Source organism: Rothia sp. HMSC036D11 (genome assembly GCF_001814205.1).
Lineage (GTDB): Bacteria > Actinomycetota > Actinomycetes > Actinomycetales > Micrococcaceae > Rothia > Rothia dentocariosa.
This window is the reverse complement of the sequence record NZ_KV815272.1, coordinates 115344-173014: the sequence shown is the minus strand read 5'-3', so window position 1 is coordinate 173014 and position 57671 is coordinate 115344. Positions and strand designations below refer to the sequence as shown.

Annotated in this window: 49 protein-coding genes, 1 tRNA gene and 2 riboswitches (2 of these 52 cut by a window edge); of the genes, 28 read left to right on the top strand and 22 right to left on the bottom strand. The window is 54.9% G+C overall.

Features of this window, described 5'->3' with window-relative positions; genetic code table 11:
- From thiO to HMPREF2958_RS00710, 3 genes are all read right to left on the bottom strand, one after another.
- Positions 1-148: the 5' portion of a glycine oxidase ThiO gene (gene thiO, locus HMPREF2958_RS00720; RefSeq protein WP_070695832.1), read on the bottom strand. The gene continues 908 nt to the left of window position 1, outside the view; only the first 148 of its 1056 coding nucleotides appear in the window; it begins with the start codon at positions 146-148; its stop codon lies beyond the left edge, outside the window.
- Between the two features lie 2 nt (positions 149-150).
- Complete coding sequence (locus HMPREF2958_RS00715; RefSeq protein WP_070695831.1) at positions 151-765, bottom strand: thiamine phosphate synthase; 615 nt, start codon at positions 763-765, stop codon at positions 151-153.
- 413 nt (positions 766-1178) lie between these two features.
- Positions 1179-1249 (bottom strand) — tRNA-Gly (locus HMPREF2958_RS00710).
- A 141-nt stretch (positions 1250-1390) separates the two neighbouring features.
- On the opposite strand from HMPREF2958_RS00710, the gene dcd reads away from it, so the two are divergent.
- Together dcd and HMPREF2958_RS00700 are read left to right on the top strand one after the other, a co-directional pair.
- The gene (gene dcd / locus HMPREF2958_RS00705; RefSeq protein WP_004005998.1) at positions 1391-1987 is read left to right on the top strand and encodes a dCTP deaminase; all 597 of its coding nucleotides are present in this window, start codon (positions 1391-1393) and stop codon (positions 1985-1987) included.
- Between the two features lie 33 nt (positions 1988-2020).
- Positions 2021-3250: a hypothetical protein gene (locus HMPREF2958_RS00700; RefSeq protein ID WP_246827966.1), complete on the top strand. Its 1230-nt coding sequence runs from the start codon at positions 2021-2023 to the stop codon at positions 3248-3250.
- Positions 3251-3334: 84 nt separating this feature from the next.
- Here the strand turns inward: HMPREF2958_RS00700 and HMPREF2958_RS00695 are convergent, their stop codons facing one another.
- Together HMPREF2958_RS00695 and HMPREF2958_RS00690 are read right to left on the bottom strand one after the other, a co-directional pair.
- A complete protein-coding gene (locus HMPREF2958_RS00695) occupies positions 3335-4729 on the bottom strand; it encodes an MFS transporter (RefSeq protein WP_037231806.1) in 1395 nt (464 codons plus the stop codon).
- A gap of 225 nt (positions 4730-4954) precedes the next feature.
- Positions 4955-5188 carry a DUF4235 domain-containing protein gene (locus tag HMPREF2958_RS00690; protein ID WP_004006001.1) on the bottom strand — a complete coding sequence of 78 codons (234 nt, stop codon included), beginning with the start codon at positions 5186-5188 and terminating at the stop codon, positions 4955-4957.
- A 299-nt stretch (positions 5189-5487) separates the two neighbouring features.
- A riboswitch (TPP riboswitch) is annotated at positions 5488-5590 on the top strand.
- 56 nt (positions 5591-5646) lie between these two features.
- Between HMPREF2958_RS00690 and HMPREF2958_RS00685 the strand changes: the two genes are divergently transcribed.
- From HMPREF2958_RS00685 to HMPREF2958_RS00675, 3 genes are all read left to right on the top strand, one after another.
- Complete coding sequence (locus tag HMPREF2958_RS00685; protein ID WP_141755767.1) at positions 5647-6246, top strand: ECF transporter S component; 600 nt, start codon at positions 5647-5649, stop codon at positions 6244-6246.
- A gap of 89 nt (positions 6247-6335) precedes the next feature.
- Entirely contained in the window at positions 6336-7994 is a 1659-nt protein-coding gene (locus tag HMPREF2958_RS00680; protein ID WP_070695865.1) for an ABC transporter ATP-binding protein, read from the top strand.
- A 3-nt stretch (positions 7995-7997) separates the two neighbouring features.
- Positions 7998-8798 (top strand): energy-coupling factor transporter transmembrane component T family protein, encoded by an 801-nt coding sequence (locus HMPREF2958_RS00675; protein WP_048751261.1) that lies wholly within the window; start codon positions 7998-8000, stop codon positions 8796-8798.
- Positions 8799-8891: 93 nt separating this feature from the next.
- Here HMPREF2958_RS00675 and HMPREF2958_RS00670 read toward each other — a convergent pair whose 3' ends face one another.
- From HMPREF2958_RS00670 to HMPREF2958_RS00635, 8 genes are all read right to left on the bottom strand, one after another.
- Positions 8892-9791 carry an aminotransferase class IV gene (locus HMPREF2958_RS00670; RefSeq protein ID WP_070695828.1) on the bottom strand — a complete coding sequence of 300 codons (900 nt, stop codon included), beginning with the start codon at positions 9789-9791 and terminating at the stop codon, positions 8892-8894.
- Positions 9792-9808: 17 nt separating this feature from the next.
- A complete protein-coding gene (locus HMPREF2958_RS00665; RefSeq protein ID WP_070695827.1) occupies positions 9809-10234 on the bottom strand; it encodes a regucalcin in 426 nt (141 codons plus the stop codon).
- 160 nt (positions 10235-10394) lie between these two features.
- Positions 10395-11666 carry a multidrug effflux MFS transporter gene (locus tag HMPREF2958_RS00660; protein ID WP_083313664.1) on the bottom strand — a complete coding sequence of 424 codons (1272 nt, stop codon included), beginning with the start codon at positions 11664-11666 and terminating at the stop codon, positions 10395-10397.
- A gap of 249 nt (positions 11667-11915) precedes the next feature.
- The gene (locus tag HMPREF2958_RS00655) at positions 11916-12563 is read right to left on the bottom strand and encodes a nucleoside/nucleotide kinase family protein (RefSeq protein WP_246827965.1); all 648 of its coding nucleotides are present in this window, start codon (positions 12561-12563) and stop codon (positions 11916-11918) included.
- Positions 12564-12566: 3 nt separating this feature from the next.
- Positions 12567-13046, bottom strand: a complete 480-nt coding sequence (locus tag HMPREF2958_RS00650; protein ID WP_256370910.1) for a low molecular weight protein-tyrosine-phosphatase — start codon at positions 13044-13046, stop codon at positions 12567-12569.
- A 167-nt stretch (positions 13047-13213) separates the two neighbouring features.
- Complete coding sequence (locus HMPREF2958_RS00645; protein ID WP_070695825.1) at positions 13214-13741, bottom strand: DUF2247 family protein; 528 nt, start codon at positions 13739-13741, stop codon at positions 13214-13216.
- Between the two features lie 95 nt (positions 13742-13836).
- Positions 13837-16863, bottom strand: coding sequence for a type III restriction-modification system endonuclease (locus HMPREF2958_RS00640; RefSeq protein WP_070695824.1), 3027 nt, complete (start codon positions 16861-16863; stop codon positions 13837-13839).
- A gap of 5 nt (positions 16864-16868) precedes the next feature.
- Positions 16869-18830, bottom strand: a complete 1962-nt coding sequence (locus HMPREF2958_RS00635; protein ID WP_070695823.1) for a site-specific DNA-methyltransferase — start codon at positions 18828-18830, stop codon at positions 16869-16871.
- Positions 18831-19274: 444 nt separating this feature from the next.
- Between HMPREF2958_RS00635 and dnaK the strand changes: the two genes are divergently transcribed.
- The 4 genes from dnaK to HMPREF2958_RS00615 all read left to right on the top strand — a co-directional run bounded on the left by dnaK (position 19275) and on the right by HMPREF2958_RS00615 (position 23396).
- Positions 19275-21125, top strand: a complete 1851-nt coding sequence (gene dnaK, locus HMPREF2958_RS00630) for a molecular chaperone DnaK (protein ID WP_070695822.1) — start codon at positions 19275-19277, stop codon at positions 21123-21125.
- Between the two features lie 2 nt (positions 21126-21127).
- Complete coding sequence (locus HMPREF2958_RS00625; protein ID WP_070695821.1) at positions 21128-21700, top strand: nucleotide exchange factor GrpE; 573 nt, start codon at positions 21128-21130, stop codon at positions 21698-21700.
- 199 nt (positions 21701-21899) lie between these two features.
- Entirely contained in the window at positions 21900-22937 is a 1038-nt protein-coding gene (locus tag HMPREF2958_RS00620) for a DnaJ domain-containing protein (RefSeq protein ID WP_070695820.1), read from the top strand.
- A 3-nt stretch (positions 22938-22940) separates the two neighbouring features.
- Entirely contained in the window at positions 22941-23396 is a 456-nt protein-coding gene (locus tag HMPREF2958_RS00615; RefSeq protein WP_070695819.1) for a heat shock protein transcriptional repressor HspR, read from the top strand.
- 248 nt (positions 23397-23644) lie between these two features.
- Here HMPREF2958_RS00615 and trmB read toward each other — a convergent pair whose 3' ends face one another.
- Both trmB and HMPREF2958_RS00605 read right to left on the bottom strand, forming a co-directional pair.
- Complete coding sequence (gene trmB / locus HMPREF2958_RS00610) at positions 23645-24463, bottom strand: tRNA (guanosine(46)-N7)-methyltransferase TrmB (protein WP_070695862.1); 819 nt, start codon at positions 24461-24463, stop codon at positions 23645-23647.
- A 141-nt stretch (positions 24464-24604) separates the two neighbouring features.
- Positions 24605-25009, bottom strand: a complete 405-nt coding sequence (locus HMPREF2958_RS00605; RefSeq protein ID WP_070695818.1) for a hypothetical protein — start codon at positions 25007-25009, stop codon at positions 24605-24607.
- 403 nt (positions 25010-25412) lie between these two features.
- Here HMPREF2958_RS00605 and HMPREF2958_RS00600 point away from each other — a divergent pair, with 403 nt between their 5' ends.
- Both HMPREF2958_RS00600 and HMPREF2958_RS00595 read left to right on the top strand, forming a co-directional pair.
- Positions 25413-26876: an amino acid permease gene (locus HMPREF2958_RS00600; RefSeq protein WP_070695817.1), complete on the top strand. Its 1464-nt coding sequence runs from the start codon at positions 25413-25415 to the stop codon at positions 26874-26876.
- Between the two features lie 507 nt (positions 26877-27383).
- Positions 27384-28856, top strand: a complete 1473-nt coding sequence (locus HMPREF2958_RS00595) for an amino acid permease (RefSeq protein WP_070695816.1) — start codon at positions 27384-27386, stop codon at positions 28854-28856.
- A gap of 145 nt (positions 28857-29001) precedes the next feature.
- Here the strand turns inward: HMPREF2958_RS00595 and HMPREF2958_RS00590 are convergent, their stop codons facing one another.
- Positions 29002-30396 (bottom strand): TY-Chap domain-containing protein, encoded by a 1395-nt coding sequence (locus HMPREF2958_RS00590; protein WP_246827963.1) that lies wholly within the window; start codon positions 30394-30396, stop codon positions 29002-29004.
- A 240-nt stretch (positions 30397-30636) separates the two neighbouring features.
- On the opposite strand from HMPREF2958_RS00590, the gene HMPREF2958_RS00585 reads away from it, so the two are divergent.
- Entirely contained in the window at positions 30637-33072 is a 2436-nt protein-coding gene (locus HMPREF2958_RS00585; RefSeq protein ID WP_070695815.1) for a Tex family protein, read from the top strand.
- A 269-nt stretch (positions 33073-33341) separates the two neighbouring features.
- On the opposite strand, the gene HMPREF2958_RS00580 is transcribed toward HMPREF2958_RS00585, so the two are convergent.
- Positions 33342-34169, bottom strand: coding sequence for an aldo/keto reductase (locus tag HMPREF2958_RS00580; protein ID WP_070695814.1), 828 nt, complete (start codon positions 34167-34169; stop codon positions 33342-33344).
- Between the two features lie 366 nt (positions 34170-34535).
- Between HMPREF2958_RS00580 and HMPREF2958_RS00575 the strand changes: the two genes are divergently transcribed.
- The 8 genes from HMPREF2958_RS00575 to HMPREF2958_RS00540 all read left to right on the top strand — a co-directional run bounded on the left by HMPREF2958_RS00575 (position 34536) and on the right by HMPREF2958_RS00540 (position 43304).
- Positions 34536-34850 carry a hypothetical protein gene (locus tag HMPREF2958_RS00575; RefSeq protein WP_141747823.1) on the top strand — a complete coding sequence of 105 codons (315 nt, stop codon included), beginning with the start codon at positions 34536-34538 and terminating at the stop codon, positions 34848-34850.
- Positions 34851-35041: 191 nt separating this feature from the next.
- Complete coding sequence (locus tag HMPREF2958_RS00570; protein WP_048753235.1) at positions 35042-36268, top strand: cytochrome P450; 1227 nt, start codon at positions 35042-35044, stop codon at positions 36266-36268.
- Entirely contained in the window at positions 36255-37211 is a 957-nt protein-coding gene (locus HMPREF2958_RS00565) for an ABC transporter ATP-binding protein (protein WP_048753237.1), read from the top strand. The genes HMPREF2958_RS00570 and HMPREF2958_RS00565 overlap by 14 nt, the downstream gene beginning before the upstream one ends.
- Before the next feature lie 13 nt (positions 37212-37224).
- Positions 37225-38064 carry an ABC transporter permease gene (locus HMPREF2958_RS00560; protein ID WP_070619005.1) on the top strand — a complete coding sequence of 280 codons (840 nt, stop codon included), beginning with the start codon at positions 37225-37227 and terminating at the stop codon, positions 38062-38064.
- A gap of 9 nt (positions 38065-38073) precedes the next feature.
- Entirely contained in the window at positions 38074-40329 is a 2256-nt protein-coding gene (locus tag HMPREF2958_RS00555) for a YcaO-like family protein (protein WP_070695813.1), read from the top strand.
- Between the two features lie 13 nt (positions 40330-40342).
- The gene (locus HMPREF2958_RS00550) at positions 40343-41602 is read left to right on the top strand and encodes a SagB family peptide dehydrogenase (protein ID WP_048753244.1); all 1260 of its coding nucleotides are present in this window, start codon (positions 40343-40345) and stop codon (positions 41600-41602) included.
- 24 nt (positions 41603-41626) lie between these two features.
- The gene (locus HMPREF2958_RS00545; protein WP_048753246.1) at positions 41627-42694 is read left to right on the top strand and encodes a sensor histidine kinase; all 1068 of its coding nucleotides are present in this window, start codon (positions 41627-41629) and stop codon (positions 42692-42694) included.
- 4 nt (positions 42695-42698) lie between these two features.
- Entirely contained in the window at positions 42699-43304 is a 606-nt protein-coding gene (locus HMPREF2958_RS00540) for a response regulator transcription factor (protein ID WP_004006035.1), read from the top strand.
- 52 nt (positions 43305-43356) lie between these two features.
- Here the strand turns inward: HMPREF2958_RS00540 and HMPREF2958_RS00535 are convergent, their stop codons facing one another.
- From HMPREF2958_RS00535 to HMPREF2958_RS00520, 4 genes are read right to left on the bottom strand one after another with little or no spacing between them, the layout of a single operon-like run.
- Positions 43357-47313 carry a DEAD/DEAH box helicase gene (locus tag HMPREF2958_RS00535; RefSeq protein ID WP_070695812.1) on the bottom strand — a complete coding sequence of 1319 codons (3957 nt, stop codon included), beginning with the start codon at positions 47311-47313 and terminating at the stop codon, positions 43357-43359.
- 45 nt (positions 47314-47358) lie between these two features.
- The gene (locus HMPREF2958_RS00530; RefSeq protein WP_070695811.1) at positions 47359-47649 is read right to left on the bottom strand and encodes a hypothetical protein; all 291 of its coding nucleotides are present in this window, start codon (positions 47647-47649) and stop codon (positions 47359-47361) included.
- A 22-nt stretch (positions 47650-47671) separates the two neighbouring features.
- On the bottom strand, positions 47672-47998 hold the full coding sequence (locus HMPREF2958_RS00525; protein ID WP_070695810.1) for a hypothetical protein: 327 nt from the start codon (positions 47996-47998) through the stop codon (positions 47672-47674).
- A gap of 22 nt (positions 47999-48020) precedes the next feature.
- Positions 48021-48347 (bottom strand): hypothetical protein, encoded by a 327-nt coding sequence (locus tag HMPREF2958_RS00520; protein ID WP_070695860.1) that lies wholly within the window; start codon positions 48345-48347, stop codon positions 48021-48023.
- 264 nt (positions 48348-48611) lie between these two features.
- Positions 48612-48740, top strand: a riboswitch (SAM riboswitch).
- On the opposite strand from HMPREF2958_RS00520, the gene HMPREF2958_RS00515 reads away from it, so the two are divergent.
- The 3 genes from HMPREF2958_RS00515 to HMPREF2958_RS00505 all read left to right on the top strand — a co-directional run bounded on the left by HMPREF2958_RS00515 (position 48719) and on the right by HMPREF2958_RS00505 (position 51802).
- Entirely contained in the window at positions 48719-48997 is a 279-nt protein-coding gene (locus HMPREF2958_RS00515) for a nuclease PIN (RefSeq protein WP_238382392.1), read from the top strand. It overlaps the preceding riboswitch by 22 nt.
- A 4-nt stretch (positions 48998-49001) precedes the next feature.
- Complete coding sequence (locus HMPREF2958_RS00510) at positions 49002-49436, top strand: PIN domain-containing protein (protein WP_013398546.1); 435 nt, start codon at positions 49002-49004, stop codon at positions 49434-49436.
- Positions 49437-49687: 251 nt separating this feature from the next.
- On the top strand, positions 49688-51802 hold the full coding sequence (locus tag HMPREF2958_RS00505) for a cell division protein PerM (RefSeq protein ID WP_070695809.1): 2115 nt from the start codon (positions 49688-49690) through the stop codon (positions 51800-51802).
- Between the two features lie 133 nt (positions 51803-51935).
- Here the strand turns inward: HMPREF2958_RS00505 and HMPREF2958_RS00500 are convergent, their stop codons facing one another.
- Positions 51936-52418 carry a hypothetical protein gene (locus HMPREF2958_RS00500; protein WP_246827962.1) on the bottom strand — a complete coding sequence of 161 codons (483 nt, stop codon included), beginning with the start codon at positions 52416-52418 and terminating at the stop codon, positions 51936-51938.
- A gap of 199 nt (positions 52419-52617) precedes the next feature.
- Between HMPREF2958_RS00500 and purN the strand changes: the two genes are divergently transcribed.
- The 5 genes from purN to HMPREF2958_RS00475 all read left to right on the top strand — a co-directional run.
- Positions 52618-53181 (top strand): phosphoribosylglycinamide formyltransferase, encoded by a 564-nt coding sequence (purN, locus tag HMPREF2958_RS00495; protein ID WP_070695808.1) that lies wholly within the window; start codon positions 52618-52620, stop codon positions 53179-53181.
- 110 nt (positions 53182-53291) lie between these two features.
- Positions 53292-54896: a bifunctional phosphoribosylaminoimidazolecarboxamide formyltransferase/IMP cyclohydrolase gene (gene purH, locus HMPREF2958_RS00490; protein WP_070695807.1), complete on the top strand. Its 1605-nt coding sequence runs from the start codon at positions 53292-53294 to the stop codon at positions 54894-54896.
- A 147-nt stretch (positions 54897-55043) separates the two neighbouring features.
- Complete coding sequence (locus HMPREF2958_RS00485; protein WP_004006049.1) at positions 55044-55613, top strand: TetR/AcrR family transcriptional regulator; 570 nt, start codon at positions 55044-55046, stop codon at positions 55611-55613.
- 231 nt (positions 55614-55844) lie between these two features.
- Positions 55845-57125, top strand: coding sequence for a serine hydroxymethyltransferase (gene glyA / locus HMPREF2958_RS00480; RefSeq protein ID WP_070695806.1), 1281 nt, complete (start codon positions 55845-55847; stop codon positions 57123-57125).
- 108 nt (positions 57126-57233) lie between these two features.
- Positions 57234-57671, top strand: the start of a protein-coding gene (locus tag HMPREF2958_RS00475; protein WP_004006051.1) for a bifunctional methylenetetrahydrofolate dehydrogenase/methenyltetrahydrofolate cyclohydrolase. Its footprint extends 447 nt past the window's final position; 438 of the gene's 885 nt are visible here — the first part of the coding sequence; the start codon lies at positions 57234-57236; its stop codon lies off the right edge, out of view.

Sequence of the window (57671 nt, the reverse complement as noted above, 5' to 3'; positions counted from 1 at the left end):
GCATTCCACCCGCAAAATAGCTGGCACCCGTGCCGCGCTCGCCGGGGGTTGGGTCATAGATGCGCACCCGCTGGCCGTGTTCGGTAAGCTCAAAGGCGGTGGTCAGCCCAATAATTCCGCCGCCCACCACGGTAATAACTTCTGCCATGATTATGCTTGCAATTCCGGGTTTTCCACGAAGGCGCGCGCCATTGCAACCCCGGCAACCCCTGTTTCGCGGATGCTCGGGCAGTCCTGGGGCCAAATATCGCCGATGGCGACCACTGGAACCTCCGAGAGCTCGGCAAGTTCACGCAGCCCTTCAATACCCAGCGGCGGGCGGTTTGAGGCTTTGGTCGGGGAAGGGCGGAACGGCCCAGCACCAATGTAGTCGATCAGGTGCGCAACGGTGTTGGCGCGCTCAACAAGCTCGCGAGTGCCGGTGGTGAGACCAATAATGGCGTGCTCGCCCAGCAGACGGCGGGCATCGGCGACGGGCAGATCGTCTTGACCTATATGTACCCCGTCGATGCGCACCCCGCGAGCGCGCAGGGCGAGGGCAACATCCGCCCGGTCGTCGATGAGTATCTTCTGGTGGGGGAGTGCGATGCGCGCGATCTCTTCGGCAAGGGCATACAGGTCGCGGGCGCTGATGGGCTTGGAACGCACCTGTATGCAGGTGGCGTGCCGTGCCCGCCGCACCGTTTCGACGGGGTTTTCGCCGGTGACCAGATACAGCGAAAGGTCTAAAGGTGTGGCAGTTTCAGCGGTATTACTGGTTGTCATGGGACCACGATTCGACTGTGAAAGTAGTGTTTCCTGCGTGCTCACGCGGGTGTTGCGGTGATTTTGCGACGATGCGGCACACGCAGATGTTTCCCACTCAGGCTAGCACACAACCTTTATCGCGGTTCTTGGCGGCGTTTTTATTGCTATGACATGCTGCCTGAATCCGCAAGCAGGTAGTTTTTGACCGAAAAGGTAGGAAAATACTACCTGCTCGGGTCAAAAACCACCTGCTCGCGGGGCTAGCTGAGGAAAATAAAAAAGCCCTGGCAAATACCAGAGCATTTAAGAGCGGCTGACGGGCTGGAGGGTGCGGATTCCGAGCGGGCGAGGTGCCAAATCCGCGCCTGGAAGCGATTCCCGTCTAAAATTGGGCACACGAAAACCCCTAACAGAAGCTAGGGGTTTATGAGAGCGGCTGACGGGAATCGAACCCGCGTATCAGGCTTGGGAAGCGTGCGCTCTACCATTGAGCTACAGCCGCGCATCCGTGATCGGACTTAACCTAGTGTAGCGTGTGCTGCCTCGGTTCGCACACTTTGCCGCAGATTTTTATTTTTGACTTGTCGGCTGTTCTTTTTGAGCAATGGTGAAGTATGGAGTCTGGAGTCGGTATCCTTAGAGTGTGCTTATTTCAGACCGCGATATTCGACGAGAAATTGCTGACGGCCGTATCGTACTTGAGCCGTTTGACGATTCGATGATTCAGCCGGCGAGCGTCGATGTGCGCATCGACCGCTTTTTCCGTCTGTTTGACAACCATAAGTACCCGCATATTGACCCGTCGCAGGAGCAGGAAGAACTGACTCGTCTGGTGGAAGTTGCCCCCGACGAGCCTTTTATTCTGCATCCTGGCGAGTTCGTGCTCGGTTCCACCTACGAACAGGTGACCCTGCCTGCGGATGTGGCGGCTCGCCTGGAAGGTAAGTCTTCACTCGGGCGTTTGGGGCTTTTGACCCACTCAACCGCAGGGTTCATTGACCCCGGTTTTTCAGGGCACGTGACCCTGGAACTGTCTAATATGGCGACCCTGCCGGTCATGCTGTGGCCCGGGTCTAAGGTCGGTCAGCTGTGTTTCTTCCGGCTCACAAGCGAGACTGAGCATCCGTATGGTTCCGGCGCATACGGAAACCGCTACCAGGGGCAGCGCGGGCCGACCGCATCGCGCAGCTACCTGAACTTTCACCGTACAGAGATCCCCGTTGAGAAATCTGGCGACTAGTCGCCGTCCGCATGATTTTTTCAAGGAGATACCTTGTCGTTCAAGACAATGGCTTTAAGCCCTGCCGGTGCCGATCTGAAGGTTATTTTTGGTCCCGGTGTTCCCGATGCGCTGCGCGAGCAGATCGTACAGACCTGGGGGAGTCTAGCCCCGCGCCTCTTCGATAGTGTGCATGATGCCCTTGAGGCAACCCAGTCTGTGGCGCACGCTATTGTGCTCACGGACGGGAGTGTGAATCTGTTTGACGAGCACCCCGACCTGGTGAACCCGTTCGGGATTCTGCAGATTCTTAATATTCAGAACGAGAAGCAGGCGTTGGAGACTCTGACGTCTAATCTGACGGTTGCTATGATTCAGCAGTTGGCGGGTAAGCGCACCATGCTGCACGCTGCCGCCATTGGCGACCCCGCTACGAAGCGCGCGCTGGTGCTGGTGGGTGCTTCGGGGCGGGGGAAGACGACTGCCGCGCAGTATCTGGGGAAGAAGTTCACCTATCTTACGGACGAAACCACGATCGTGGGCGCCGACCGCGAGATTTACCCCTACCCAAAGCCGCTGTCGCTGGTAGTCTCTGATGACGAGCCGAAGGAACAGCGCAACCCTGTGGATCTGGGTCTGAACGCGGCGGACTGTGAGGATACGAGCTATACAGCCGCTCGCGTCGTCATGGTGGGGCGCACCGATGAGCCCACGAAACCCTATCTTGAGCGTGTGAGCCTGGGGGATGCGCTCATGTCGATTGCCGAGCAGACCTCCGGCGTGGCGCTCAACCCCGAGGGTGTGCTCTCGATTATTCGCCTGTTTGAGCAGTGCGGCGGCGTATGGCGGCTGGTGTATTCCGAGGTTGAAGATATTGAGCCGCTCGTGCGTGAACTTCTCGCCGAGAATGCTGTGCTCCCGAACTCCGAGAGAGTGGACGAGCACGAGACCTTTGAGGTGCACGACCGCTTGCCGAACGTATACCCTAACGGCACGCAGGTTCTTCAGCGCATGTTCGGTACCGTCGGGTACTTGGTGGATGGAGAAAGATTCCTGCTGCATCACGGAGATTCACTGGATGAGCTTTCCGCATTCGCGGCGGAGTGTTGGATTAACGCCGCTCACGAGCTGACGGTGCGGGAGCACTACGAAGTCATGCGTGAGTTGTTTGAGGGGCTGCCCGAGGATGCGCATCGCCAGGTTGTTGAGCAGCTGTCTGAAAGCGGCATACTCACGATGCGCACCGTAGACGACCCGCTGTATACCGAAGAAGACTCGAACTAAAAACCCAATAAATACGCGAGCAGATAGCAATCCGCTATCTGCTCGCGGGGTAAGACTCGTAGGTCAAGGGGGGCGAGTAAAGAACTACCGCTGCGCCGCCTTGGCCGCTTTCTTTTCGGCGCGGCGTGCCTTGCGCAGGTGAAGCGCTTGTGGCGATTCTAACGGCAGGGTCATGAGCAGGCCCGCCAACACCACGATCATAATGCCGACAATACCCCACACCTGGGCGTTGAAAATCGTGACAAACAGCCCGAACAGCATGGGTGCCAAGAAGCTGGTTGCACGCCCGGTCGTCGAATACAGCCCGAAGAGCTCACCTTCCGTACCGGGATCGGCGATGCGCGCCAAGAAGGTACGCGACGAGGACTGCGCGGGCCCCACGAAGAGGGCGAGAATGAGTGCGCAAATCCAGAAGGTCATGGGGTAGGGGAACAAGAGTAGGGGTACGGCGGCGATTAGGATGGCCACCAGTGAGAAAATAATAATCTTTTTGGGCCCCAGATAGTCATCTAGGTACCCGCCCAGCACTGCGCCTACGGCGGCAACACCGTTGGCGGCAACACCAAAAATAATGACATCCGAGGTGCTGAACCCGAAGGACCCAGCCGCCAACACGCCGCCGAAGGTGAAGATACCGGCTAAACCATCGCGGAAGATAGCGCTGGCACACAGGAAATAAAGGGTTTGCGGTGCCGTGGTGCGCAGCCGCATAATGGTGCGCCACAGCTCCTTGTAGGCTGCAAAAAGACCGCCTTGGCGTGCCGGAGAAAGCCTGGCTAAGCCGCGTTCTAAGAACCTGAGTTCGCCTGTGGGAAGGACCTCCGGGAGCACCCGTTCGCGGCGGCGCATCCGAATTAGCAAAGGCGTGCAGAAGATCAGGCACCATAGGGCAGAAAACAGCGCCACTGCGCGAATATTGAAGGCGTTATCGGTGCTCAGGTGCAGCCCGTTAGGCTCAAGTACGAAGCCCCACAACACGATAATTAGGGCCACTAGGCCGCCCACATACCCCGCCGACCAACCGATCCCAGAGATTTTACCGATATTATTCGGGGTTGAAATGCGTGGAAGTATAGCGTTGTAATTCACGACCGCAAATTCGCTGAATACGCTCGCCGCAGATACGAGAATCACGCCCAGCCACAGATGCGCTTCATCGGGAAATACGAAAAAACACAGTCCAGAGAACGCCACCAGAGAAAGCGTATTAACACCTAACCAGAAAATACCTTTGCCGGATTTATCGGCGCGCTGGCCCGAAACCGGAGCGAAAAAGGCAATACAGAACCCGGCAACGGTCAATCCCAGTGACAGTGCCGCCGATGCATCCTCGGTTGAGCCGAAGTAAGAGCTGGTGAGATAGACCGTAAAAATAAAGGTCATCATGATGGTGTCGAAGCTCGACGAGCCGACATCCCACAGCACCCAAGAGGCAACCGAACGACGGCTGGTACTGTGGTCGGGAATGCGTCTAGTCATAACGGATGTGTTCACTTTCGTGTAAGACGCAGCTAGGCGCCCTCAATCTGGTGCTGGTCTTGTAGCTTACCCCGGCGGCACTGCCGTAGGCATCGCCTCCCAGCGTGCCGAGCGCCTTATTCTCTTCTGAACGGGCAGACTATTCAGCACATCGGAAAGGATGCGCACACCGCTGCAGTGTGAAGACTGCTGGGGCGGCGCATCCACCCAAATTACACCGTGAAATTATGAGAAGAAACGGCGCTGTGCGCGGGCAATACCGACGCTTACCAGAGCACCCACCACGGAGGTGATGACGGTCCACACAATAACATTGCGCAGAGTGTCTTCGGACTCGGGACCGATGGTAGGAGGTTCGTTACCGGTCACACGCTTCCATGCTGCGCCAAGACCTTTGCTTGTCAGGGCGGCGGCGGCCATATTGGCACCGGTGATAGCAATCTTTGCTACGGGGTTCATATCTTCTCCTCAAAAATCAGAAGTGACTATCCCTAGCCTATCGGCTTTGCGGCTCAGATGCAGAGAACATGACCTGTTTTAACGCGCGTATACACGAAAAATCGGGGTAAAAACTCTAGAACGTGAGAAAAAGCACAGTATTGCGGGTCTGAAAGGCGTATACCAGCGGCAAATCAAGGAATCATATTACCGACCTGCCACACGTTCTTGTCATAAACCGATTCAAAAACTCAACGAACTCACAGAAAACGACTCATACAGCATAGAATGTAAACGTTTATAAGCTTCGAACTCTCGAAGCAACACGACAGGGGAGCGCCGCAGACGGGCGCTGAGAGTGCAACGCAGACCCTCGAACCTGATCCGGTTAGTACCGGCGTAGGGAGTCGAAATATGTTTTCTCAACACCCCACCCGCAACGGGTGTGGATGTTCCCCTTCCAATCATGGGAGGAAAATATGTCTCAAAAATCTCGCCTCAGCTGGCGGGTCAATGAAATCGTCATCGTCTCTGTGGTCGCCGCCGCCTGCGCGGTAATCTTCTGGATCTGGGATATTGCCGTAGACCCCGCCACTAAAACGCTCTTCGCGGTGGTTCCCGAATACCGACCCATCGTCGCCGGTATGTGGCTGCTCGCCGGTGTGCTCGGCGGGTACCTTATCCGCAAGCCCGGCGCTGCGCTCTACTGCGAAATCGTCGCCGCCGTCATCTCCGTATTCCTCACCGGAGGCGCCTGGAGCCAATCAATCCTCATCGCCGGATTCTTCCAGGGAATTGGCGCTGAAATCGCTTTCGCCGTGTTCGGGTACCGCGTCTGGAACCTCAGCACAGCAGCCTTCGCGGGCGCACTGAGCGGGCTCTTCATGGGCGTCAACGAAATCATCATCTACTACCCAGACATGGAAATCTTCAAAGCCGTCATCTACGTGGTATGCGCGGTCGTCTCAGGAATTGTGCTCGCCGGGGTACTCTCCTGGGGACTCACGAAAGCGCTCGCTAAAACCGGGGTACTCGCCTCGCTAGCCTCCGGCGTGCAGGCACGTACCGCACGCGGATAACGGGCAGGCGGCGTATGTCACAGCCTATCTCAACGCTCAAACCCTCAAACACGGAACATCCTGAACCATCCGCAACCCAGGATGCAACCATGACCGAACCCCACAGTACCGCCCCCGATGCGCCCGCCCGCGGTGCCGCAATCGACCTTCACAACTTCGGTTGGCACCACCCCGGGCGCGAAAAACCCGCGTTCTCGAACGTGAACCTGCGCATCGAACCCGGGCAGAAAGTACTGCTGCTGGGGCCCTCCGGCGCAGGAAAATCAACGCTCCTGCACGCTATCGCCGGGGTGCTGCACGATCACGACGGGCAGAGCCAAAGCGGTAGCGCGCGCATCGACGGCGTAGACCCCGAAGACGCTCGCGGACTCATCGGGCTCATGCAGCAAGACCCAGAATCATCGGTCGTGCTCGCCCGCGTGGGCGATGACGTAGCCTTCGGCCCCGAAAATCTTGCGGTCGCACGCGAAGAAATCTGGGCGCGCGTTGATGATGCGCTCGCCGCCGTCGGGCTCGACTACCTGCCGCATGAGCATCCCACGAATGCGCTTTCGGGTGGGCAGAAACAACGCCTGGGGCTCGCCGGAATCCTGGCGATGCACCCGCGCGCCATTCTGCTTGACGAACCCACCGCGAACCTCGACCCCGAGGGCGTTCAGCAGGTGCGCGATGCCGTGGTGCAGGCGGTCACGGCAACCGGTGCCACCCTGATCGTCGTCGAACACCGGGTGGGCGTGTGGGCGCAGCATATGGACCGCGTTATCGTGCTCGGTGCCGATGGAGGCATCACCCACGACGGCGCGCCCGAAACTGTGCTCGCCCAAGCCCGCGAAACCCTCATCGCCAACGGCGTGTGGGTGCCCGGGTATATTCCCGAACCCGCCGCCGCTGCGGTACCGAGCGGGCGAATACTCCTAAGCGCCGAAAACCTTGCGATTACGCGGGAATTCCCGAGCAAGAAACAGTTACGGGCACGCCGGCGACAGCTCAAAACCATGCCGGAACCCGCATCCGTACCCCTGGATATTCCTACCCTGCGCGGGGGCATTAACCTGAGCATTCGAGAAGGCGAGCACCTGAGCATTCTCGGCCCCAACGGCGCCGGAAAATCAACCCTCGCACTCACTCTCGCCGGGCTTCTCTACGCCCCCAACGGAACCCTGCACGCCCACGAAGCACTGCGCGAGTTCGACCAAAACCCAACGGCAGAAAGCTCCCTCACCCGCGAGAAAACAGCCGCCAGCTGGGATATTCCCTCCTGGACTCCCGCCCAGCTGCTCGGGCGCATCGGCTACGTTTTCCAAGAGCCCGAATACCAATTCGTGCGCGGCAGTGTGCGCGAAGAACTCGAACTCGGGCCGCGCCGCCTCGCCGCCCTGCGCCGCGAAAAAATTGATGAGGATGCGCTCGCCGCCGCCACCGCATCCCTCGCCGAACGCTTGCGTTTAGACGGACTCTTAGATGCCAACCCGTTCACGCTTTCGGGCGGGCAAAAACGCCGGCTGTCGGTTGCATCTGCTTTGGCGACGGCGCCGCGCGTGCTGATTCTTGACGAACCGACCTTTGGGCAGGATGCGAGCACCTGGGGCGAACTGGTGCGCCTGATTCGCGGGCTTCTTGCTGAGGGGGTTGCGGTGATCTCGGTGACCCACGATCTCGAATTTACGGCGGCTTTGGGCGGGCGGAGCATCACGCTCGAAAGTCTGCCGCATGAGCCCGCAGACCGGGGCCTTCAGGAAGGGAAGTAGCGTATGAATACCGATTTTTTCGGGCCGAGTGCCGAGCGCAACAGCTGGTTTGGCGGGCTTAACGCGGGCGTCAAATTAGTGGTTGCGGGCGTGCTGGTTCTTGCGGCAATCCTCATTCAAGACCCGGTAACCGCGGCTATCATCTTTGGGCTGGAGCTGCTGGGGTTTATTGCGGTCGGGTTTCGACCTGTGAACCTGCTGGCGCGCAGCTGGCCTATCCTGATCGCGGTGCTGACCACCGGCTGGAGTGTGGCGATCCTTGTTAATAAAACCGGTGCCGTACTGCTCGATTTTGGGCTGAACACCATCACGGAAGGGTCACTCGCGGCGGCGTTTTCGATGATGATTCGTTCCCTGGCGATGATTCTGCCGACCTTCGCATTTGTGCTCTCAACAGACCCAACCGACCTGGGCGATTCGCTTGCCCAAACTTTCCGCCTGCCCGCCCGTTTTGTACTTGCCGCTTTGGCGGCGTTACGCCTTGTCGGCATCCTATTTGGGGAGTGGAATACGCTGGGGCAGGCGCGGCGTGCACGCGGGCTGGGTGCGGGTCAGGGCCCGCTCGGGCGCATCAAAACCGGTGCAGGGCAGGCCTTCGCGCTCATGGTACAGGCAATTCGCCGTGGTTCGCGCCTTGCGGTCACGATGGAGGCGCGTGGTTTCGGCACCGGCAAACGCTCCTGGGCACGCGTGCCCGCCTATTCCCGGCGTGATGCGTATGTTGCGGTTGCCGCCGCCGTGATCGTGGCGTGCGCCTACGGGGTTTCGTTGGGGCTGGGAACTCTGCGCTTCTTGTGGCAGTAGCCGCATCGAAGTTGCCGCTATATTTTTCAACCCCGAAAATACCGGGTTAAAGGCGCGGCGCAAGTATCAGCCTTGCGCCGCTAACCCTGTACTTTAGCCCTGTGCCAGGTATTCCAAGAACCGGTGCGTGAGCTGCGCATCGTGCGCTAACGCCGTACCGTTCAGGTGTGTGACGGGGGCGAGCAGACGCACCGAGGAGGCGAGCCACACCCCATCTGACTCGAAAAGATCCTGCGGGTACAGCGGACCGTATCCCAGTTCCCAGCCGTCGCGCCGTGCCGCCTCAAAAATAGCGCCCTGCGTGGTACCGGGCAGGATTCCGTGGTTCGGTTCGGGGGTGTACAGCGTCTTTACACCGTTTTCGATACGCGCCATCAGCACCGACGAGGTTGCCCCCTCCAGAATGCGGCGGTTGTCGGTCATAAAAATCGCGTCGTCCGCGCCCCGGCTGTGCACATACCGTAAAACCGCCATATTGACCGCATATGAGAGGGTTTTCGCGCCCGCCAGCAGCCAGGGGTATGCGGTGTTGTCGGCGGGGTCGTGCCCGCGCGGCAGCAGCATGGCCTTCACGCCGTTCTGCCGCTGGTTCACGGTAGTTTCGGGCACAGGGGATGCGATGAGCAGGGTGTATGGTCCGGCGGGCATTCCCACAGAGGCATGCGGCAGCCCGCGCGAGATAATGATTTTGACGATATGCTCCTCGCCGAGTTCCGTGTGGGCGCCGGGCACGGCCTGGTCGAGGAGGTTCGCCAGCGCATCCCGAAGCTGGTGTAGATCAGGTTCGGGCAGGTCGAGCATACGCGCCGAAGATTCGAGTCGGGCGAGGTGCATATCAAGTTTTCGCACCCGCCGATCAACGGCGAGCATGGTCTCAAAAACGCCGTCGCCACGGGTAAATCCTTGGTCTTCCACGCCGATAAGCGGTTGGGTGGGGTCTACGGAAACGCCTTGCGGGTTCTCTGAATTTAGGAGCATTACGGAACTAGTCATGTTTCCAGTGTAGTGGCTCACGTGCCCTCACAGCAGTGCACGCCGAGCGGGCCCAGCTCCCAGGTGGCGTTTTCGGCGATAAAGTATATGTCTGCCTCGGCGATGTCCTCGAAGGTTTCGGGGTTGTCGTTGTACCCTTCGATGTCGAGCCCGATTTTGCCGTCCCGTTCGAGAGTATGAACTCCGCTGCATATGCTGATGAACGGGCCTTGCACCCGGTAGTCCGAAATATTTGTCAGGGTTACGGTGACGTGCCGCCAGACGTCGTCGTTAGCGGCTTTCTCCCAGCCGCCGTCTACATGGTTCCAGTCCACCGCGCAGAATCGCAGACGAACAGCTGTTCCATTTGCATAGGTTACGGTGATCGAATCCAGCCAGCAGTCGTAGAAGTGGTTGAACCGTTCGATGATCTCTGCACTTGTGAGGTTTTCGTCGGGGCTCACGGTCAGCCTCCTTAAAATCTTAGGATTTATCAGAATACCAGCAGCTAGGGCGATTACGAGGAGAAGCGGGTTTCTGCTCGAAAATGATGATATTTCTTCATCTTTTCGGCAAAAACCCGCTTCTTGGGTATCAACGTCTTAACATGCTCGATGCGAAGCGTTAGCGCCCACCTTCGCCACCGTCTGCCGCATAGTCGGCATCCTTACGCGGGGTTGTGAAGAGCACCAGCGCGGTCATCAGTGCGAAGCCCAGAATTGAGAACGCCATCGGCATATAGGAACCCTCACCGCCCAGTGAAACCAAGGGCGCGGCAAGTCCGCCCAGAAGCGCCTGAATCGTGCCCATCACGGCGGATGCGCTGCCCGCCATATGGCGCGCCTCGTTCAGCGCCAGCGCCGAGGAGTTACCAAAAATCAGACCCACCGAGCAGGTGAGGCAGAACAGCAGAATCAGGGTGGGCCACAGTGAAATACCCAGCGCGAATGAGATAGTCAGCAGACTTGAGACCGTCAGAAGAGAAATCACGCCGATATTGACGATCACACGCTGACCGATACGACCAACCAGCGCGGTTGCCAGCGAGCTCATTGCCACAATGCCGAGGGAATTCACCCCGAAGGCGAGAGTAAACTGCCCGGCGTTGAGACCCAGAATATTCTGGAGAACGAAGGTGGATCCCGAAATATACGAGAACATTGCGCCGAAGGCAAAGCACATGGTGAGGGAAAAGCCCATGTAACGGCGGATTTTGAACACTTTCGGAATTTCGGAGTAGACACTCAGTGCGGTGCCTTTGTACCGTTTTTCAGCGGGAAGAGTCTCGCGCAGAAGGAAAATCACGGCGAGCATGAGCAGCGCGGTCACTACGGTGAGCACATGGAAAATATTGCGCCACGTGCCCCACGACAGTACCCACCCGCCGAAGAGCGGCGCCAGCACGGGGGCAAACCCGTTAATCATCATCATGACGCCCATGAGCTTGGCGGTTGCCAGCCCCTTGGTGGTGTCTGCAACGATCGAGCGGGCGAGTACTGCGCCGATAGCACCGCTGAAGCCCATGAGGAAACGCGCCGCAATGAAGACCTCAATGCTGGGCGAGAATCCGCACAGTGCGGTCGCAATAAAGCAGACTACGGCACCGATCAGAAGCGGTTTGCGGCGGCCGGTTTTATCGGAGAGCGGGCCGATCATAAGCTGCCCGAGTGCCATGCCTATCATGAAGGCGCTGAGGGTCATAGATGCGGCGGCATCGGTGGTGTTGAGCTCGCGGGCAACCGTAGGCAGCGAAGCCAGGTACATGTCGATACCCAGCGGAGCGATAGCGGTCAGCGCGGCAAGGGTGACGATAACGGGGGCAGGAATACCGAAGGAAACTTTAACATGATCAGGGTGCTCATAACCCTGCTGAGAAGTAGTCTGTGACGAAGACACGGGTAGAGTGCTTTCTAGGTTTATAAACGCGTAACGGCGCCGAATACACCCGGCTGGAAACGCAACTTTTCTAGTCTAGCGGATGCGCGCATCCGGCGTAAGTGGCGTGTGCGCTAAACTTTTTTGCCGCCGCCGGGCACATAAAAAAGCCTTGTTCGTAAAGCGGGATTTATAACTCTTCATTCACGAACAAGGTTCTTTGTATCAGGGGAGGGTAAGCACGGGCACAGCAAACAGCAGGGCAGAGGGCTACGCCGTGCGGTAGATGAGGTCCGCCTGCGTATACGTGGCGGAATATGTGGCGAAGAGGGCTTCTTCCTGCGCCGCCCAGCGTTCCCAGTGCGGGCGGTACATCTCGCCGTCGCGGTCTATCGCCCGCCTGTACCGCAGTTCGTCGGGTGCCTTCACCACGATGCGAACATCGCAGGTACCGGCGACCGCCCCCACACCCTCACAAATGATGACGGTCTCCTGGGCGGGGTCAATCGTGCGTTCGGGGCCGGGCGCATCCGCGTGCCAGTCCCATTCTCGGTAGCTGGCGGGTTTGCCTTTGCGCAGGTTCCGCGAGATTTTCTGCCACGTTTTCGTGCCTTCTTCCAGCCCGTCCCAGCCGGGGTAGATGGAGTCGAGGTTGAGCACGCGCACACCGATTCCTTCGGCAGATAAGGACTGCTCTAGGAGCTCGGAGAGCCTTGTTTTGCCGCTTCCGCTGCGCCCGTCGATACCGATGAGCATCGGTAATGCGGCGTCGCTGAAAGTGGAGTTATCGAGCGGCATTCCGTAGTCGTCTGTGGGCGGCAGGGTGAGTTCGCGGTATGTTTTCAGGCAGAATTCCAAGATTCCTTCAACGTCGTTGGTTTCGTAGCCGTTGCCGAAACCTGTGCTCCACACACCCATGAGCTAGTTTTCCTGCGAGGTTGCGCTCAGCTCGGCGATCAGCGCCCGCGCCGCGGTGTCTATAAGCTCGGTCGTGTACTCGAAGTCGCGCATCTGCCCGTACCAGGGGTCGTAGATGCCCAGCTCGTCCAGGTTTTTGCCCGCCATCGCGGGGTCGAAGGAGCGCATCATACGGATTTTGGCTTTGTCATCCTCGGTGCGTGCAAGCTGTTTCAGGTGCAGGTAGTGCGGGGTGTCCATCGCCAGAATCAGGTCGTAGCGGTCGAAGTCTTCGGCAACGAATCTGGATGCGCGGTGCCTGCTGGGGTCGATACCACGCGCGGTGAGTATGCGCCCGGCGCGGGTGTCGATGGGGTTGCCGATTTCGTAGTCCGTGATAGCGGAGGACGCGACCTCAACCTCAAGCCCCGCCTGGCGCGCGTGCTCACGAATCAGGTACTCGCTCACGGGGGAGCGGCAAATATTTCCGGTGCAGACAGTCATGATGCGGTACATGGTTTTAAGTGTATGCCAGCGGCACAGGAAAGGCAGCGGTATTAGGGTTGCCTGCTGAAGCGTCGTTTCTATTCAGAAGAGTTTTTTGCATTCAGAAGAGCTTATCGCTTCTGAATGCAAAAAACTCTTCTAGATAGGCAGGCAAGTTTTGGCTGTTACACCTCAAAGCGGGTTTTAGCCTCGTGCAAGTACGCCTCCCACAGAGCATAGAGTCTGTCGATGTTCTCTTGGCGAGTGTATGTTGAAGGGTCATAGTCGGTCGGGGGCATGTATCGCACGAATGGGGTCACGTCCTCGGGGTAGCCAAAATCGGCGTGAAGAATTTCTACCTCGCCCAGCGGGTCGTCAAAGTTCTTGCGGTGCTCATACACATGTTTGAGTAGCAGGTACAGCCAGAGCGCGTGGCGGGGGTCGGGGCTTCCGGGTTCAGGGTCGGTGAGTTCAGGGGAGTCTTCGTGCCGCGCGAGTTCGGCAAGAATCCCATCAATCCGGTAGGTGTGGTCGGGTTTGCACTGGTAGAGCTCGTATTCTAGGTCGCTGGAGTCTTCCTTCAGCCGGTCGGAGGCATACCGCAGAATATCCGCGCGGCTGATGTATCCCTGCGCGAGCCCCCAACGTAGCCCCTGCCAGGTGAGGGCACTCTTCCTGATGCCCTCATAGCCTATGTAATACGTACTCAGCATCTAGTAGTTGCTTCCCATCTTTGTGGCCCCACGAATAACGTAGCATTGGGCGTATTACCCAACCCGAGAGGGTGGGCCATACGCCCAAAAGTGCATTATTGGTCTAAATTATCCTGACTATTCTGTTGGGTTGTCCTAAGTACATTTTCAAGCATCTCCTGAATACCATCACGCTTGAGTTGGGGAGCAAACTTCACCTGAATATCTTCGTTACCCTTGATGGAATCAAAGAACTTTTGAGCAGCTTCAATACGCCGCTTTTCCGTTAGCCGCAGGTCACCCTCAGAGCTGTAGTCTTTAGTTTCGATGACAAAGTTTAGCGAAAGCTTTCCGTCTTTAGTTTTGAGAACATACATGAAGTCAGGGCTACTAGTACCACCAAAATAAATAGGCACCCTGATAGAACGTCGTGGTATCTTCCCGTAGACCACGATCTCATCCATGACAGAGTCACGAATATTCTCCTGCTCCTTAGGCGAATCGTAAATAAAAGCGTCATAGAGGAACTTGTTGGGAACCTCAGCGTTCTGGTCACGGTATATGCCGACGTTACCTTGAACAATATGTTTGAGGGGTTTACCATCCACATCAGTGAGAGCAGTCTTTCCTACAGGGCCATCAATACGAGTATAAGAGAACCTATTGATAAAATTCTCCTGCATCCAGAGATTAAACTGTGCAACAAACTCGCTCAGAGTGCCTTTATTAAAGAAGAGATCAGATAGTTCCTTCTTTGCGTTATATCGTACGAGTGCTGCATGAATTCGACTGATAGGAAGGTACGTTTGTTGATGCACCTGTTTGAGCCACTCGCTGTAGGGCAGGGTATCGTGAATATCAAAAATGTCTTTAGTTGAAGACGTGACAGTGACTTCCCTGTTTCCATCAGTATTGAGCCTGTCTTGGGTAATACGTCCCTGCTGGCGACGATAAATATCTTTACCTAAGATGTCGTCAAGACACTCATCAATTTCTTCTGTTGTGAGATTATCTAATTGTAGGTAGTACTTGGCATTGACAGTCTCCCAAAGCTCTTTCAGGTCATAATAACGATCTTTGCGGATACCTACCTTGGAATTTTCGTTTTCAGTCAGGACTTTATCAGAGTTAACCCTTCCTTTGCTGAATTCTGGGAATATTTTATAGAACTCGATTTCTTTACCTTCGATTATATTGAATTTATAATTTATGAGACCGCTGTCTCGTAGTTTATCCGCTAATTCTTCTTCTGTTATTCCCATATTTTTTGCAATCTCAGGGATACGTTCTACGATAGGTGCTTCTGGTTTATTCGCATCATTATTAATTTCAGAAATTAGCGAATTGGCGAAAGATTTTTCTGTGTAATCGACTAGGTACGTGAGATAGAACTGCTCATCGGAAAGACGGGTGCCATTAACATCGACCGGCAGACGTAGACCGCGACCTACTTCCTGGAGCTTAGAGATCTCGGATCCCGAGGAACGTAGTTTAACGATCTGGAAAACGTTTGGATTATCCCATCCTTCACGCAGAGTCCACTTAGAGAAAATAAAACGCATGGTGTTGGGAGTTCCATCCGAGTTGGTGAATGATAACAAGGATTGTTTATCGCGAAGAATTTTATCTACTTCATTTTTAATATCTTCGTCACGTGAAGAATTATCGTCTGAGAAATATCCGCCATTAGTGGCTTGTAGATTCGTTAGTGAAGCTTGTAAGTACTCTACATATTGCCGCCTTACCGTTGAACCAGAAGATTTTTGTTTGTGACGCTCAATTTCTTGTTTGAGTTTGTCCTTGAGTAACTCTTCAAACCGTAGACGTAGATGTCCTGGTCCATCTTCGCCACGATAGGAGGTAATGGAATCAATAAAGAATAGAGTGAGGGTCTTAACTTTGGTGATTCGTTGAAAATTCTCCCATTCGGCTTCAAAATGATTATCTATCGCGCGCTTCATCATCAACCCCTGGTAGGTGTCTGAGTAAACCCGTGCAGTGATAATATCTCGTGCAGCTAGAATCTGCCCGTTAGACAGAGTAACGCCTGACTTAATGGTAGTATTTTCGGTTTTGCCTATACCTTCTACCGTGATTCCAGAAAAATCTCCGCTGGCTTCTGCGAGAGAATCACCAACGTGCAAGGTTAGGGTTTTCTTGGTATCAATGTTCTCGAAGTTAGCGGTTTTTGGCTTAGATTTGGAAATTTTTGTTAAACGTAAGCGTGTGGATTTTTGATCCGTATCCTCTGGATATTGAATAGCAACGCCCTTAACCAGTTGATTGTTAAAAGCCTCAACAGCCCCAAGGTTAAAAATAAGATTGTTATAATCTATGGTTTTAAATTTTGCTTTAGGATCTTTCTCAGGAAAAGTTGCCCCGAAGCGAAAGATCGCTTGGGGCTGTAGTTCATTTACGATTGTCTGATAAGCTTTATTTTCCCGGCGGAACCGGTGCGGTTCATCAATAATAACAATAGGCCGGGTCTCACGTAGTGCCTCGTAGGGGTTGCTAGACATCCCCAAGACGGTCTGATCGTATATTGCACCCATTGTCACCTTGGATTGCAACATTTTATCGGTCATTAAGAGTGCGGAAATACGTCCTTCTATAAGGCGTGATGCCTGTACAAAGTTAGCGATTGAATTGGGAAACATTTTGCGCCCTTTGGAGCGCTTTTGGGATTCCAATACATCTAGTTGAAGATTGATACGACCTCCGTAAACATCATTAAAATATTGGCGGGCGTAATCTGATGTTATGAAAGATTGCGTACCCTCCCTGATGGGAGTTGAAGGTACCAAGATAATGAATTTGGTGAAACCATAGAGCCGGTTTAATTCGTACATAAACTGGGTATAGACCAGGGTTTTACCGGTACCTGTTTCCATTTTGATATCAATACCCAATATGTGAGTGTCGTCAGTGGCCCTTTGCCTCCAGGAAGAGGGGATTGCCTCTATGCCATCAACGGCACCATTTTGTAATTCACGAATGTTATGAATTATTTGCGGGTCGGAGACGTCGAAAGCAGGGTTTGCTTCTAAGATGGATCCGACCTCCATCCCCACGTCATGAAAGACGTGTGTTAATGCCGTGAGCGCATGTTGCTGGTGGTCGAGAGTTTGAAGTCTGATCTGCATAATTTTTAGAACCTCTCAAACATAGTCACGGATTTGCCTGATTTGAGGTCTGAAAGATTATTCTTCAAATCGTGCATGACAGAAAAATCTACGGAGTAACCAAAAACAACTACGCGGGAGATATTGAGGTTACCATTTTCAATCATGGTGACCAACGACTTAACATCGTCGTTTGTTAGACCTGGCTCGATAATATAGGCAGAATCCCCGCAAACATCGAGAGAATATCCGGACAGTTCTACCTGGCGCGTGTCGGCTGTTAATCCGTAACCGTCTTGGACTAGCCAGGTAGTCAGGATCGTATCGTGTCCAGGTGTCCCTTGCTGATCTAAGTTGTCGAACTTTGAGACATAATCACCAGAGAAGAGGGCGTCAGCCTGGTCTGGGTCGAATTTCTCAAGGTCGTTTAAAACTTGACCGGAGGGCTCTTCAAGTCGGAATAGGCGGAACCCATAGTCAATGTCTGCGTTGGTCTCAGATTTGATTTTCTCAGCGGCGCGTTTGATGCGTTCGCGCCCAATTTCATCAATAGTACGATACCCTGCCTTATAGGCAGGTTTTGAAGAATCAATTTCTTCAGGAATTTGCACTATAATATATTTACGATTTCCAGTATCTTCAGAGTTGAGTTTTAAAACTGCCTCCGCAGTCGTTCCAGATCCAGAGAAAAAATCTAATATGAGTGAATCAGGGGTACTTCCTATTTCAATACAGCGCTCTATCAAAGCAAGAGGCTTTGGGTGATCAAAAACAGAGGAGCCAAATAAGGAACGAACTTCTCGCGTTCCATCTTCTGTCCTCATGTTGCTCTCTGTCCATACTGATTTAACCTTGGTTGTTGATCGACGGTTTTTCTCGTATATATTCCAGCCGCCATCCCGTTTTTGTCGCGCTACAACCTGAGATTCTAACGCTGAGCCAGGCACTATATTTTTAGTTACTTTTTCCTGTCCCCAGCGCCAACAGCTATCAACGCCTACGCTATTTTGTGGAAATACCTTGATCGAAAAGGATGTTTTGGGTGAACTACTTATCTCGCAATAACCATCTTTAGTCATCGAGTTTGGGTTTATATATATAGGATAATAAAGGTTGGGGCGATTAGCCCTGTTGAACTTAGGATTCCTATTTCTTAATTCTCGTAATTCAAATCCACCTTTATTGTCTTGCAATGGGAAGGAAATATTTTTCTGAATCTCGCCGATGGTTACATTATCATGTTTCCCATAAACCAGTATAGACTCATGTGATATAGCAATATCTTTATAATCTCGACCGCCAGGGTTTGCTATAGTAATAACACTTGCCTGGAAATTTTGTTCTCCTAGTATTTCATCGCACGTAGATTTTAAATTTATGTATTCATTGTCATCAATACTAATAAAAATAACACCATCGTCACTAAGTAATTCTTTTGCCAGCTGTAGACGAGGGTACATGAAGGTTAGCCATGCAGAATGGGAGGATTTTCCTTGTAGGTCATAGACTCGCTGTGCCTCGTCTTCAGAAATGCCGATCTTGTTGACGAGTTGGGAAGGGGTGAAGCCGAAATCGTCGTTGTAAACAAAGCCGTCCGATCCCGTGTTGTAGGGTGGGTCAATATAGATGCATTTCACCTTGCCTGCGTAGGATCCTAATAGATGTTTGAGCGCGTCAAGGTTATCGCCCACAATGTAGAGGTTTTCGGAGTTCCTATTCTTGGGCTCAGCGTTATGCTTGAGATCGGGGACAATAACTGTTTCGGTTTCTGTGGAAGTTAGATATTTCGCGTAGGATTTTCCAAGAAACTTGAGCTCGTAGCCTTCTTTGGTAAGGTTTACGTCGTTACTTTGTAGGGTGTCCTGAAGACGATCGAGCTTAAAATTTCCGTTTTTATCGAAATACCCAGGTAGCGCGGCTCGTAGCTTCTTGAGCTCAAAATCGTGTGGCTTGACCGACTCGTTCCGTTCGCGAATATTCTTGATCATATTTCAGTACCCTCTATGTCTTGAGATTTTCCCGATGTTCTCGGGCTGAAAACCTCAAAATTCCTCCGCTGCATGGGTGAATTAGAGTAATACACCCCGTGTTCGTCTAATGGTACCGGATGTAAGGGCTTGTATAAAACGGCGTTTGAAGCAGGGGGCATTGTCATCCATGAATGGGTGGATTGACCAGGTTTTGCCCCCTCAGTCTCAAGCCTTATCTGTATAGGCTGCAAAAAGTTGAGTCTTTTTCACTCAAGTCTGTTGACATCCACCCAAACATGTGTAAAACTTGAGTACATGAGGCTCAAGGGGTCACTCACCGGGCAGTATCCCAGCACATCTTCTCGTGCATGCGCTCGGTCTAAAAACCCCTTACGCCCCGAAGATTTAACCAAGGAACCCGCCTCGCCAAGAAGCGGGGCATAACACTAAGGAGTACAAAACATGGCACGTGCAGTTGGTATTGACCTCGGCACCACTAACTCGGTCGTATCTACCCTTGAAGGTGGCGAACCGGAAGTTATCCCTAACGCTGAAGGCGCCCGCACCACCCCTTCCGTGGTCGCATTCTCCAAGGATGGCGACGTTCTGGTGGGCAGCGTAGCAAAGCGCCAGGCGGTCACTAACGTTGATCGCACCATCTCGTCCGTCAAGCGCCACATGGGCACCGACTGGACAACGGAAATTGACGGCAAGAAATACACCCCGCAGGAAATTTCTGCACGTATTCTGCAGAAGCTCAAGAACGACGCTGAAGCATACCTGAACGACAAGGTGACCGATGCGGTTATCACCGTTCCCGCATACTTCAACGACGCTGAGCGCCAGGCCACCAAGGAAGCCGGTGAAATCGCAGGTCTGAACGTTCTGCGTATCGTGAACGAGCCGACCGCAGCTGCACTGGCATACGGTCTGGATAAGGGTAAAGAAGACGAACTGATTCTGGTCTTCGACCTTGGCGGCGGTACCTTCGATGTCTCCCTGCTTGAAGTTGGCAAGGACGAAGACGGCTTCTCCACCATTCAGGTGCGCGCAACCAGTGGCGACAACCGTCTGGGCGGCGACGACTGGGATCAGCGCATTGTGAATTGGCTGCTTGAGCAAGTCAAGTCCAAGACCGGTGCAGACCTCTCCAAAGACAAGATCGCTCTGCAGCGTCTGCAGGAGGCAGCTGAGCAGGCTAAGAAGGAGCTCTCCAGCGCATCCAGCACCAACATTTCGCTGCAGTACCTCTCGGTAACCCCCGAAGGCCCGATCCACCTAGACGAGAAGCTCTCTCGCGCAAAGTTTGAGGATCTCACCAGCGACCTGCTCGAACGCACCAAGAAGCCCTTCCAGGACGTTATTAAGGAAGCAGGCATCAAGGTTTCGGATATTTCCGAGGTCGTGCTCGTGGGTGGTTCCACCCGTATGCCCGCCGTGGCTAACCTGGTGAAGGAACTCACCGGTCGTGAGCCCAACAAGGGTGTTAACCCCGATGAGGTTGTGGCAATGGGTGCAGCCCTGCAGGCAGGCGTGCTCAAGGGCGACCGTAAGGACGTTCTGCTGATCGACGTGACCCCGCTGTCCCTCGGTATCGAAACCAAGGGCGGTGTGATGACCAAGCTGATCGAGCGCAACACCGCTATTCCGACCAAGCGTTCTGAGACCTTCACGACCGCTGAAGACAACCAGCCTTCCGTGTCGATTCAGGTGTTCCAGGGTGAGCGCGAATTCACCCGCGACAACAAGAACCTGGGTACCTTCGAGCTGACCGGTATTGCCCCCGCACCGCGCGGCGTACCCCAGATTGAGGTCACCTTCGATATTGACGCCAACGGCATTGTGCACGTCTCCGCAAAGGACAAAGGCACGGGTGCTGAGCAGTCCATGACCATTACCGGCGGTACCTCCCTCTCGAAGGAAGACATTGACCGCATGGTCAAGGATGCTGAGGCTCACGCAGAGCAGGATAAGGCACGCCGCGAGGCAGCCGACACCCGTAACGCGGCAGAGTCTGTGGCATACTCCGTCGATAAGCTCTTGAAGGAGAATGGCGAGAAGCTGCCCGAAGACGTCAAGACTGAGGTCCAGGGCGATGTCGATGAGCTCAAGAAGGCTCTTGAAGGCGATGACGACGATGCCGTGAAGTCCGCTCTTGAGAAGCTGCAGGCATCCCAGACCAAGCTGGGCGAGGCTCTGTACGCTTCCGCGCAGGCAGAGGCTAACGCAGACTCCGCTTCTTCCGCCAAGGAAGATGACGAAGATGTGGTAGACGCCGAGGTTATCGACGAGGACGAAGACGAGAAGAAGTAATCATGGCTGAACACGAAAACACTGCGGGCGACCCGTTGGAGGAGGCATTCAACGCCCCCGCCGCCGAGGGACACCCCCAGGCTGAGGAAACCCCTGCCGTAGCCGATGCTGCGGCGGGGGAAACCCCCGAGCCGAGTGAGGAAGCACCCTCAGAGGATGCGAAACTCGCGGCAGAACGCCTGGACAGCCTGCTTCGCCTGCAGGCGGAGTTCACAAACTTCAAGAACCGTGCCGCCCGCGAGAAGGAGCAGCTTCGGGAGTTCGTGGCGAGCGATATTGTGAGCCTGCTTCTGCCGGTGCTCGACGATATTGACGCCGCACGCAAGCACGGCGACCTGCAGGAAGGTCCCTTCGCTGCGATCGCCACCAAGCTTGAGGATTCTCTCAAAAAAGAAGGCGTGGAACGCTTCGGTGAGGTGGGCGAGCCCTTCGACCCGAATATTCACGAAGCGGTCATGCAGCAGCCGACCAGCGAGGTAGAACCGGACCACATTTCGATGGTTCTGCGATACGGGTACCGCGTGAAAGAGCGCGTGGTACGCACCGCCCAGGTTGCGGTGGCTGCCGCCGAATAAACACTCCGTAGAGCACACAACGGGCGGGTTCTTGAGAAATTGAGAACCCGCCCGTTTGCCGCATATTTCCGCGGATTTTCTGGGATTTCTCTTCCAAAATTGAGTCTAGTAGACTAAACTTTATATAGGATTAAAAACTAAGGTTGTGCCCTCTTAGGGGCAGTTACAAGAACCCCGGACGACGGGAAAGGAGAACTACATGGCAAGCGAAAACTGGTTGTCAGAAGACTTTTATAAAACCCTCGGCGTGAAAGAAGACGCCTCCGACTCCGATATTAAAAAGGCCTACCGCAAACTCTCGCGCAAATACCACCCGGACCTAAACCCCGGGAACGAGACAGCCGAGAAGAAATTCAAGGAAGTCTCTGAAGCCTACGACGTGCTTTCGGATAAGAAACAGCGCGAGGAATACGACCAGATCCGCAAATACGGTGCCGCAGGGTTCGCCAATGGCGGCTTCGGTGCGGGCGCTGGCGGATTTGGCGGTGCCGGTGGGTTCGGCGGATTTAACGGCCAAAACGTGCACTTCACCACCGGCGGCGGTGCCGAAGGTATCAATATTGAGGATCTGCTCGGCGGGCTCTTCGGTGGCGGCGCTGGAGGAGCGGGCGGTTCACGCCGTACCGCCGGGTTCACGAGCGCCGACTTTGGCGACGCCGGATTTGGCGGCAGCGGCTTCGGCGGTGGTGGGCGCAAACGCGCCCCGCAGGATAATAACCTTTCCACCAGCACCCGCATTACTCTGCCGCAGTCGTACACAGGCACCACCGCGACCGTGTTCCTGCCGGACGGCACGAGCACTGAGGCGCGCATCCCGGCGGGTGTGAAGGACGGGCAGAAGGTGCGTGTGCGTGGTAAGGGTCGCCCCGGCACTGGCGGCGATCTGATGGTGACCGTGCGCGTTTCGGACGACCCGCACTACAGCCGCGAAGGAAACAACCTGGTGTTGCGTGCCCCCGTGACCCTAGAGGAAGCCGTCAATGGAGGTGTGCTGGAGGTGCCCGTACCCGGCGGTAAAACCGTCAAATTGCGGCTGACTCCCGGCAGCGTGGGCCGTAAACTGCGTGCGAAAGGACGCGGGTTCACAACCAAGTCGGGCACCGGCGACCTGCTGGTGATCCCCGAGGTGCACCTGCCGCAGAACCTGAGCGATGAAGCGAAGGAAGTCTTCGAGAAGTTCATTGCTCTGGCGCCGCAGGAGAACCCCCGTGAGGACCTTTTGAAGAAAGTTAGGTAGCTTATGAGTGCCCATAATAAGCAGTCATCGGCGTCTGCCTACAGCGCCGACCGGCCGGTTTTTGTGATTTCGGTGGCGGCGGATCTGGCGGGTATGCACCCGCAGACGCTCCGCCAATACGACCGTCTGGGGCTGGTGCAGCCTTCGCGTGCGCCGGGTAAGGCTAGGCGCTATTCGCAGCGCGATGTGGATTTACTTCAGCGTATTCAGCAGCTCTCGCAGGAAGGCGTTTCGCTTGAGGGAATCCGCCGGATTATTGAGCTTGAAGAGATGGTTGAGGAACACCGGGATCATATTGCCCGCCTGCAGGCCCAGCTTGAGGATGCGCACGCCAAGTTGGGGCTGGCGGAACGAGTGTTCGCAGCCAGCACCCGCGGGGATGTGGTGAACATCCAGCGGGGGCGGCGCCCGGCACCGCGCAAACGCTCCTCGGCGGTGGTGCTGTACCGGCAGAAATAGTTTTACCGTGGGTGGTTCTCAACCGACGACAACGTAACGTGACATGTCAGCTTAGCCATGTGCTTACTTCACTCTTTACGAGTGTCAGGCGGGCGGCGCGCCTGACCTGACCACGGCGTAAGCCTTTTCGGGGCAACGATATCCTTTGCCTATATGCGAGTGTCGGAGGTAACGCAGCGAAGCGAGTACGCCTCCGACTGCTTGAGCAAGGGCAAAGTGGTATCGTTACCCTTTCCCTAGCAGATAACTTATTTACGCCTATAGGTCAGGTCGTGGGCGCGGCGGCCCGCCTCACGAGCCTTCCTCTCAAAGCTAGTCAGGATGCGCCCCTCCCAGCGCGGCGCCCAACCGCCGACAGGGTCGTCCCCGGTAGCGCCTTCACCGGCATGCATGTTCTCGAAATCCGGATGCGCCTCCATAACATCGCGCATCACGTGGGCGTATTCTTCCCAGTCGGTAGCAAGGCGCCAGATTCCACCGGGTTTGAGCACGCGCGCAACCTTGTCGGCAAAAGCGGGGGAGACCAGGCGGCGTTTGTGGTGGCGTGACTTGTGCCAAGGGTCGGGGAAGAAAACCCAGAGCTCATCAACCGAATTTTCTTCCAGCATGTTATCGAGCAGTTCGGGGGCGTTAGCCTGAGCGACGCGCACATTCTCAACCCCGGCTTGCCCCATCTTGAGCAGCAGATCCGCAATGCCGGGGGTGTAGACCTCAACGGCAAGGAAGTTCGCCTCGGGCATTTCGGAGGCGCGGTGCACGATTGCTTCGCCCAGCCCGGAACCAATCTCGACAACCTGGTAGGCTTCGCGCCCGTAGATTGTGACCGGGTCGAAGGTGGCTTCGGGGGCTACAGAGGTATCTGCCCGCAGCCGGGGTATGTCGAGCACGTGAGTTTGGGAGTAGGTGTCCCACGCTTTTTGGCGGCGCGAGGTCAGGCGGTCGCCGCGGCGCACGAAGGAGTAGGGCTGGCGGAAGAACTCGGGCGGTACCGTTTTCTTCTCGGGCGTCTGGGGTGCATCGGTGTTGACCGGTGCGGTGGTCTGCGCGTTCTGCTCTTGAGATGACATACCTATCAGGATAACGTAGCGGCGCGTGGAGGGAGGCACTGTTAAAAATTCTGGGCAGTTAAAAATTTCGGGAGCAGTTTTTCATTGTACTGAAGAAACTGCCCCCGTTTGGTCTTTGCGACCGCAAATTCGCCGTGCAGGTTACTTCTTCTTGCCGGAGAACAGCAACGCCAGACCCGCGCCGAGCATCACGATGTTGTTGGCGAGCTGCTGCCCGTCCTGGGTAGGGCGGAAGGCTTTATCGTGCATGTCCGGGTTGCGGAAGTACATTGTCATGAGGTTGGCGCCAAAGGCAGTCAGACCCGCGCCCGCGAGGCGGGAAGGAATAAAGGGGGTCAGCAGGGTAGCGCCGAGTGCGGTTTCCGAGTAGGAAATAAGTTTGCCGAAGGTTTTGGGGTCGAGCTTGGCGACGGCGGGAACGCCGGTTGCCGCCATCTGCTGCAGGTATGCGTAGGTACCTTCGTCGGCACCGAGTTTCTTGACGCCTGCATCGAGCACGAGCGCGCCCGTGGTGAGGCGCAGTGCAGCGTTTGATAGTTTACCCATGAGTGAGTGTCCTCCTGATGTTTGTGATGAGATGAGTGATGCGGTATTTCCGCACCGGGCATTGCAATTGTAGCGGCAAACTTCAGGAAAGTTTATTTAATCGTAAAGTTTTAACATAATTTTTGCGATCAGCATTATTTTCAGCGTATTAGCGGGGGAGAGCGCTGGCTGAGAGAAGCATCGTCGGCGTGTCGCCACCCCCAGATAGCATAGGCATAGCCAAGGTTCATGCGAGGTATGCATCTTTTGCGGGTAGAATTCTGTGTAGTCATGGCGTAACGATGCGATTTTCCGTGAGCCGTGCTCGTGCGAAAATCTGAACTGCATCGTGATGCCCCGAAGGTCGGGGCTTCCTGTTGAGGTTGTAGCCCGCAGGGCAGAGCACACACAGAAAAGAGGAATAGTGACACAGCGGCCTTCCAAGCATACAGTTACCGAGAATGAGAGTTCCACGGGTGAAGAGAGCCTGCAGCGTGGATTAAGTTACAGGCATATCCAGCTCATCGCTATCGGCGGTGCAATTGGTACGGGGTTATTTCTAGGATCGGCGAAGACTATTTCGCTCACGGGACCTTCCATCGTATTTGTCTATGCGATTATTGGCATCATTATCTATTTTGTGCTGCGTGCGATGGGCGAGATTCTGCTATCGAACCCGAAGTACAAGTCATTCACCGATTTCGTATCTGATATTTTGGGTACTCGCGCGGGCTTTTTCGTCGGTTGGTCGTACTGGTTCTTCTGGGTGACCACGGGTATTGCGGATGTGCTGGCGATTACGGATTACACGCATTACTGGTTCCCCGAGCTGCCCTCATTTATTCCTGCACTTATTGTGATCGGGGCGCTGTTGGCACTGAACCTGCCGTCGGTGAAAAACTTCGGTGAGATCGAGTTCTGGTTCGCCATGGTTAAGATCGTGTCGATTCTGGCGCTTATCGCCGTGGGTGCCGTGATGGTCGTGTTCGGGTTTACGAGTCCGAATGGAACGGTCGCCTCCATTACGCACTTGTGGGATCACCCGGGACCATCGGGCAACGGTGTGTTTATTCACGGTCTGACGGGTTTCTTGGGTTCGTTCCAGATTGCGCTGTTCGCGTTCGTGGGTGCTGAGCTGGTGGGTACCGCCGTGGCAGAGACAAAGAACCCCGAACGTACCCTGCCGCGCGCGATTAACGCTGTGCCTTTCCGCATGGTGCTGTTCTATGTGCTGCCGCTGTCGGCGATTCTTGCGGTGACTCCCTGGGATAAACTCGACCTTAATATGAGTCCTTTCGTGGGGATGTTCTCACTGGCGGGTGTGTCAATTGCCGCCTCGCTCATTAACTTTGTAGTGCTGACGTCGGCAACGTCTTCGGCGAACTCGGGTATTTTTTCGACCTCGCGCATGGTGTACGGGCTGGCAGAGGAGGGGAATGCGCCTTCCTTCCTGAAGAAGCTCTCGAAGAACGGCGTACCCACGAATGCTCTGTACCTGACGACGGTTCTTCTGCTCTTTAGCCTGGTGATGCTGGCGTTTGGGCATGAGCTTCTGGAAGCGTTTACTGTCGTGACTTCGGTAGCCTCAATTATGGGTATTTTCACGTGGTCGATGATTCTGGTGTCGTACCTGGTATACCGCAAGAAGTTCCCTAAACGGCATGAAGCCTCGCAGTATAAGATGCCGTTCGGTCGCACGATGAGCTGGGTTGGTTTAGTGTTCTTCGCTTTGATGATCTATGCCCTGAGCTTGCAGCCAGAAACCGGGTTGGCTCTGGCGCTTAGCCCTATCTGGTTTATCGGGGTTGAGCTTGGGTACGAGATTATGGTGCGCCGTCATGCGCGTAAGCGCCTTCTTGCGGAGTCAGCACGGGCGGAAACTAAGTAGCGAGTCTTATTTATTCCTTAATAGCGGGCGGGACGCGGTGCGTAGAAAAAAACGTGCGGCATCCCGCCCGCTGTGTCTTTGGGGGCGATGGCATATGGCATGTACCAGAACAGGCCCTAATATGTATAGATATTCTTAAATTTGTATAGAAATCATATATGATGAGAATTTTTCTTTTGAGGATGTGGCGAGTTGGGCAGCAAAGGGACGTACCTCACGCGTGCCGTGTTTTCTGAAAGTAAGGCTTATTGTCAAGGGTTTTTCGTAGATTTCTTCCGAAATTTTTTTGCACTTCGACATAAAGAATTTATTATTCGTGATGCATGCTATAGATGTGCGACACACTTCCTGGAGATAATTACACAATACCGTCCCTGTTATGTAGAATATATATTCAAAAGTTGTGATAGCTCACCGTATTTTACGGGCTGAGTGCTGCACTTGCCGCCCCGAAAGCCGGGGCTGTCCCGCTCGGCTGCGGGACCCAACCACGAAAGAGGAACTGTCATGCAGCAACCTCACGATAATGCCGCATCGGCGGCAGACACGACAGATAATGCTGAAGAACTGCACCGCGGGCTGAGCAACCGACACATCCAGCTCATTGCTATCGGCGGTGCTATTGGTACCGGGCTCTTCATGGGTTCCGGTAAGGCAATTTCTAAAGCTGGTCCATCTATCCTCTTGGTCTACATGGTTATCGGCGCCGCTATCTTCTTGGTGCTGCGTGCGATGGGTGAGATCCTTCTATCAAACCTGAAATATAAGTCATTCTCAGACTTTGCTACCGACCTGATCGGGCGCCCCGCAGGGTTTTTCCTTGGATGGTCGTACTGGTTCATGTGGGTGGTCACCGCGGTCGCAGATATTATCGCAATCGTGGGCTATACCGAGCTGTGGTGGCCCGATTTACCGAAGGCGGTTCCAGCACTCGTCGTGATTATTGCGCTGCTGGCGCTGAATCTGCCCTCGGTGAAGAACTTCGGTGAGATCGAGTTCTGGTTCGCCATGATTAAGATTGTTGCCATCTGCGCCCTCATTATCGTGGGTGCCATTATGGTTGCTACGAGCTTCACGACACCCAGCGGTGCTCACGCTCAGGTAGCCAACCTGTGGAACGACGGTGGGTTCTTCCCCAATGGTGTTACCGGATTCTTAGGCGCCTTCCAGATCGCGGTCTTCGCCTTTATGGGGTCCGAGCTGGTAGGTACTACCGCCGCCGAAACCCAGAACCCCACGGTGACCCTGCCGAAGGCTATTAACTCAGTGCCGGTTCGTATTCTCATCTTCTACGTGGGTGCCCTGATCGTTATTCTGATGGTAAACCCCTGGCGTGAAATTGATCCGGCCAAGAGCCCCTTCGTGACCATGTTTACCCTCGCCGGTATTGCCATTGCGGCGCATATCGTGAACGTTGTGGTGCTGACCTCGGCAACATCATCGGCGAACTCGGGTATTTTCTCGACTTCGCGCATGGTGTACGGTCTCTCGCAGGAAGGTTACGCCCCGAAGTTCCTCGGTAACCTTTCCGGGAGCGGCGTGCCCCGCAATGCGCTGTTCCTCACCTCGATTCTGCTACTCTCCAGCATCGCCCTGCTCTATGCTGGCGACTCGATTATTGAGGCGTTCACGCTGGTCACCACGATGGCGGCAGTACTTGTGATCTTCGTATGGTCGATGATCCTCGTCAGCTACCTGTGTTACCGCGCGAAGCGCCCCAACCTGCACCGGGAAACCACCTATCCCATGCCCGGCGGCGTGGTGGCATGCTGGATCGTGCTTGCGTTCTTTGCTTTCATCATCGGGATTCTTGCTACCGATAAAGACACTCTCACAGGTCTAATGCTCATGCCCATCTGGTTCATCCTGCTGACTATCGGGTGGTTCGTGAAGAACAGCATCAACCCCGAAATCCCGGAGACCAGCATTACGCAGTCGCATCCGGTGGTGGATATGAAGGCACCGAAGAATAACAAGTAAGGATACTCCGGCGGATATCTGTTCCGCATTACTTCCGGTATAAAAAGGCTCTTGATGTGAATAGGGCGGCGTTACTAGCGCTTTTTCACATCAAGAGCCTTTTAGTGTGATAGGGGAGGAGAAACGGAAGAATTCGTGCCCCGGCTTAACCGGCTTCGGTGCCCGAGGTATCCTCGGCATCCAACACCAGGTCATCCGTGCGGTAGTAGTCCCAGCGGGAACAGCCCATACCCCAGCGCATTGCCTGCACCACATCCTGCGCGGCCTCATGAGGGTCAAAAACATTCCGGTTCCACATAGGCTGCATGGGGGTCGGCGCCGCCCACCCGCGCGAACGCAGATAGTCGGTGCTGAACTTGGGCAAAACTTCAGCCTCCATCGCAATTTCGCACAGAAACCCGGCGGGGGAGCGGTAGATACACACAAGCGGCATCGCGTTGGCATGCGCGGCACCCGTGAGCACATAGTAGGTGCGCAGATGCCTGCTCCAGGGCAGGCTCGCCAAACGCTGACCGAATGAGTTCGCTACCTCGTCCCAACGGTCGCGGGCAGAAACCGTCTGCTCAGACTTCACAACCCCAATACCCTGCACCGCAAGCTGCTCGGGCGAAATACTGGGCGGATGCGGCGGCACCCGCACCGGTGCGACCTCACTCTTCGTCATCTGCAGGGCATCGGTCACCATTGTGCGACCCACCTGCAAGGCCGTATGCCACGACCCATACTTCGCGCGCACTGCCGCTAGAAACGGCACCCGGCCCAGATTACTGCGCATGGTAGACCAGGTTCCGTAGGCAAGCACCGTCGGCTGCCGATCATACCGAATACAGTAACTCATGAAACTGCCCAGTTGGTTGCGGAACTCCATATCCGTGAGCGAAGTACCGCCCAGCTGCCAGTTGTACTCCGCATAATCGGGCGGACACACACCGGTGCGCAGCATGGCGGTTGACCATCCGCCATCACCCAGCTGATCACGAATGCTCTCGCAGGAGGGCGGCCATACAAACGAACCGTGTGCCACGTCTTGGGACTCAGTCGGAAGATGCTGGCATACATCGCGGTAGGTAAGCTCATCAAGCTGAGTATATGGATGCAGCGCCAGGTACTTGAGCCCAGCGCCCACCTTCCCTAGAATCAGGGCGATATTCTGCGGTGAAACCCGTGCGCTCTCCAATAAGCGCAGCATATCCGCCATGACCGTTGCATCCAGAGTTGTTGCGGCGTAGGAACCATCCGGCGCCAGACCGTAAGCCTCCGCCACCGCATACCAGACGGCGGTCGCCAGCAAAACGTGGGTGGGAGTCTGCTCGCCGTGCGAACCAAACTCCCACATGCCAGAATCTAAAGCAAAATCAAGATGTTCCCGGTTAACCTGCGGAAAAAGAACACGAATACGCCGGTGCGTTTCGCTCGGAGTCCAGCCCTGCGCAGCCAAGGCGGTAATCAGCGTGCCAAACTGCTGATGAAATTCCGCGTACCCCGGCGGCAAAGACGAACGTGAAGGCACCTGTGCGCGATCGTCAGCACGACCATACATGCGAAACCTTCTTTCAGCCAGTCCACCGTGAACCGGCTACCGTCATGCCATCTTCTATGCCCCGGCGCATAACTTCTGCACAATCGCCGGAATATCTGAAAAATAGCGATGTGATGTTATTACCCATTCTAGATGCGGGACCATAGCTGTAAAATTTATTACGCTCCGATGCGCAACATACCCCGCGCCGCACGCCCCGCAAGACTGGCACAGCACTCCCGAGAATGCGAAACTGAGAGAATGAGCGAAAAACACGAGCGCACCGAAGCTACGAACACCCGCATCCTGACGATGCTCTCTAAGGAACTAGACCTCAAACCCACGCGTGTTCGTGCCGCCGTAAACCTGCTCGACTCCGGGTCTTCGGTTCCGTTTATCGCTCGATACCGCAAAGAAGCTACGGGCGCGCTCACCGACACCCACCTGCGTGCTATCAGCACCCGGCTCGATGCCCTGCGTGCGCTCGAAACTCGCCGCGAGAATATTCTCAGCTCGCTCGCCCAACGCCGCGAAGACGGGCTGATCGATCCGCTTACCTACGAACAGCTCATCACGGGGGTGGGGGCGGCATCCAGTAAACAAGACCTCGAAGCGCTCTACGCACCCTACCGGAGTGAGCGCATCACCAAGGCGCAGCGTGCCCGCGCGGCAGGTCTGGAGGCGCTCGTTGAAGACCTGCTCGAAGTTCCGCTTGCCGGGGTCTACGATATTGCCGCAGCCTATGTGGACGAACCGGATGAAACCGACGATAAACATGCGGCAGATGCCGGAAAATCCGAAGGCACCGGAATTACAACGGTGGAGGAAGCCCTCGACGGCGCCCGCGCTATCCTGATCGACCGGGCGCTGACCGACCCAACGCTTGCCGAACGTCTTCACGAAAGAATGGTTGCCACAGGCACGATCTCTAGCCGAATTATCGCCGGGCGAGAAGCCGAAGGGGCAAAATTCGCCGACTATTTCGACTTTTCCGACAGCATTAGGCGTATCCGCCCACACCGGGTTCTCGCCCTGCTTCGCGCCAAAGAAGCCGGAATCGTGCGGCTCAGTATTGACGGTGCCACACCAGCTCCGCCCCTGAGCAAACTCCGCGGAGAAGCGCGTGCTGCTGCGCTTGCCCTCGCTGAAAATTACGAGAACGTTCGTTCGGGATACGAGCGTGAAGTTGCCGCAGCGCTGCGCATACCCGTGCAGGTTCTCAACACCGTCGACAGTGAAGACCGTGTGCTCGGCTGGCTCGCCGCAACCGTGCGCACCGCATGGCGTAAACGGCTGCACCCCCGCCTGGCAGACCGCATACGCAATGCCCTCTTCGAGATGGCAGAACGCGAAGCCATCACCGTTTTCGCCTCGAACCTGCGCGACCTTCTGCTTGCCGCGCCCGCCGGGCAAAAAGTCACCCTCGGGCTTGACCCGGGGTTGCGTAACGGTGTGAAATGCGCGGTTATTGACGGCACCGGGCACGTGCTGAAAACCTTCACGGTGTACCCGCACGCGCCTCGATACGACCGTGCCGGTGCGCTCGCTGCCCTTGAAGATGCGGTGCTCACCCACGGCGTGGAGCTTATCGCCATTGGCAACGGCACCGCCTCACGTGAGACCGATAAACTCGCCGCCGAACTGCTGGCGAAGCTGCGTTCTCAGGGGTATAAGGCGGCGCAGAAGGTTACCGTCTCAGAGGCGGGGGCATCCGTATATTCAGCCTCCGAACTCGCCAGCGAAGAGCTGCCCGATCTTGACGTAACGGTACGCGGGGCGGTCTCGATCGCCCGGCGGCTGCAAGACCCGCTTGCCGAACTCGTCAAAATTGATCCCCAGTCTTTAGGCGTGGGGCAGTACCAGCATGACGTCAGCGTGACCGCTTTAAGACGCGCCCTCGATAATACGGTTGAGGACTGCGTAAACGCGGTGGGGGTTCACCTGAACAGTGCATCCGCCGCACTGCTTGCGCGTGTTGCTGGTTTTAACCGCACGATTGCTGAAAATATCGTGGCGTACCGGGGCGAACACGGGGCTTTCACCACCCGGGAAGAGCTTCTGAACGTGCCTCGGTTAGGTACTAAGGCCTATGAACAGGCGGCAGGGTTCGTGCGTATTCTGCACGGTACCGAACCGCTGGATGCCTCTGCCGTGCACCCCGAATCGTACCCTGTGGCGCGGCGTATTATCGCCGATGCACAGCGGAAACATGGGGCACTCTGGCAAGCCGGGCGGCTTATCGGCAGTGACGGGGAAGACCCGCTCACCGCGCTCGACCCCGCTGACTATGTGAACGAGAGTATTGGCGAATACACCGTGCGCGATATTTTTGAGGAATTGCGTCGCCCCGGGCGTGACCCGCGCCCCGAATTTCGTACCGCACACTTCTCTGAGGATATTTCTCGCTTTGAGGACGTAACCGTTGGGATGGTGCTTGAAGGAACCGTCTCGAACGTGGCCGCCTTCGGTGCCTTCGTCGATATCGGAGTGCACCAAGACGGGCTGATTCATATCTCGCAGATGAGCCGCGAGTATGTTGCGAACCCGCACGACATTGTGCGAAGCGGCGATATCGTGACCGTGAGAGTTGTTGAGGTGGATGCGTCTCGCCGCCGTATTTCGCTCTCGCTGCTGGTAGATGAGGGCGACTTGGGTAGCTCGGATGCGGGGCGTAAGAAAACGAATAAACGTTCTTAATAGGGTTGAACCCCGAATGCGCGTCGCAGGAACGAGCATCCGGTAGCGCATATTCTGGATACGGCACCCGACGACACCTTAGCGCATGTCCGTCCTTCGGTCGTGGGGCGACCTCAGTCCTCTTTTAATGCGCTTTCGGTGCGTCTGGAACCACATCCATCTTCTTAGATCTCGTGTACTTACCCAGCGCGAGTTGTTGCGGATATGCTCGTTCGCTCCTCACTGCGCTTCCGCAACAACTCACGGCAGAGCTTCGCGGTACGTTGCGCCTAAAATTTAGGATTCTCAGGGTCCGGACCTATGCGACCATCCTTCCGCGTAAGCCCATCAATCGCCGCAATATCTGCCGCATCCAGGGTGACATTAGCGGCCGCAAAGTTCTCGGCAATGCGCGCAGGAGTAACCGACTTCGGAATCGCCACAATCCCCTTCGCCAGATGCCAGGCGAGCACAACCTGTGCCGGAGAGATACCGTGCTTACCCGCAATCTCAACGATCACCGGGTCTTTCAGAATCTCGCCACCCTGACCGAGCGGCGACCAAGCCTCGGTCACAATACCAAACTCACTGTGCACCGCGCGCATATCTTCCTGCGAGAGATACGGGTGCAGCTCAATCTGGTGAATCGCCGGGGTCACGCTGGTATCGGCGATAATTTCGCGCAGCTGAGCCTGCGGAAAGTTAGAGACACCAATCGAACGCACCTTACCCTGCTTTTTCAACTCAATGAGCGCCCGCCACGACTCCAGATAGGTACCCTGCTGCGGCATAGCCCAGTGAATCAGATACAAATCCACGTAATCGGTGCCGAGCCGCTCTAGCGACGCATCAAGCGCGGCAATAGCCTTCTCAAAACCCTGATCCGAGTTCCACAGCTTGGTGGTGAGAAAAATATCCTCGCGCGGCACGGAGCTGGCGGCAATACCACGACCTACCCCAACCTCGTTCCCATAAATGGATGCAGTATCGATGTGGCGGTAACCTGCTTCGAGAGCCGTACCGACAGCATCGGCGGCACCATTATCCTCAATCTGCCACACGCCATACCCGAGCTGAGGAATGCTGTTGCCGTCGTTGAACGTGATGTTTTTGACCATTACTTCTCCTGAAATTTGATGGGGACTGACGCCAACGGTACCCCTGGATGCGCTCGCACGCTAGGGTGACGGGCGCATCCAGCCCAGCGCGAAACCGGTAAGCCCCTCCCAGGCGCAGAAAAGAGCCTTTATTTATATTGAAAAATCCCGCTTTATTCGCCATCAAGAGCCTTTTAGATTCAGAAAAGACAAAAAGTATGAGCTGTAGAGATAAACGGGATTTGATTCCTGTCGAGCAGCAAGTCACATGACTATAGTCATACATTCTTACTGACGTTACGGCACTGCCTGTAGAGAGTCTTCTTCGAGAGACTGGAATAGCCGGGATAGAAAAGGTTTCTATCCAATCGGTGTTCTAAGGAGAATATGATGACTGCACTAGTCACCACTAAAGTCAATGCTCTTGCAGCTGCACGTACTTTCGGGACGGCAGCGGGTAGCCCCGCTCACCGCCGTGCACTTGTGGCAAACCCCAGCGAGGTTTTGGCTGAAGCAGGCGTTGTTCCCTCAGGAACTCAGGTTCGCCTGGTAGAAGATGAAACCCTAACTCTGGGACACCACAAGGTTGTTAATGACGGGGAAGAACTCGTCATCGCAATCGCTCCCGCTGTCGAAGAAGAGCTTGATACCACCGATTCACCTGAAGACGGTATTTGCTGGTGCTGCTGCTGCCCTTGCTAAGTTCTGAAGGGCTATAAACAACGATGGGAACCAGGCTATTAAAGCTTGAGTACTAGCCTGGTTCCCACCCCGGATACACAGTGAAGGAAGATCATGAAAAAGCGTTCAACAGGTCGTTGGGTTTTTCGTGGAGCGTTACTCGTCGGATTTTTGCTTATTAACGCTTCAGCCAATCATTGGTGGCCGTTCCTATGACTTTTACATATGACAACGGATTAGTTCAGATGCCTGAACCCCCGCATCTTTTTACATCCGCTTGGTACGAATCTCCTATTTCGAGTGCTCTAGCCTGGCAGAGCCACGCTCCTGAGGGCATTGGGGCATCAGATATTTCTGGCGTTCTGTTGGCCACTCGGTTTGAGAGTGTTAAAACGGTTTTGCATGATGACCAAAGGTTCTCTGCCGTGGGACAAAAATATTTGAGCCAAATGCAGTCTCAGGCACAATACGCGAAACCTGAGCCTGCAGATTTTCAGATCCCTCAAACTCAGCAAAGGTTCTTAGCGCATATGGATGGATCACCTCTTCGCCAGATGCGCAAAAGGTTACGTACGCCTTTTACCACCGCAAATTCTAAGAAAGCGGTAGAACGTTGTCGAGATGCTATTGAGCAGTCCGTCACGATGCTCGCGCAATCGAAAAAACTAGATCTTGCAGGGTGGTGTGATGATCTCGCGGTATCCCTGATTAGTGTTCTTATCGGGTATGAAGGAGATATTATCGAGCTTTCTCGATGGTGCCGAAAACGGGGTGCTGTCCCGAGCAAACGAGAGGGGAAACTCTCTGCTCCAGATGCGCATCAGCTCTTCGCCGAAGACGTTATGGGTGCAGGAGGGTTCTACCATCAGTATCGTCACGACGGTATGCCCCACGATGCAGCAGTCGAAATTGTCAGTATGCTCGCCTCAATCACCCATGAGAGCTTGCAATGGGCTATGACTAACGTTTTGACCGTACTGACACAGCGTAACCTTTGGGAAACAGTAAATTACGAGAACTCTATCGCTATGGTTGATGAGGCACTGCGCCTATACACGCCTACTGCAGCGTTAGGACGCCTCGCTACTGTCGATACCAAAATAGATGGAACGTCCATTCATGCGGGGGAATTAATCGTGTGTTTACTTCATGCCGCACAACACGATTCCAGAATGTTCCCAAACCACGATGAGTTTACGCCCGGTAGGCCGCATGCGTCAGAAGTAACCTTTGGGATGGGACCTCACGCATGCCTCGGATTCCCCATCGCCCGTCCTCTCATGGGGTCAGTTGCCCATAAAATCGCAGAATCTGCGTGTACTTTACGGCTTGGTGAAAATCCTGAACCACTACCGGAGATGATTAACTCTACGTGGATCCAAATGCCGGTACACCTTATACCTTCAATCTCTGGGGAGAATCTTTATGCAGGGATATGAGCAATACAGTGTTATCGCTGAGAACATTCACCAAAATTATAGTGATGTGAAGGTGCTTAAAGGCGTCAACCTCGCGGTCGAAAGGGGAGCAGTTCACGGTATTCTCGGGCCTAACGGCGCGGGGAAAAGCACCTTTGTGGATTTGTGCACCGGATCTTCTAAACCTACAAGCGGTACGATGCAGGTCCTCGGCGTTGATCCGCATCGTAACTCTGCCCTTGTGCGTTCGCATATGGGTATTGTGATGCAGGAAGCGGCATTCCCGACTGGGCTCAAAGTCAAAGATGCTGTCACCTGCTGGCAGCGTTATATGTCTGCAACAGAATACACAGTGCCTGAGTTTTTCGATCTTGAGAAACTAGCGGATCGCAGAATCCATGAGCTTTCCGGTGGCGAAAGGCGCAAACTTGACCTGTATCTGGCTATGATGGGCAATCCTTCTCTGCTTATTCTTGACGAACCCACAACTGGACTTGATCCGTTAGCACGTAGAGATGTGTGGGAGGTTATTCAGCATCTTGCCGAAACAGGTACTACCATATTGCTTACTTCTCACTATCTTGATGAAGTTTCGGCTCTCTGTCAGCAACTTTCTATTCTCCTTAACGGGCAGATTGTTGCGAGCGGAACCCCAGCGCAGATTGCTAAAGAATACAGTCACACACGGCAAGGCTGGGTAGAACTCTCAGACTACCAGAACGCCCAAGCCCTTGGTGGAGAACTTTCTTCGCAGAGCGGGTACAAGAATATACGTGTTCATGATGCCACGGTTTCATTCGATGTAGAGTCCCCAACAGGTCTACAAAACTTATTTGCAACATCCGCATATCGTGATGCTGTCCTTGATTTTGCGCTCAGCGACTATTCACTTGAAAACGCGTACGGCAGCATTGTGCGATCTACGGATGCCCCACAGGGTATAGGTAGTACCCGCACGGACTAGGAAGGCCACTTACGTGAGTGCCACAATCTCAAACTTCGCACGGAGTCTGTATGCGCAAATAGCCATGCAGCTGACCGTCTTTATCCGCAATATGCGGAGTGTTTTTTTCACCTTAGCCTTCCCCATTATGATGATCGTGCTCTTCGCCAGTGGATCTTCAGGACAGGCTAATATTCCCGCTCAGCAGGGAATTAACGTAACAATGGCAAGCTGGACTATCGTGGGCTTGTGCTGCTACACGCTCTTGATGGGTACATTTGTGCGTGTAGCAGGTGATATGGCGGCGCAGCGCTCGACCTCTCTCCTGAAACGCCTGCGACTTCGGAGCACATCGGATGCCGCAGTAATCGCTGGTTACATTGTGACTGCATCCATCATTGCCCTAGCGTGTACTTTAATCCTTATTGTCTTTGGTATGGCGGTGTATCACCTGCCTATGCCTAAAAATATTCCACTGACGATATTGGTTATTCTGCTGACTACGGTGGTGCTATCGCTCATCGGTGCTGCGTACGCATCGTTTATTCCCAGTGCAGAAGCAACTCAGATTATGCTGTTACCGCCTGCTCTAGTTTTGATGTTCCTCTCAGGTATCTTCCAACCTGTATGGACTATCCCAGCTGGCCTACGAGACTTTGCAGGATGGTTCCCCCTTGTGCACTTAACGGATGCATTACGTTCCGCGTGGTTCGGGCTCGATGTGGCACACGCGCAGGTAAGTGATACTGGATTAACCATCCCTTCAGGAACCCAGTTCATCAGTACTCAAGGGATGCTGGTTATTGGTTTATGGTGTGCAGTTTCACTTATTTTTGCGATTACTAAATTCCGGTGGGATCCCCGACAACACTAGGAGAGAACTATGATAACCGCATCGTTAGATAACCATTCTGAGACCGCTGAGCTATATTCCCAAGGAACTGAACGATATGTAAGGAACCCACAATTCCACTTTACTCAGCAGACCCGGGAAAATCGCACGACAGTTGTTGCTTCTTCGCCCGAAACAACAGTGCTGCTTGAAGGGTCTGAGGCTGAATTCATCGCTGAAGTTGACGGGAAAACCTTGGAAGATATGATGCGTTTACCCCGCTGGGCAGCGGATCTTCCACTTATGTTTGCTCTTGCTGCTCAGCTGCAGCATCGTGGGCTTATTATGACTGAGACTCAACTTTCAGACTATACCGTTCAGGGAAATATTGAGATTATTGACGTTACTCGTGCCCGAGTTCTTGAGTCTTTCTCTGCCTCGCCTCAAGACGGTATACGAGTTATTGATGGGCACATGGTTCCTAGCGTGAATTCGGGTTTGCCAACAGTGATTGTCTGCGAAGATATGATTTCTCCCGCTGTCGAAAAGCTGTCTCGGAAGTATGAGGCGGCGGGGTATCTGTACTGCCTAGTGCAATTACAGGGAGCGGATGCTCTCATAAGCCCAGTGCTGGGGACTTCGTCGAGCGTACCTTATGACCAGCTCAAGCATAGTCTTCAAGTTAACGCACAGTATGCTCTTTCGGGCGGTAAACTTCTGGACAATGTTATGGGGGCGGCCGCAGTAACTCCGCGTTCCGTGGTGCACTCGCTTATCTGGTTGGCAATTCAGCGAATGAAGACATCAGAGCCCGCAAAGCTTACAGTCTTACGTTTTAAAAACGGTCTCTTTGAAGGGGAGCACTACGTCATGACGGGTGCCAAGACTACTAAAGCTCAACCGTTGAACCTTGACGTGCAGGCTAAAAAAATTGACCTGAGCTTCAATCCCGTCAACGACGCTGGACGCGCAAAATCTACCCGAGAGACCTGGGAAACCTATCGACATCTTGTATCTGATGTAACAGGAGTCGTGTCAAGCCTTAAACGTTTGGTACCTGAGGACGAAGAACTCTTGGTACACGTTTATGGGGCGGGACATAACTGGGCACTCAATCATGGAAGCTCTGAAGAATTCACACGTAGCTTACGCGGTCGTTCTTCGGGTAAAGGAACCACCGATTTAGGTGCCCGAGTATCCGGTTTGGCAGAAGCTATTGAACGTCATAGTGCGATCTCTGACGGCACTGAAGCCCGTTTACACACCAGCTATAAAGACTTGGGGGAGCACGCTCTAGACCCTCGAACCCTGACACAGTTCTCTCAGGATCAATACGAGCAACGGGATGTTCTCAACCAAGTGAAGGATCCATATCACTGGGTTCCAGAAAAATTCGATCCCACAGCAGAGATTGATTGGATGCCTGTTTGGCGACCTGCACGTGATGAAACTGCCTGGATTCCTGCAGCGTACTCGTTATTCATGTTTGATCATGGAGCGATGCTGCCAGGTGCAAAATGCCTGCTTGGACAGAAAATGATGCGCTCAGATTCAAACGGTCTCGCAAGCGGTTCTACCCCAGGCGATGCCGCCGCGCAGGCTCTGCTTGAACTTATTGAGCGCGATGCCGTTGCCATTTGGTGGTACAACAAAATTCCCCGCCAGATAATGGCACCCGAGTTTACGGATACCCCTTTTATTCAGCGTACCCGAGAATGGCTGCAAAGTATTGGCCGCAACCTAGAGATTCTAGATATCACAACAGACATAGGTATTCCTGTAGCTGCCGCTGTAGCCCCTAAACCTGGGGGTGTGTCCGATCAGATCATTCTGGGGTTCGGCGCGCATCCTAACCCTGAAATTGCTGCAACCCGTGCAGTAACAGAGGCTCTGCAGTTTATGTGTGCCCTGCCAGCGCAATTTAGGACCGCAGAAGGTATGGATCTAGACCTCCTTAAAATTTCGGTAGATGATGCTGCTAGTCATTGGCTTCAAAACGCTAAACTAGACGATAATCCTCATCTTGTACCTGATCCACAGGCGCTTAACGTAGAGCATGTACCGTGGAAGCAAGCCGACCCCCAACGTATTATTGCGCGTCTAGAAGATGTCGGTTTACCTGTGTACCTTCAAGAGCTTACACGTCCTTATATTGGGCTTCCTGTAGTACGTGCTCTAGTCCCGGGGCTGCGTCCGTGGTGGAGGCGCTTAGCAGCGGGACGACTCTACGATGTGCCGGTTCAATGCGGATGGCTTACCCAGCCCACCCAAGAAACTGACCTCAATCCGATCTCCATGTTCTTCTAGAGGGAGTTACCCCGTGACAAAGACCCACCTGAATCCACACAAAATACCTTTGATTCATTGTGAATATCAGCTGAAACAGATGCATCCTCAAAACAATGAAAAGTTCGGAACTTTAGAAGACTGGGCTCAGAACTTAGACGTATCTGCACAGCAGGTCGCTCTGATATTGACTCGACAGAGCTCGTCAAGAAACCTTATACAACGTCTTATCAACCCTGAAACCGGAGCAAGCATAGAGATTTCTGGCTTTGAGCTCCTGCTGACTGAAGACGCGCTGGAACCTGTTCTTGACGAGGCAAATTATCCGCTTGGTCATACTGACTGCACTCTTACGCCGGGCGTTGTTATTTACGGGATGAATGGAAATACTCGCTTTGAAATAGCGCATCGGCCTTTACGAGTAACTCTCAATGCCCAAGCCTGGTTAGATGCTATGACGGGTGGCGTAACCCACCAAATTCTGGAATTTATAGGGATTTTTGCGCCTGAAGAACAGCATCATAAATATGGTCCTTGGGACTGTTGGGAACCTCATGACTATTTTATGTACCGACGTTCCAGGTTTGATACGGCAACCGGAGGGTATGGCGCTACTCGAACACGTGAGCACAACACAACCTTGCTCAAAGGCTTGGCTTCTCTTCGACAATTTCCCTTCCCCAAAGTTGATTCTCGCCGCCACCAACTTCTTCTGGATCAGGCGCTTCTACAACGAACATCCCGGCGCATACCGCAAAAACCTTCGTTAAGTCTTGAATCTCTGACAACACTGTTGGAAGAAAGCCTGCGTGAAACTTCCCATAAGAGTGAAAATATAACACGGCTGCCTTTTCCCAGCGGTGGCGCTCTTCACGAGCTTTACCCCTTCATCATTGCTCAGAATATCGAAGGGCTGGAACAAGGGCTATGGTATGCAAACCTGCATACTCGTCAGTATGAACAGGTTGCGGCTGTTGAGGAGAAAACTCAGAGCGCGTACATGCGTCTATTGCGTACCTATGCAAGTTCGGCAAGGCTAAAGACTGAAGATGTACAGGGGCTTGTTTTATTAGCTGCTGATTTTGACCTTGTGACTTCAACGTATGAAGGAGTCGCATATTCTCTTACCCTCAAACACGTAGGAGCATGGATGCAAACGGCCTGCCTGCTTGCGGAAGAAATACCACTCAACGTATGCCCTTTAGGCGGTGGCGATGCCCGCGCGTTTGAAACACTCACAGGCGTTTCATCCGATAGACTGGTTCCTGTGGGCGAGATTCTCGTGAGTTCCTAGCTTCTACGGTAAGGTTTTACACCCATGTTTGATACTTACGGTATATGGACCGCTCTGGCTTGGTGTGCTCTTGTGTTTGCTGTGGTCTGGATTGGGTACCTCAGAATCCAGCGTCCTACCGTAGGGAAGATCCATAGTATTGTTTCTATCATTATTATTATCTTTTCCTTAGTAGGTATTCTAGGCATTAAGCAATCTATGCTCCCAGTGGGGATTTTATGTTGTGCTATAGCAGTTACCGGAGTAAGGAATACAAAAATAGCGGCTATTACAACCCTGGCAGTTGTTGTGGCTCTTAACTATTTGCAGACTTTAGAACCTAGCTGGGAGATCAATACCAGTTCCCATGATCCGGCTATTGTTGCCATCGTGGGGTTTCTCTTCATGAATCTTCGGATTAGCCGAGTATCACACCGGCGGCTTCAAGAAGAACTTTATATTGCTGAACAGAACCAAGAGTTACGTGAACAGAACCTACAGGCAGAGTTTAGGACCCAGATTGCGGCGAACCTTCATGATCTTATTGGGCATGATTTAACAGTTATTAATATTCGCCTGCAACAATTGGTACGTACCTTAAAACCTCTTGATTCAGACGTGGCATATGAAGCGCGTGCGATACAGAAAATGACACGTTCTTCTATAGCTCATTTACGCGACGTTGTAGAAGGCTTTAATACAGTTGATTTCTCGCATCAACTCAATGCTGTACCGTCATTACTGTCATATCGTGGTATTCAAGCCCACATGGATATTCAGCAGAATGTTCTCAAGGTCCTTAACCCAAGTACCCTCACAGCACTGTATTGGGTACTTCTTGAAGCTATCACCAATGTTCTTAAACATAGCGGCGCAAAAAATTGCTGGGTGAGTCTAAAACAACATTCTTCGGGTGACTATATGCTTATTATCGCGGATGATGGTATAGGACTGAAGGAAAGTTCTATGCGGAACACCGGTGCCGGTTTAGCAGATATGAATACCCGCATTCAACATATAGGTGGAGAGACAACTCTTGGTGCCGCACCTGAGGGTGGAACCCAAGTCAGAGCTAGGATCCCAGCTTCTAACATCATTACTGGAGGGGCATAAAATTATGATTACTGTTCTTATAGCTGATGATCAGACGATGTTCGGCAGCGCGCTCGCCAGTCTTATTGATGAAGAAGAAGATTTGGAAATTGTGTGTGTTTGTCGAGATGGACAGGAAGCCCTGGATAGTATTGTCACATATATTCCAAATGTAGCGCTTCTTGATATTGAAATGCCAAAACTTAACGGTCTAGATGTTCTTGATGAAGTTCAGAAGCAAGGCATAAACACGAAAATAGCTATTCTGACAACTTTTCAATCTCCTGGTTACGTTCGTCGTGCTCTTGAAAGCGGTGCTTGTGCTTTTATAACAAAAGATCAAGATGCTGAAGAAGTATCAAACATTATTCGGGATATACATTCTGGGAAGGTAGTGGTTGATTCTGCACTGCTTCTTAGTGGTGCTACGCTGCCAGCTAATCCACTCAAACCCAGACATCAGGATGTTCTGAAACTGACTATGGAAGGAAAAACCGTCAATCAAATTGCACGGGAACTATACCTTTCTCACGGTACTGTGAAGAATTACCTATCTGAAGCCATTCAACTTCTTCACTGTACTTCACGTGTAGAGGCTGCTCATACGGCGCGTACTAACGGCTGGATTTGACCTGACGTATAAGGCGGCGATGGGCGTATAAAGAGCCTTCTTAGCAGGGGAGTTAGGAATCAGTCGGGGTGAAAAGCTCACGAATCTGTTCCGCATCCACCCGGGACGAGGCGAAGGAGCCGTCGTTGACGACCGCATCAAACAGCGCCGCTTTCGATGCCTTCAAATCCATGACCTTCTCTTCAATGGTGCCCTCAGCCACCAGCCGATACACGTGCACATCACGTTCCTGCCCCAGCCTGTGGATGCGATCCACCGCCTGCTGTTCAGCCGCCGGGTTCCACCACGGGTCCATGATGAAACAGTGATCTGCCTCCGTCAGGTTCAGCCCGAACCCGCCTGCCTTAAGCGAAATAAGGAACACCGGCGCCGCACCCTCAGCAAAATCCTTCAGAACCTGCGGGCGGTTGCGGGTCGTGCCGTCCAAGTACAGGTAGTCGATGCCTTCAGTCTGCAGCCGTTCAGCAATTGTGTGCAAATACCCCGTGAACTGGCTGAACACCAGCACCCGGTGCCCGTCGCCTAAGAGTGAGGGCAGATGCTCCACCAAATATTCGAGTTTGGCGGAAGCCACCCCGGCGTATTCATCCGGGTCGATCAGCGTGGCATCAAGCGCCAGCCGCCGCAGAAGCGTGAGCGACTGAAAAATCGTGAACCGGTTCTTATCCATATCTTCTAAAAGCCCGAGCACCTTCTGCCGCTCACGCTGCAGATGCATATCGTAAATATGTCGATGCGCCGTCGTGAGCGGCACGTTTACCCGCACATCGTTCTTTTCGGGGAGATCGGCGGCGACCACATCCTTCGTACGGCGCAGCATCAGAGGGCGAACCCGGCGGCGTAATTTTTCGATAACCTGCGGGTCCTCACTAGACTCGGCGGGGCGCGCATATAGGTCGCGGAACATGCGCGCTGACGGGAACAAGCCATCCGCCACAATCGCCAAGAGCGCCCAAAGCTCCATGAGGTTGTTCTCCATTGGGGTGCCCGTGATGGCGAGTTTTACCTGCGCGTTTAGGGCACGCGCCACCTTCCATGCGCGAGTTTTCGTGTTCTTCACGAACTGCGCCTCGTCTAAAATCAACGCACCCCACCCTGCACGCGGAGGAGCATCATCCTCTGTGTTTTCGGGAACGTGGTTACCGAATTCGATGTATCCATCCTCGTCGAGACGGAACAGCGCATAGCTCGTGAGCACCAGATGCGCACCCTGTACCAGCTCGGCGATGCTCGTGCCGCTTTTGCTCGTAGACTCGGTGATAGTCACCACCTTCGCACCCGGCACGAATCGTGCAGCCTCTTGCGCCCAGTTACCCACCACGGATGTTGGCGCAACCACGAGGAAAGGTGCAAACTCGGTGTGATCGGCGCGTTGCTCATGCTCGGCGATCGCTTGGGCAAGCAGAGCGAGCACCTGCACGGTTTTGCCCAAGCCCATATCGTCGGCAAGAATCCCGCCCAGCCGGTGCTGCCTCAAGAACGCGAGCCAGCGGAAACCCTCAAGCTGATAAGGCCGCAGAACTGCGGTAAGACCCGGGGGAGAGGGCAGGTGATTCGCTGAAAATACGCCGGAAGAAACAGATAAAGAATCGGAATGTTCGTTCTCTAAAACTTCTTCGGAACCGGCAGTCTCCCCCGCACGGTCGGCGGCCTCCACGAGGGCGAGCAGACTCTTAACCTGGGCATCCCAAGAAGCCACGGTTTCCACACTCGAAGCGAGCGATTCCAGCTCAGAGAACAGCCCCGCCTGATGCCGGTTAATGCGCAGCTCACCGCCGGTTTCGTTGAGCGTGCGGGCCTCCTCAATGAGGGTTCGCAGTGCCGAAAACTCCGGGCGATTGAGTGAAAAATAGGTGCCGTTACCCAGCAAAATACGATCCTGATTCCGATCGAGCGCCTCAAAAACCTGGGCGAAAGGCACAGTCCAGTTATTGACCTTAATAGCGATACCCAGCCCGAACCAGTCACGCGAATTACCCTCGGTCACCTTGACCTCAATCATGGCGTCGGTCGCCTCGGTAAACTCGGGTACAGAACCGAGCAGCCGCACGCGAACCCCGGGAATACGCCGCAGGGCGGGTAGCACATGAGCGAGAATATCGCGGGTTTCCCATCCCTGAGAGCGGCGTTCCCCAAACCCGCCCGCCAACACCGGGTTGGATGCAGTCGCCGACCGTACTGCGCGCAGCACCCGCGCCTCAAAACGTTCGTCGCGTTCTGTATCCAAACCCAGCGCTGGCAGGCGGCGAACCCCCGAGTCCGTGCCTTCTTCATCGAGTGGGTTCTTCGGGTACTCCCAATACCAATTCAGGAGCGCATCGTGCGAAATCTCATCATCAAAGTGCGCCTCAAATACCAAATAGGGCGAACGAACCTTCGGCAGAGCCAAAGCCGGGTCTGGGGTAAGGAACGGGACGGCCCGCGTGAGGGTGGGCAAGAACTCGCGGTGAAAAGCCTCGCGCTCGTCTGCCGGAATACGCATTTCGCCGCGAGATACCAAGGATTCTGCGGTTGCGCCCAAGGGCTCGGCAAGCGGAATAAACGCCAGGTTAAGACCCTCCGGCAGGTCCGGAATAGTAGGCGTCGCAGCATTTTCGGGCGATAGCTCGGGAATGAGCCCGACCGTCTGCGTTTCAGAATTTTCGCTCTCGTCCGAGCTCTCCTCCGCCTGCTGCGAAGATTGAGCCTGAAAAACATCGCGATGCGGCGCGTCTAAGGCGCCCTTGCGCGTGCTTTTCCAATGCATCCGCTGCGCCTGCTCCTCGTAAATACGCTGCACAAGACCGCCGAGCGCGAAAAATCCTGAGCGTGGCGAGCCGATGGGGTGGCAGTGTGCGGCATCAAACCAGAGCTGCCGCACCCGGTTATCTTCGCGGGTTTCCCACCCCAAGGCGGCATGAAGAGCCAAGTCGGGGGTGGAATCTTCGCTCACGGCAGCCTCTGCGTTCTGTCGGGACTCGGCCTCAACAGCTCCGGCATGTACCCTCACCTGGGCGGGTGGTAGAACTGCCGTGGTTACCTCAAACCCTTCGAGAAGAATCGGCAGGCCGATCTGCTCTGCACGAGCCAGAACATCCCACAGTAGCGTGGAGTTCGTGGCGGTGAGCGAAATCCAGTCCCGATGCGAAGAATACATATTCTGCCACGGGCGTGCGATAGCGTATATTTCGGCGAAGAACCGTTCGTGCTCAGGGTACACTTCGTGACGACCGACCGGCCCACCCACGCTGGATGCAAAGGTCTCCCAGCTGAGCCCGCCCTTGATCCAGCGCCCGGTTTTGGACTGCATGAGCGGTCGCGCCAGCAAATTGATAGGCGGGGTTGCACCGGGAATATTGCGCCCGCGCGCATACGAACCCGAAATGCTGAAGGAAAGGTCGAGCGCCCCCGGAACCCGTGCAGAATCAATACCGGATGCTTCGCCCCGGGCAGCGAGAACCTGTGCCATATCGCGCCGCCACACCGAAATTTTCGAGGGCGAAGAATGCATATTCTCGTGGTCGTTCAGGGAGAGAGGTTTGGGATCGGTGGTGAGCGAGCTTGCTGAACGAATCGCCCCGGATGCGCGTAACGCCGCCAGGGGATCGTCGGCTGCCTCCGCAACCTGTCGCGCGGTATCTTCTGTGCTCTCTTGATTCATAAGCTGACGGATGCGGCCACCGGGCGCATTGTCGAGGGCTTTCCGCGCGGTCTTGGCGCGGTCGAGTGCGGTGAGCATGAGGGCGACGGCGTGCTTGCAGTCGGCGGTGACCGGGCATGTGCATCGTGCGTTGAAAAGATTGGAATCGGCGTCAGAACCCGGGAAGAAGCGAATATCTACCTCATAAGGAATAGGGGTGCTCCCATTCACCAGGCCTTCCAGCGTGTTTTCGTCTTCGTCGTAGGTGTAACGCACCACTTCACGCTGACGGGCATAAGCAAGCCCGCGCTGGTATGCCTTATGCCCCGCCTGCCGAATAATCTGCGCAACGGTGACGGGGATATCAGGGAAAGGGTTTGGCGTGCTCACCGTTCCATTATCTCAAGGGTGTTAAAGAAAGCGCGCGGTAATTCGTTATGATGTCTGTCCAAGATGCGCTGAGCGTTTTTTACGTGTATTCCTGGTCGCCGTTGTGAAGAGCAGAATTAAGGTGATAATGCCGGTGAGGAAGCCAATACCTAGAAACCATAGGCTCAGATTATTAGTCGCCATGACGAGGGGACTTGCTCCTGCGGGATCGATGCCCCTCCACTCGAAGGCGTGGTATTCCACGAGTGAGCCCCAGCCGGCTAGGATGAGCAATCCAAACCCGATAACCAGAAGTACTGCGGCTACTGCTCCAACGGTGTATATAGCTTTTTTCATGGGCGCTCCTTAGATACTGGCTCTATAAATCGATCTGGTTCTGACCTTCTGCCAAGGGTGTTTTATTCTGCTCAGCATGCTTGTTTTGTGCCTTGCGTGCATTCCTGGTCGCCGTTGTGAAGAGCAGAATTAAGGTGATAATGCCGGTGAGGAAACCGATACCTAAGAGTCGGAAACTTATATTTAAAGTTGCGCGTGTGAGCGGACTAGCTCCCTCGAATTGAATACCCCTCCATTCAGAGGCGTGATACTCCACGAGAGCGCCCCATTCTCCTAAAATAAACAGGACTATGCCACAAAAGAAGACCACCGCAGTTGTTGCTCCAACTATGTAGATAGCTTTTTTCATGGGCGCTCCTTAGATACTGACTCTATGAATTAATCTGGTTCTGACCATCTTTCAGGAGGTCTTGAGCCTGTTTAGGATACTTTTTGTGCGTCTTGCGGGAGTTCCTGATCGCCGTGGTGAAGAACGGAATCAAGGCGATAAAGCCAGTAAGAAAGCCGGTGCCTAAGAACCAGTAGCTGAGGTTGCCGGTTGCTCGCGTTAGGGGACTTGCTCCTTTATGCTGCACGCCCCTCCATTCGAGGGCATGATACTCTACGAGTGAGCCCCAACCGGCCAGGATGAACAAGCCAAACCCAATGATCAGAAAAATTGCGGCCACTATCCCCATGATCTGTACAGTCTTTTTCACAGTTATCACTCTTTCTTTCCGGAAGCGTAAAGTGGGCGTGACATGGTGATATATCAGAGGCAAGATAAATTTCTGTACATTACCCAGTGTGCCGTGATTTTTCTCGAATGTGTAGACCTGCTCTGAAGGCCCAAAACTTCACACTACGCCGCCATGAGGCAGCTATATACAGGTATGCATTCATAATCGCGTTATGTAAATCACAAGGATTTGACAGGTTCGGGCGTTTACAGATTCCTGAAAGCTGTTGTAATCTGGATTCAGCTTCAAGAGTTTCGACTGATAAGCTCCGACTATGGTCGAACGCCAACCCCATGTTCACGGGTGGCTCGGATGACGAAGTGGTTTGTATTCGCCGCCTCAGGTGGCACTTGGTACAGGCAAGAGCAACGCGAAAGGAACGCGCATTCGGCGCATGGTTGTCAATGTACAACAGCTCTTCATCTCCAGCATCCCCCCTTACTCCTGCACGCTCTTATCAGGAAAATCTGCGTGCCGCATCCGTGCCCGCACGCGGCGGTTACCAGGCAGTAAGCATTCAGGACTACGCACGTATTTCTTCTAAGCGCGACGAATTCCTCAATTTTCTGCTTCTTCCCAACCCCGAGGGTATTCCCGCCGTCGAATATGCCGGTCTGCGCGTAGCATAGGGGTATGAGCGCCTCAGGACTGCTTCTCGACTCGGATGTTCTCGCCGAGATCCGCAAAGCCACACCAGATCCCAAAGTTGTTGCCTTTCTGCGCCGCCGCGCCTATAAACACCTCTACATTTCGGTGCTGAGCGTGGGCGAGCTCAAAGGACTCTACCCCTACCCGGAAACCGACCGCTGGATTGCCGAACTTCTCGACAGATTCGCTGACCACATTATTAACGTGGATGCCCGTGTAAGCCTCGAATGGGCGGGACGCAGCGCTCCGCGCGGTACCCACAGTCACGGACGTAAAGATGCCGAGCCCCTGCCCACCGCCGCCCTCGAAGGTCTGATGGCGGCGAGCGCCCAAGCTCACGACCTCGAAATCGTTTCTTCAAAGGCTGAGGTGTACCGGTCCTGGGGCGTGCCCGCGGTGAATCCGTGGATTGAAGACTAATCTTCCGCACAGTATTTTCACCGTAAGCGCCGGGGGAGTACCTGCGTGTTCGAGAAAGCCGTGAGAAATGCTCGGCACAGTTAGCTGTATGCGCTGTCGCGGCGGTGAGAGCGCATCAGTAACGTTCGTGTAACCCCTATGTTCACGGTGAGCGGTTAACGAAGGTTAGCCGCCATTTAACCGGAACTATTTCCCCGAAAGCCCAGCAGGCTCACACGCGCTGGCAGGTTTCATGGCATGATGGAAGAACGATGAAAAGTAGCTCTTCTACATCCCGGTATTCTGCCCCTATGCCACTCTGGCTGCAGGGCATCGTTGAATTAGTTTTTACCGCCGCGCTTTCTTTCGGGCTTGTGCTCGTTCTGCTCATGGCGGTGTGGTTTACCAACGGTTTTAACCGCATGGATTTTCCCGCACTCGCAACTCTTGCCTCCCACCTGTGGCTGCTCATGCACGGTGTGCCGCTGAATATTCCGAATGCTTTCGGCATTATTCTGCCGCACGGCATGCTCACACTGGTGCCCATGGGGCTGAGTATTATTCCGGTGCTCTTATGCTTTAGGTCTGGGCGAAAACTGGCGCGCGCATCCTATGAGGGGGAATTCTTCAAACCCGTACTCTTAGGGTGCGCTGCCTACGGTATTTTTGCTGCCGTCGCTTTTGCTTGGGCGAGCACCGAACGGCACCTGCTGGGTATTGTTGGTGCGGCGTTGATTCCGCAGATCGTGGTACTGGTCGGGTTGATCTGGGGCGGCTACTATGAATCGCGTTCGCTCGCCCGTATGGTGGGCGTGAACACCGCTGAACAGATTTCGCAGATGAGCCAGTACTCGCGGTGGGCGAGTTCCTATGTGTGGTCGATCGTGCGTGCCTCCATGGTGGCGATTTTTTCGTTGATCATGGGCGGTGCCCTGGTGCTGGTGGTTGCCATGATGATGCGCTGGTCGCAGATTGCAACGATCTACCAGGAACTTCACGCTGGGCCGGTGGGCGCGCTCGCGGTGACCCTGCTGCAGCTGGGTTACCTCCCGAACTTGGTGATCTATGCGATGTCGTGGACTACCGGCGCCGGGTTCTCCTTCGGCGTGGATACGCATGTGGGTTGGTCGCAGACGACGATGGGCGATCTTCCACTTTTCCCGGTGCTGGGTGCTATCCCTGAGAGCCTGGGCTGGATCGGGTATGCGGGTCTGGCGGTTTCGCTGGGCGCCGGGGCCGTTGCCGGTTGGTGGTTCTTGCGTGAAGGCGAAGACCACGTGGACGAGTGGATCACCATGAAGGTACGTTACCGGGTGATTGCGCTGCCGCTTTCTTCGCTCGTGTTGGGTTCGCTGGTGGGTGTGCTCTGCGGTGTATGGGCTTATATTTTGGGTTGGATTTCCAGCGGATCGTTGGGTGTGGGGCGTTTTACCGAGGTAGGCGCATCGCCCGCAGCTTTCGCCGTGGCGACCGCAATAACCTTGGGCGCGGGTACCGCGTTGGGTAACCTGCTGTGCCATGTGCTTCTGCCTGATAGCAGTCGTGAGCTGCCGCGTTTTGCCGATGAACGTCCCAACCTGGGCAGTCGCATGAGCGAGATGCTGCAGCAGCGCCGTGCGGCGCGGGCGGAGCGTGAACAGCTCAGGAACGATGAGCAGGAACGCGAGACACAAGAACGTGAAGAGCAGGCGCGTGAGCGGGCTCAGCAGCGGCGCGAACGCGTCAAACAGGTGCACGCCCGCCGTGCAGAACTCAATAAATTTGCCGAACAGGAAGAAGCACAGCGAGCGCATGGTTTAGGTATCAAAACGGAGCAAGAATCCTTGCGTGAAGACGGTTCCGCTGAAGCTGCGGACTCGAAGGATGCGGCATCTGACGAACAAACCATCGAGCTGTCGGGAGCGGATGAACCCACCGTGGAACTTGATACCTCTGAGAAATCCGGTGGGGGTACCGAGGACGCGCCGCGCACGGTCAAGCCCGGCAAGCGTGAGAAAGCCCCTGGGAAGCCGGTCTTTAACCGTGTTCCGCGCCCCGAAACCTCCGGTAATGGCGGTGATACTAAGGGCGATCGGGAGACACGGGAGCAGAGCGTTCGTACAGGGGAGTCTGGGTCGCAGAAGGCCTCCTCGTCAGCGGAGTTCCACGAGCCCGGGTATAAGCGTTTTGCCGTGCCGCGCCCGGTTGCCGCATCATCCGCATCCGATCAGGAGAGTACGGAAGGTTCGGAGCAGTCGCACGAGACTACCGTTCAGGAGAAGCGTCAGCTCACGCCTACTCAGGCGATGGCTGTTATCTTCGGAACCCCTGAGTCGACCGAGGATGAATCTTCGGAGGAAGAACCCGCCACGGGTCAGAAATCCTCGCAGAAGAAGAGGAAAAAATAACTTTCGCGCCCGATATGGCGATATATAGGGAACACCTAGAGGGCTAGAAGTATAGCGGAATATAGCAATTGTGCCGAGTGAATCCTTAAGATTCACTCGGCACAATTATTTGAAAATCTCCCCCAAGAAGGGCTTATGGAGCAGGCTGACCGATCGAAACAGAAGTATTGGCGCGCACTGCATGGTTGAAGGATTCTTGACATTGCTTCATATCGGTATCCGTCAGGGCATGGGAGTAGCATTGCCGATAGTTTTGCGCATCCGGGTTCAATGCCATGACAAGCCCCGAAAGAAGCGTCCATCCCGCAAAAAGAAGGCTCAGCCCCGCGGCAACGTAGAGAATCCACGGCCCCCGCCCTTGGGCATTGCGCACTATTGCCATAATGGTCAGCCCGATCCCCAAAAATACCAAGACAAAAAGCAGAAGAAACAGGGGGAAGGGGCTCAGCAAGAAGGGGGTTCCCGATAGGGTCAGCATAGAACCTGCAAGCAACAGCCATAAACTGCGCATCAGCTTGCGGCGGCGCTCCTTAGGGGTGAGCTGCGGACGCTTCGGCGCAGGCGGTATCGGCTGCTGCGGCGGCACTTGGGGGTAAGACGGGGGCATATTTGACATAGGTTAAGGGTACCTCCCTGCGGCGGTCTGCGGGCATGAGAATCACCGTGAAACCCTGAAAATCTAGACTGGGCGAGGGCCGCCAGCTTATCGTTTCGGAATTGGCTTAACTACAAGAATTTCTGGTGCGGTGCCCGTGGCATAGGTGCTACCCAGCCGCTATGTGATGCGCTAAACTATTGCTGTGCGAATTGTGATAATGGTCTCCGGGTCCGGTACTAACCTGCAAGCTATTCTCGACGCCGTAAAGGCTGGCGAGCTAAACGCAGAGATCGCCGCCGTAGGCGCAGATAAGCCCTGCACCGGTCTTGACCGAGCTGCCGCAGCCGGGGTTGAAACCTTTCTGATCGAACCGACAGACTATGCTGACCGCGAGCAATGGAACCGTGCTCTCGAAGAGAAAATCGCTTCCTACACCCCCGATTACGTTGTATTCGCCGGGTTCATGCGCATTGTGGATGCGCAGCTGGTCGCCCGCTTCGAGAACCGGATTATCAACACTCATCCCGCGTTGCTGCCCTCATTCCCCGGGGCACACGGTGTGCGGGATGCGCTCGCCCACGGCGTTAAAATCACCGGGTTGACGGTTCATTTCGTGGATTCCGGGGTCGATACCGGCACGATTATCGCCCAGGCCGCGGTGCCCGTCGAAGCTGGTGACACCGAAGAAAGCCTGCATGAGCGCATCAAGGTGCAAGAACGTCAGCTCTTGGTGCGGACCCTCGAAGAATTTGCTGCCCTCCCCAAAACTCAAAACCCCTAGAACTTCCTGCCCGCACGGCGCCGCATCCCGGTGCATGCGGGCAGTATTAATACCCCGCCACGGGGTACCACCCATTCACCGAGCAAGAAGCAACGGAGTAATTAGTGTCTATGAAGAAGCTCGATCGTCTGCCCCTGCGCCGCGCCCTCATTTCCGTGTACGACAAGACTAATCTGGCGGAGTTCGCCCGCGGTCTGCACGAGGCAGGCGTGAAGCTGGTGTCTACCGGTTCGACCGCATCCACGATCGCCGCCGCCGGTGTGCCCGTCACCGAAGTTACCGAGGTTACCGAGTTCCCCGAGTGCCTAGAAGGGCGTGTGAAGACCCTGCACCCGCGCATCCACGCCGGTATTTTGGCCGACCGCCGCAAGCAGGAGCATATCGACACCCTTAACGAACTCGACGTTGAGCCCTTTGACCTGGTGGTCGTGAACCTGTACCCCTTCGCAGAGACTGTGGCATCCGGCGCCGACCAAGACGCTATTATCGAGAAAATCGATATCGGCGGCCCCTCCATGGTGCGTGCCGCCGCGAAGAATCACGATGCGGTTGCCGTCGTGGTAGACCCCAAAGACTACGAACGTACCGTAAACGCCGCTCGGGATGGCGGGTTTTCCCTGGAGGAACGCCGCCGCCTGGCCGCCGGCGCCTTCGCCCATACTGCCGCCTACGATACCGCCGTCGCTACCTGGACCGCCGCGCAGTTCCAGCAGGACGAAGACGCTAACTTCTGGCCCCCGTATGCCGGTTTGGGCTTTGAACGCAGCGAGACCCTGCGCTACGGCGAGAATCCGCATCAGCGTGCGGCTCTGTATGTAGACCCCGCAGCAGTCCCCGGTATCGCCCAGGCTGATCAGATTCACGGCAAGGCGATGAGCTACAACAACTATGTGGATGCCGATGCCGCCCTGCGTGCCGCCTACGATTTTGATGAGCCTGCGGTCGCCATCATCAAGCACAACAACCCCTGCGGTATTGCAATTGCAAGTCCTGACGCCGCAGACCCGATTGCCGATGCGTACGCTAAGGCTCATGCTTGCGATCCGCTGTCCGCCTATGGTGGCGTGATTGCCGCGAACCGCCCGGTTACCAAGGGTATGGCGCAGGCTGTTAAAGATATTTTCACCGAGGTTATTGTGGCACCCGGATACGAGCCGGAAGCCCTCGAAATTCTGGAAACCAAGAAAAACCTGCGCCTGCTGGTGCTTCCCGACGGGTTCGGGCGTGAGACTATCGAGTACCGTTCGATTTCCGGCGGTGCGCTCTTCCAGGAAGCCGACCGTCTTAACGCCGAGGGTGATAACCCGAAGAATTGGCAGCTGGTCGCCGGTGAACCTGCCGACGAAGCCACTCTGCGTGACCTTGAATTCGCGTGGCGTGCCCTGCGCGCTCCCAAGTCCAATGCGATTATGCTCGCCGATAACGGTGCCGCCGTGGGGATCGGCATGGGGCAGGTTAACCGTGTAGATTCGTGCAAACTCTCGGTTGAACGCGCCAATACACTCGGCGGAGAAGGCCAGGAGCGTGCCCGCGGTGCGGTTGCTGCATCCGACGCTTTCTTCCCCTTCGCGGACGGCCTGCAGGTTCTTCTCGATGCCGGTATCCGCGCGGTCGTGCACCCCGGCGGCTCGATCCGTGATGACGAAGTTATTCAGGTCGCGAAGGATGCGGGCGTCACCATGTACCTGACCGGAACCCGCCACTTCTTCCACTAAATTCCGGCATTGTCTCAACAATCGAATGCGCCAGCCAGGTAGGCTGATGCACGGTGAATATTGCCAACCCAATCCGACTGCAAAACTTATGGTGTGCACGGGTTGGGTTGGCACGCATACGGGGTAAATATTCGATAGGATTAAGACGTGCCTAAAGTCAGTGAAGAATACAAAAAGAACAGGCGTATACAGATTGTCGATGTCGCCCGTGAGTGCTTTATTAAAGGCGGGTATCAAAAGACCTCGATGAACGAGATTATTGCCGCCACCGGGCTCTCTGCAGGAGCTATCTACAACCACTTTTCCTCGAAAGAAGAGATCATGGTAGAGGCCGCACGCCTTGACATGGCTCCCTTCGAGAAAGTGCGTGCGGATTCTCCGTGGGATTATGTTCTGGGGTTCTTGAAGATTCTTGACACGGCGAAAACCCGTCGCTTTCTGCTCGCCACCTGGGGCGAGGCCGTCTCAATGCCCGCTATCAACGCCGTAGTGGGGGAGCAAATGCATCAACTGCGCGCCATGGCAATGGAACGTTACCGTGCCTGGGGCGAACGCGAACTCGATGTAACCGCTGAAGAGCTTGAGCAGTGGCTTAATGTCATGGGTGCGGCGGTGCTTTCGGTGCTTAGCGGTTATGTGGTGCAGACTCAGCTTCTCGGAAAAGAAAACCGTGAAGCCTATTTTGCGTATGCAGCCGCTATTTTGACCCAGGAATAACCCGGTGTAGATGCGCCGCCTGCGCGCGCCTGCATCTTTCGGGGCAATACTCACGGTTCGGCATGGAAAACTCGCTCGCAAGGACTGCTGCGAATATGCCAAAGAGCCCTTGCTATGGCGTCTCATACGGTGGGCGTCATATCTGTGCAGGCGCCAACCTATACGGTAAGATGAGAGTCACATCATAAGCTCTCATCACATTTTATGCAGATTCACACTTTGAGGAGTGGTATGACCGAGCAGACTCGAACCGTGCTTGAGGCTCCCCTCGCGGAGCTTGACCCCGAGGTCGCCGAAGCACTCGATCTGGAACGTAAGCGCCAGCAAAACACCCTGGAAATGATCGCTTCCGAAAACTTCGTGCCGCGTGCCGTACTCCAGGGGCAGGGGTCAGTGCTGACCAATAAGTATGCGGAAGGTTACCCGGGTCGCCGCTACTATGGTGGCTGCGAATTCGTCGATATCGTCGAAGAGCTGGCTATTAAACGGGTTAAGGAACTCTTCGGTGCCGAGCACGCCAACGTACAGCCTCACTCCGGCGCCCAGGCGAATAACGCCGTCATGCACGCCCTGCTGACCCCCGGCGAGAAGATCATGGGTCTTTCGCTGGCTCACGGTGGGCACCTCTCGCACGGTATGAAGCTGAACGTCTCGGGTAAGCTCTACGAGGTTGTTGCCTACGAGGTAGGCGAAGACGGGCGGATCGATATGGAACAGGTTCGGCAGCTCGCACTTGCGGAGCGTCCCAAGGTTATTATTGCCGGGTGGTCGGCATACCCCCGTCAGCTGGATTTCGCGAAATTCCGTGAGATTGCCGATGAAATCGGCGCCTACCTGTGGGTTGATATGGCCCATTTTGCCGGTCTGGTAGCGGCTGGTTTGCACCCCAACCCGGTGCCGCACGCCCACGTGGTTTCCTCAACCGTGCACAAGACCTTAGGCGGACCCCGCTCCGGGTTTATCCTGTGCACCGAAGAGCTCAAGAAAAAGATCGACTCAGCGGTATTCCCCGGGCAGCAGGGTGGACCGCTCATGCACGTAATTGCTGCAAAAGCGACCGCGTTCAAAGTTGCCGCGACCGAAGAGTTCAAAGACCGTCAGAAGCGCACAATCGAGGGGGCGCGCATCCTGGCAGAGCGCCTAACCCACCAGGATATGCGCGATGCGGGAGTTTCCATCGCCACCGACGGCACCGACGTTCACCTGGTACTGGTCGATCTGCGCCACCACGAGCTCACCGGTAAAGAGGCTGAAGACCTGCTGCACGATGCGGGTATTACTGTTAACCGCAACGCGGTGCCGAACGATCCCCGCCCGCCGATGGTGACCTCCGGGCTGCGCATCGGTACCTCGGCCCTGGCAACCCGCGGTTTCGACGCCGAAGGCTTTACCGAGGTCGCCGATATTATCGCTTCGGTACTGTTGCCGCAGCACGATATTGCGGCCTTGCGTGAGCGCGTGAATAAGCTCTGCGATAAGTACCCGCTCTATGTGGGAAGTGAGAGCTGGTAAAACTTATGAAGACCCCGTTGTACGCTTCGTAAAGCGTCTGCGGGGTCTTTTGCCCAGTGTAAACCTCTCACGGATGAATCCGTGACATGAACAGAAAGGAAAACTGCTATGCCGCAGATTCTCGATGGTAAGGCAACCGCAGCCGCCATTAAATCCGAGCTGACTGAGCGCGTTGAGGCCCTGAAGGCACGGGGCATTACTCCCGGTTTGGGAACGGTACTCGTGGGGGATGATCCCGCCTCACACTCCTATGTGGGCGCTAAACACCGCGACTGCGCGGAGATCGGCATTAACTCGATCCGTGTAGATCTGCCCGCCGATATCACCCAGGAAGAGCTTGAGACCGAGATTGATAAGCTCAATCATGACCCTGCCTGCACGAGCTATATTGTGCAGCTTCCCTTGCCCAAGCACCTGGATACTAACCGTATTTTGGAGAAGATTGCGCCTGAGAAGGACGCTGACGGTTTGCACCCCACTAACCTTGGCAAGCTGGTGCTGAACGTTTCGGAGCCGTTGGATTCGCCCCTGCCGTGCACCCCGAAC

Excerpts from the sequence above, each read along its gene's own strand:
- HMPREF2958_RS00645 (WP_070695825.1), bottom strand. The coding sequence starts at position 13,741 with ATGCTGAGTACGTATTACATAGGCTATGAGGGCATCAGGAAGAGTGCC.
- HMPREF2958_RS00565 (WP_048753237.1), top strand. The coding sequence starts at position 36,255 with ATGCAGGGATATGAGCAATACAGTGTTATCGCTGAGAACATTCACCAA.
- HMPREF2958_RS00715 (WP_070695831.1), bottom strand. The coding sequence starts at position 765 with ATGACAACCAGTAATACCGCTGAAACTGCCACACCTTTAGACCTTTCG.
- HMPREF2958_RS00640 (WP_070695824.1), bottom strand. The coding sequence starts at position 16,863 with ATGCAGATCAGACTTCAAACTCTCGACCACCAGCAACATGCGCTCACG.
- HMPREF2958_RS00690 (WP_004006001.1), bottom strand. The coding sequence starts at position 5,188 with ATGAACCCCGTAGCAAAGATTGCTATCACCGGTGCCAATATGGCCGCC.
- HMPREF2958_RS00620 (WP_070695820.1), top strand. The coding sequence starts at position 21,900 with ATGGCAAGCGAAAACTGGTTGTCAGAAGACTTTTATAAAACCCTCGGC.
- HMPREF2958_RS00575 (WP_141747823.1), top strand. The coding sequence starts at position 34,536 with ATGATGACTGCACTAGTCACCACTAAAGTCAATGCTCTTGCAGCTGCA.
- HMPREF2958_RS00580 (WP_070695814.1), bottom strand. The coding sequence starts at position 34,169 with ATGGTCAAAAACATCACGTTCAACGACGGCAACAGCATTCCTCAGCTC.
- HMPREF2958_RS00615 (WP_070695819.1), top strand. The coding sequence starts at position 22,941 with ATGAGTGCCCATAATAAGCAGTCATCGGCGTCTGCCTACAGCGCCGAC.
- HMPREF2958_RS00530 (WP_070695811.1), bottom strand. The coding sequence starts at position 47,649 with ATGAAAAAAGCTATATACACCGTTGGAGCAGTAGCCGCAGTACTTCTG.
- glyA (WP_070695806.1), top strand. The coding sequence starts at position 55,845 with ATGACCGAGCAGACTCGAACCGTGCTTGAGGCTCCCCTCGCGGAGCTT.
- HMPREF2958_RS00525 (WP_070695810.1), bottom strand. The coding sequence starts at position 47,998 with ATGAAAAAAGCTATCTACATAGTTGGAGCAACAACTGCGGTGGTCTTC.
- HMPREF2958_RS00590 (WP_246827963.1), bottom strand. The coding sequence starts at position 30,396 with ATGTATGGTCGTGCTGACGATCGCGCACAGGTGCCTTCACGTTCGTCT.
- HMPREF2958_RS00685 (WP_141755767.1), top strand. The coding sequence starts at position 5,647 with ATGTCTCAAAAATCTCGCCTCAGCTGGCGGGTCAATGAAATCGTCATC.
- HMPREF2958_RS00650 (WP_256370910.1), bottom strand. The coding sequence starts at position 13,046 with ATGACTGTCTGCACCGGAAATATTTGCCGCTCCCCCGTGAGCGAGTAC.
- HMPREF2958_RS00670 (WP_070695828.1), bottom strand. The coding sequence starts at position 9,791 with ATGACTAGTTCCGTAATGCTCCTAAATTCAGAGAACCCGCAAGGCGTT.
- HMPREF2958_RS00625 (WP_070695821.1), top strand. The coding sequence starts at position 21,128 with ATGGCTGAACACGAAAACACTGCGGGCGACCCGTTGGAGGAGGCATTC.
- HMPREF2958_RS00605 (WP_070695818.1), bottom strand. The coding sequence starts at position 25,009 with ATGGGTAAACTATCAAACGCTGCACTGCGCCTCACCACGGGCGCGCTC.
- HMPREF2958_RS00505 (WP_070695809.1), top strand. The coding sequence starts at position 49,688 with ATGAAAAGTAGCTCTTCTACATCCCGGTATTCTGCCCCTATGCCACTC.
- HMPREF2958_RS00585 (WP_070695815.1), top strand. The coding sequence starts at position 30,637 with ATGAGCGAAAAACACGAGCGCACCGAAGCTACGAACACCCGCATCCTG.
- HMPREF2958_RS00655 (WP_246827965.1), bottom strand. The coding sequence starts at position 12,563 with ATGGGTGTGTGGAGCACAGGTTTCGGCAACGGCTACGAAACCAACGAC.
- HMPREF2958_RS00570 (WP_048753235.1), top strand. The coding sequence starts at position 35,042 with ATGACTTTTACATATGACAACGGATTAGTTCAGATGCCTGAACCCCCG.
- HMPREF2958_RS00635 (WP_070695823.1), bottom strand. The coding sequence starts at position 18,830 with ATGATCAAGAATATTCGCGAACGGAACGAGTCGGTCAAGCCACACGAT.
- HMPREF2958_RS00595 (WP_070695816.1), top strand. The coding sequence starts at position 27,384 with ATGCAGCAACCTCACGATAATGCCGCATCGGCGGCAGACACGACAGAT.
- HMPREF2958_RS00695 (WP_037231806.1), bottom strand. The coding sequence starts at position 4,729 with ATGACTAGACGCATTCCCGACCACAGTACCAGCCGTCGTTCGGTTGCC.
- purN (WP_070695808.1), top strand. The coding sequence starts at position 52,618 with ATGGTCTCCGGGTCCGGTACTAACCTGCAAGCTATTCTCGACGCCGTA.
- HMPREF2958_RS00500 (WP_246827962.1), bottom strand. The coding sequence starts at position 52,418 with ATGTCAAATATGCCCCCGTCTTACCCCCAAGTGCCGCCGCAGCAGCCG.
- HMPREF2958_RS00555 (WP_070695813.1), top strand. The coding sequence starts at position 38,074 with ATGATAACCGCATCGTTAGATAACCATTCTGAGACCGCTGAGCTATAT.
- HMPREF2958_RS00545 (WP_048753246.1), top strand. The coding sequence starts at position 41,627 with ATGTTTGATACTTACGGTATATGGACCGCTCTGGCTTGGTGTGCTCTT.
- trmB (WP_070695862.1), bottom strand. The coding sequence starts at position 24,463 with ATGTCATCTCAAGAGCAGAACGCGCAGACCACCGCACCGGTCAACACC.
- HMPREF2958_RS00680 (WP_070695865.1), top strand. The coding sequence starts at position 6,336 with ATGACCGAACCCCACAGTACCGCCCCCGATGCGCCCGCCCGCGGTGCC.
- HMPREF2958_RS00675 (WP_048751261.1), top strand. The coding sequence starts at position 7,998 with ATGAATACCGATTTTTTCGGGCCGAGTGCCGAGCGCAACAGCTGGTTT.
- purH (WP_070695807.1), top strand. The coding sequence starts at position 53,292 with ATGAAGAAGCTCGATCGTCTGCCCCTGCGCCGCGCCCTCATTTCCGTG.
- dnaK (WP_070695822.1), top strand. The coding sequence starts at position 19,275 with ATGGCACGTGCAGTTGGTATTGACCTCGGCACCACTAACTCGGTCGTA.
- HMPREF2958_RS00540 (WP_004006035.1), top strand. The coding sequence starts at position 42,699 with ATGATTACTGTTCTTATAGCTGATGATCAGACGATGTTCGGCAGCGCG.
- HMPREF2958_RS00510 (WP_013398546.1), top strand. The coding sequence starts at position 49,002 with ATGAGCGCCTCAGGACTGCTTCTCGACTCGGATGTTCTCGCCGAGATC.